The 57,671-nt window shown below is 39.1% G+C and carries 50 protein-coding genes and 1 tRNA gene (1 of these 51 running past the window's edge); 17 read left to right on the top strand and 34 right to left on the bottom strand.

Annotated features, from left to right (window positions below):
• The 5 genes from ACH0CI_RS22245 to argC all read right to left on the bottom strand — a co-directional run.
• On the bottom strand, nucleotides 1-844 hold the 5' portion of the coding sequence (locus ACH0CI_RS22245) for a carbamoyl phosphate synthase small subunit (protein ID WP_028412385.1). Its footprint begins 230 nt before the window's first position; 844 of the gene's 1,074 nt are visible here — the first part of the coding sequence; it begins with the start codon at nucleotides 842-844; its stop codon lies off the left edge, out of view.
• Nucleotides 845-914: 70 nt separating this feature from the next.
• The gene (locus ACH0CI_RS22240) at nucleotides 915-2,069 is read right to left on the bottom strand and encodes an acetylornithine transaminase (protein WP_335707856.1); all 1,155 of its coding nucleotides are present in this window, start codon (nucleotides 2,067-2,069) and stop codon (nucleotides 915-917) included.
• Complete coding sequence (gene argB, locus ACH0CI_RS22235) at nucleotides 2,035-2,859, bottom strand: acetylglutamate kinase (RefSeq protein ID WP_335707855.1); 825 nt, start codon at nucleotides 2,857-2,859, stop codon at nucleotides 2,035-2,037. The genes ACH0CI_RS22240 and argB overlap by 35 nt, the downstream gene beginning before the upstream one ends.
• Nucleotides 2,860-2,871: 12 nt before the next feature.
• A complete protein-coding gene (argJ, locus tag ACH0CI_RS22230; RefSeq protein WP_028412388.1) occupies nucleotides 2,872-4,107 on the bottom strand; it encodes a bifunctional ornithine acetyltransferase/N-acetylglutamate synthase in 1,236 nt (411 codons plus the stop codon).
• 45 nt (nucleotides 4,108-4,152) lie between these two features.
• On the bottom strand, nucleotides 4,153-5,196 hold the full coding sequence (gene argC, locus ACH0CI_RS22225) for an N-acetyl-gamma-glutamyl-phosphate reductase (RefSeq protein WP_033578033.1): 1,044 nt from the start codon (nucleotides 5,194-5,196) through the stop codon (nucleotides 4,153-4,155).
• Between the two features lie 351 nt (nucleotides 5,197-5,547).
• Between argC and ACH0CI_RS22220 the strand changes: the two genes are divergently transcribed.
• Nucleotides 5,548-6,246, top strand: coding sequence for a Crp/Fnr family transcriptional regulator (locus tag ACH0CI_RS22220; protein WP_028407448.1), 699 nt, complete (start codon nucleotides 5,548-5,550; stop codon nucleotides 6,244-6,246).
• 30 nt (nucleotides 6,247-6,276) lie between these two features.
• Here ACH0CI_RS22220 and ACH0CI_RS22215 read toward each other — a convergent pair whose 3' ends face one another.
• Nucleotides 6,277-6,585, bottom strand: a complete 309-nt coding sequence (locus ACH0CI_RS22215) for a metal-sulfur cluster assembly factor (RefSeq protein WP_013055384.1) — start codon at nucleotides 6,583-6,585, stop codon at nucleotides 6,277-6,279.
• Nucleotides 6,586-6,820: 235 nt separating this feature from the next.
• Between ACH0CI_RS22215 and ACH0CI_RS22210 the strand changes: the two genes are divergently transcribed.
• The 3 genes from ACH0CI_RS22210 (at nucleotide 6,821) to ACH0CI_RS22200 (ending at nucleotide 8,669) form a co-directional block, all read left to right on the top strand.
• Nucleotides 6,821-7,633 carry a Cof-type HAD-IIB family hydrolase gene (locus tag ACH0CI_RS22210; RefSeq protein ID WP_028412391.1) on the top strand — a complete coding sequence of 271 codons (813 nt, stop codon included), beginning with the start codon at nucleotides 6,821-6,823 and terminating at the stop codon, nucleotides 7,631-7,633.
• 121 nt (nucleotides 7,634-7,754) lie between these two features.
• Complete coding sequence (locus ACH0CI_RS22205; protein ID WP_162200718.1) at nucleotides 7,755-7,904, top strand: hypothetical protein; 150 nt, start codon at nucleotides 7,755-7,757, stop codon at nucleotides 7,902-7,904.
• A gap of 3 nt (nucleotides 7,905-7,907) precedes the next feature.
• Nucleotides 7,908-8,669 carry a DUF3813 family protein gene (locus tag ACH0CI_RS22200; RefSeq protein ID WP_155008539.1) on the top strand — a complete coding sequence of 254 codons (762 nt, stop codon included), beginning with the start codon at nucleotides 7,908-7,910 and terminating at the stop codon, nucleotides 8,667-8,669.
• 37 nt (nucleotides 8,670-8,706) lie between these two features.
• On the opposite strand, the gene ACH0CI_RS22195 is transcribed toward ACH0CI_RS22200, so the two are convergent.
• Nucleotides 8,707-9,546, bottom strand: coding sequence for a YitT family protein (locus tag ACH0CI_RS22195; RefSeq protein WP_025749916.1), 840 nt, complete (start codon nucleotides 9,544-9,546; stop codon nucleotides 8,707-8,709).
• A gap of 255 nt (nucleotides 9,547-9,801) precedes the next feature.
• Here ACH0CI_RS22195 and ACH0CI_RS22190 point away from each other — a divergent pair, with 255 nt between their 5' ends.
• A complete protein-coding gene (locus ACH0CI_RS22190) occupies nucleotides 9,802-10,662 on the top strand; it encodes a DegV family protein (protein ID WP_406902283.1) in 861 nt (286 codons plus the stop codon).
• Between the two features lie 52 nt (nucleotides 10,663-10,714).
• Complete coding sequence (locus ACH0CI_RS22185) at nucleotides 10,715-10,846, top strand: DUF3941 domain-containing protein (protein WP_013055378.1); 132 nt, start codon at nucleotides 10,715-10,717, stop codon at nucleotides 10,844-10,846.
• A gap of 34 nt (nucleotides 10,847-10,880) precedes the next feature.
• On the opposite strand, the gene ACH0CI_RS22180 is transcribed toward ACH0CI_RS22185, so the two are convergent.
• Nucleotides 10,881-11,744 carry a CvfB family protein gene (locus ACH0CI_RS22180; RefSeq protein ID WP_028412394.1) on the bottom strand — a complete coding sequence of 288 codons (864 nt, stop codon included), beginning with the start codon at nucleotides 11,742-11,744 and terminating at the stop codon, nucleotides 10,881-10,883.
• A 255-nt stretch (nucleotides 11,745-11,999) separates the two neighbouring features.
• Here ACH0CI_RS22180 and ACH0CI_RS22175 point away from each other — a divergent pair, with 255 nt between their 5' ends.
• The 3 genes from ACH0CI_RS22175 (at nucleotide 12,000) to ACH0CI_RS22165 (ending at nucleotide 15,010) form a co-directional block, all read left to right on the top strand.
• Nucleotides 12,000-12,491: a YajQ family cyclic di-GMP-binding protein gene (locus ACH0CI_RS22175; RefSeq protein WP_014461618.1), complete on the top strand. Its 492-nt coding sequence runs from the start codon at nucleotides 12,000-12,002 to the stop codon at nucleotides 12,489-12,491.
• A 138-nt stretch (nucleotides 12,492-12,629) separates the two neighbouring features.
• Nucleotides 12,630-13,493, top strand: a complete 864-nt coding sequence (locus ACH0CI_RS22170) for an SDR family oxidoreductase (protein ID WP_028412395.1) — start codon at nucleotides 12,630-12,632, stop codon at nucleotides 13,491-13,493.
• Between the two features lie 104 nt (nucleotides 13,494-13,597).
• The gene (locus tag ACH0CI_RS22165; protein WP_034267719.1) at nucleotides 13,598-15,010 is read left to right on the top strand and encodes a sigma-54 interaction domain-containing protein; all 1,413 of its coding nucleotides are present in this window, start codon (nucleotides 13,598-13,600) and stop codon (nucleotides 15,008-15,010) included.
• Nucleotides 15,011-15,036: 26 nt separating this feature from the next.
• Here the strand turns inward: ACH0CI_RS22165 and ACH0CI_RS22160 are convergent, their stop codons facing one another.
• From ACH0CI_RS22160 to asnB, 12 genes are all read right to left on the bottom strand, one after another.
• Nucleotides 15,037-16,455 (bottom strand): amino acid permease, encoded by a 1,419-nt coding sequence (locus ACH0CI_RS22160; protein ID WP_028412397.1) that lies wholly within the window; start codon nucleotides 16,453-16,455, stop codon nucleotides 15,037-15,039.
• A 23-nt stretch (nucleotides 16,456-16,478) separates the two neighbouring features.
• On the bottom strand, nucleotides 16,479-18,158 hold the full coding sequence (locus ACH0CI_RS22155; RefSeq protein WP_406902282.1) for a M20/M25/M40 family metallo-hydrolase: 1,680 nt from the start codon (nucleotides 18,156-18,158) through the stop codon (nucleotides 16,479-16,481).
• Nucleotides 18,159-18,261: 103 nt separating this feature from the next.
• On the bottom strand, nucleotides 18,262-19,467 hold the full coding sequence (locus ACH0CI_RS22150) for an ornithine--oxo-acid transaminase (RefSeq protein ID WP_028412399.1): 1,206 nt from the start codon (nucleotides 19,465-19,467) through the stop codon (nucleotides 18,262-18,264).
• 23 nt (nucleotides 19,468-19,490) lie between these two features.
• On the bottom strand, nucleotides 19,491-21,038 hold the full coding sequence (gene pruA / locus ACH0CI_RS22145) for an L-glutamate gamma-semialdehyde dehydrogenase (protein WP_028412400.1): 1,548 nt from the start codon (nucleotides 21,036-21,038) through the stop codon (nucleotides 19,491-19,493).
• Between the two features lie 345 nt (nucleotides 21,039-21,383).
• Nucleotides 21,384-22,418 (bottom strand): LacI family DNA-binding transcriptional regulator, encoded by a 1,035-nt coding sequence (locus ACH0CI_RS22140; RefSeq protein ID WP_028412401.1) that lies wholly within the window; start codon nucleotides 22,416-22,418, stop codon nucleotides 21,384-21,386.
• Between the two features lie 57 nt (nucleotides 22,419-22,475).
• Nucleotides 22,476-23,990 carry an alpha-amylase family glycosyl hydrolase gene (locus ACH0CI_RS22135; protein WP_406902281.1) on the bottom strand — a complete coding sequence of 505 codons (1,515 nt, stop codon included), beginning with the start codon at nucleotides 23,988-23,990 and terminating at the stop codon, nucleotides 22,476-22,478.
• Nucleotides 23,991-24,139: 149 nt separating this feature from the next.
• A complete protein-coding gene (locus ACH0CI_RS22130; protein ID WP_406902280.1) occupies nucleotides 24,140-25,540 on the bottom strand; it encodes an ammonium transporter in 1,401 nt (466 codons plus the stop codon).
• Nucleotides 25,541-25,577: 37 nt separating this feature from the next.
• Nucleotides 25,578-25,919: a P-II family nitrogen regulator gene (locus ACH0CI_RS22125; protein ID WP_028412404.1), complete on the bottom strand. Its 342-nt coding sequence runs from the start codon at nucleotides 25,917-25,919 to the stop codon at nucleotides 25,578-25,580.
• 185 nt (nucleotides 25,920-26,104) lie between these two features.
• The gene (locus tag ACH0CI_RS22120; protein WP_034267741.1) at nucleotides 26,105-26,953 is read right to left on the bottom strand and encodes a phytoene/squalene synthase family protein; all 849 of its coding nucleotides are present in this window, start codon (nucleotides 26,951-26,953) and stop codon (nucleotides 26,105-26,107) included.
• 59 nt (nucleotides 26,954-27,012) lie between these two features.
• Nucleotides 27,013-28,470: a phytoene desaturase family protein gene (locus tag ACH0CI_RS22115; protein ID WP_406902279.1), complete on the bottom strand. Its 1,458-nt coding sequence runs from the start codon at nucleotides 28,468-28,470 to the stop codon at nucleotides 27,013-27,015.
• Complete coding sequence (locus ACH0CI_RS22110) at nucleotides 28,467-29,999, bottom strand: phytoene desaturase family protein (protein ID WP_034267744.1); 1,533 nt, start codon at nucleotides 29,997-29,999, stop codon at nucleotides 28,467-28,469. The genes ACH0CI_RS22115 and ACH0CI_RS22110 overlap by 4 nt, the downstream gene beginning before the upstream one ends.
• Nucleotides 30,000-30,313: 314 nt before the next feature.
• Complete coding sequence (gene asnB / locus ACH0CI_RS22105) at nucleotides 30,314-32,161, bottom strand: asparagine synthase (glutamine-hydrolyzing) (RefSeq protein WP_028412408.1); 1,848 nt, start codon at nucleotides 32,159-32,161, stop codon at nucleotides 30,314-30,316.
• Between the two features lie 171 nt (nucleotides 32,162-32,332).
• On the opposite strand from asnB, the gene ACH0CI_RS22100 reads away from it, so the two are divergent.
• Nucleotides 32,333-32,893, top strand: a complete 561-nt coding sequence (locus ACH0CI_RS22100) for a DUF2777 domain-containing protein (protein WP_033578020.1) — start codon at nucleotides 32,333-32,335, stop codon at nucleotides 32,891-32,893.
• Nucleotides 32,894-32,978: 85 nt separating this feature from the next.
• On the opposite strand, the gene ACH0CI_RS22095 is transcribed toward ACH0CI_RS22100, so the two are convergent.
• From ACH0CI_RS22095 to ACH0CI_RS22085, 3 genes are all read right to left on the bottom strand, one after another.
• The gene (locus ACH0CI_RS22095) at nucleotides 32,979-33,113 is read right to left on the bottom strand and encodes a hypothetical protein (protein ID WP_406902278.1); all 135 of its coding nucleotides are present in this window, start codon (nucleotides 33,111-33,113) and stop codon (nucleotides 32,979-32,981) included.
• Nucleotides 33,114-33,246: 133 nt separating this feature from the next.
• Nucleotides 33,247-33,594 carry a DUF1516 family protein gene (locus tag ACH0CI_RS22090; RefSeq protein WP_335387985.1) on the bottom strand — a complete coding sequence of 116 codons (348 nt, stop codon included), beginning with the start codon at nucleotides 33,592-33,594 and terminating at the stop codon, nucleotides 33,247-33,249.
• Nucleotides 33,595-33,672: 78 nt separating this feature from the next.
• On the bottom strand, nucleotides 33,673-34,845 hold the full coding sequence (locus ACH0CI_RS22085) for a DUF418 domain-containing protein (RefSeq protein WP_335387984.1): 1,173 nt from the start codon (nucleotides 34,843-34,845) through the stop codon (nucleotides 33,673-33,675).
• Nucleotides 34,846-35,043: 198 nt separating this feature from the next.
• Here ACH0CI_RS22085 and ACH0CI_RS22080 point away from each other — a divergent pair, with 198 nt between their 5' ends.
• From ACH0CI_RS22080 to ACH0CI_RS22055, 6 genes are all read left to right on the top strand, one after another.
• Nucleotides 35,044-35,265: a spore germination protein gene (locus tag ACH0CI_RS22080; protein WP_013055358.1), complete on the top strand. Its 222-nt coding sequence runs from the start codon at nucleotides 35,044-35,046 to the stop codon at nucleotides 35,263-35,265.
• A gap of 30 nt (nucleotides 35,266-35,295) precedes the next feature.
• Nucleotides 35,296-35,571, top strand: a complete 276-nt coding sequence (locus tag ACH0CI_RS22075; RefSeq protein ID WP_029324687.1) for a spore germination protein GerPB — start codon at nucleotides 35,296-35,298, stop codon at nucleotides 35,569-35,571.
• An 89-nt stretch (nucleotides 35,572-35,660) separates the two neighbouring features.
• Nucleotides 35,661-36,377, top strand: a complete 717-nt coding sequence (gene gerPC, locus ACH0CI_RS22070; protein WP_048021936.1) for a spore germination protein GerPC — start codon at nucleotides 35,661-35,663, stop codon at nucleotides 36,375-36,377.
• A complete protein-coding gene (locus ACH0CI_RS22065; protein WP_013055355.1) occupies nucleotides 36,374-36,550 on the top strand; it encodes a hypothetical protein in 177 nt (58 codons plus the stop codon). The genes gerPC and ACH0CI_RS22065 overlap by 4 nt, the downstream gene beginning before the upstream one ends.
• Nucleotides 36,551-36,562: 12 nt before the next feature.
• Complete coding sequence (locus tag ACH0CI_RS22060; protein WP_028412413.1) at nucleotides 36,563-36,994, top strand: spore germination protein GerPE; 432 nt, start codon at nucleotides 36,563-36,565, stop codon at nucleotides 36,992-36,994.
• Nucleotides 36,995-37,054: 60 nt separating this feature from the next.
• Nucleotides 37,055-37,273 carry a spore germination protein gene (locus ACH0CI_RS22055; RefSeq protein WP_013055353.1) on the top strand — a complete coding sequence of 73 codons (219 nt, stop codon included), beginning with the start codon at nucleotides 37,055-37,057 and terminating at the stop codon, nucleotides 37,271-37,273.
• Nucleotides 37,274-37,319: 46 nt separating this feature from the next.
• Here the strand turns inward: ACH0CI_RS22055 and ACH0CI_RS22050 are convergent, their stop codons facing one another.
• The 8 genes from ACH0CI_RS22050 to ACH0CI_RS22015 all read right to left on the bottom strand — a co-directional run bounded on the left by ACH0CI_RS22050 (nucleotide 37,320) and on the right by ACH0CI_RS22015 (nucleotide 53,843).
• The gene (locus ACH0CI_RS22050) at nucleotides 37,320-37,625 is read right to left on the bottom strand and encodes an HNH endonuclease (protein ID WP_033578017.1); all 306 of its coding nucleotides are present in this window, start codon (nucleotides 37,623-37,625) and stop codon (nucleotides 37,320-37,322) included.
• A 14-nt stretch (nucleotides 37,626-37,639) separates the two neighbouring features.
• Nucleotides 37,640-41,032: an SbcC/MukB-like Walker B domain-containing protein gene (locus ACH0CI_RS22045; RefSeq protein WP_406902277.1), complete on the bottom strand. Its 3,393-nt coding sequence runs from the start codon at nucleotides 41,030-41,032 to the stop codon at nucleotides 37,640-37,642.
• Nucleotides 41,029-42,213: an exonuclease SbcCD subunit D gene (locus ACH0CI_RS22040; protein ID WP_034263948.1), complete on the bottom strand. Its 1,185-nt coding sequence runs from the start codon at nucleotides 42,211-42,213 to the stop codon at nucleotides 41,029-41,031. The genes ACH0CI_RS22045 and ACH0CI_RS22040 overlap by 4 nt, the downstream gene beginning before the upstream one ends.
• 53 nt (nucleotides 42,214-42,266) lie before the next feature.
• Nucleotides 42,267-46,004: a helicase-exonuclease AddAB subunit AddA gene (addA, locus tag ACH0CI_RS22035; protein ID WP_406902276.1), complete on the bottom strand. Its 3,738-nt coding sequence runs from the start codon at nucleotides 46,002-46,004 to the stop codon at nucleotides 42,267-42,269.
• Nucleotides 45,997-49,497 carry a helicase-exonuclease AddAB subunit AddB gene (gene addB / locus ACH0CI_RS22030; RefSeq protein ID WP_406902275.1) on the bottom strand — a complete coding sequence of 1,167 codons (3,501 nt, stop codon included), beginning with the start codon at nucleotides 49,495-49,497 and terminating at the stop codon, nucleotides 45,997-45,999. Before addB ends, addA begins: the two co-directional genes overlap by 8 nt.
• A 263-nt stretch (nucleotides 49,498-49,760) precedes the next feature.
• Complete coding sequence (gene fabG / locus ACH0CI_RS22025; protein WP_014461644.1) at nucleotides 49,761-50,501, bottom strand: 3-oxoacyl-ACP reductase FabG; 741 nt, start codon at nucleotides 50,499-50,501, stop codon at nucleotides 49,761-49,763.
• Between the two features lie 580 nt (nucleotides 50,502-51,081).
• Nucleotides 51,082-51,699, bottom strand: coding sequence for a TVP38/TMEM64 family protein (locus ACH0CI_RS22020; protein WP_028412419.1), 618 nt, complete (start codon nucleotides 51,697-51,699; stop codon nucleotides 51,082-51,084).
• A gap of 164 nt (nucleotides 51,700-51,863) precedes the next feature.
• Nucleotides 51,864-53,843: a S9 family peptidase gene (locus ACH0CI_RS22015; RefSeq protein ID WP_406902274.1), complete on the bottom strand. Its 1,980-nt coding sequence runs from the start codon at nucleotides 53,841-53,843 to the stop codon at nucleotides 51,864-51,866.
• 176 nt (nucleotides 53,844-54,019) lie between these two features.
• Here ACH0CI_RS22015 and ACH0CI_RS22010 point away from each other — a divergent pair, with 176 nt between their 5' ends.
• Nucleotides 54,020-54,256, top strand: a complete 237-nt coding sequence (locus ACH0CI_RS22010; RefSeq protein ID WP_028412421.1) for an IDEAL domain-containing protein — start codon at nucleotides 54,020-54,022, stop codon at nucleotides 54,254-54,256.
• 195 nt (nucleotides 54,257-54,451) lie between these two features.
• Here ACH0CI_RS22010 and aceA read toward each other — a convergent pair whose 3' ends face one another.
• The 3 genes from aceA to ACH0CI_RS21995 form a co-directional block, all read right to left on the bottom strand.
• On the bottom strand, nucleotides 54,452-55,735 hold the full coding sequence (aceA, locus tag ACH0CI_RS22005) for an isocitrate lyase (RefSeq protein ID WP_028412422.1): 1,284 nt from the start codon (nucleotides 55,733-55,735) through the stop codon (nucleotides 54,452-54,454).
• A gap of 392 nt (nucleotides 55,736-56,127) precedes the next feature.
• Complete coding sequence (locus ACH0CI_RS22000; RefSeq protein WP_406902273.1) at nucleotides 56,128-57,387, bottom strand: M48 family metallopeptidase; 1,260 nt, start codon at nucleotides 57,385-57,387, stop codon at nucleotides 56,128-56,130.
• Between the two features lie 209 nt (nucleotides 57,388-57,596).
• Nucleotides 57,597-57,668 (bottom strand) — tRNA-Glu (locus ACH0CI_RS21995).
• Nucleotides 57,669-57,671 lie beyond the last annotated feature (3 nt).

Genomic DNA, 57,671 nt, shown 5'->3' with positions numbered 1-57,671 from the left:
GAGACGTCATACACACTTTGTTAGTCGTTAAATCAATTACAGGCTGATTAGCTCCTCGGTGACCGAACGCCAGCTTTTTGGTTTCTGCCCCAAAAGCAAGCCCAATTAACTGATGTCCAAAGCAAATTCCCAAAGTTGGGTACGCTGAAATAATTTCTTTTAATTCATCCAGCTGACTGCTTACTTGAGTTGGATCTCCAGGTCCGTTTGATAAGACAATGCCATCCGGCTGCAGCTCTTTTACTTTTGAAGAGCTTGTAGAATAAGGAACAACCGTTACTTTGCACTCTCGATTTAGCAGCTCTTGTAAAATTGATTTTTTATAGCCAAAGTCCATTAATACAACGTGTTTTTCACCGTTTCCGTAAGTAACAGGCTCTTTTGTTGACACTTCTTTTACTACATATCCATCGCATTCAGCAGTAAATGCTGGCGGCTCAGCAGATGCCGAAAAGGCAGATTGCATCGTACCTTCTTTTCGAATTCGTTTTACGACCGCTCTCGTATCCACATGTGTAATAAGCGGAATGTTCCATTTCTTTAAATATTGTTTGAAGCTGTACATCGCTTCGTAATGGAACCCTTCATCTGAACATTCGTATACGACAACGCCTGCTACGTGAGGCTTTTTGCTTTCATAATCTTTCTCATTGATACCATAGTTCCCAATCAAAGGGTACGTAAAGACGATAATTTGATCTTTGTAAGATGGATCAGTCACAACTTCTTGATAACCAGTCATTCCAGTAAAGAAAACAATTTCTCCTTCTGCCTGGTGCGTTGCTGTATGTTCAATGTGTCCGGCGAACGAATCGCCGTTTGCTAAGTGTAAATATCCGTTCATTGTGCATCCCTCTTCGAATAATTATTTATAAAACAGAATTTTTATACAAACATATTCAAAAAAATTTGTATTATGAAGTAATTTTTGTTTGGCTAAACGCTTCTTCAATGATATGAATCGCTTGGTCTAACTCTTCTTTTGTTACAGTTAAAGGCGGCAGCAATCGTACTACATGCGGTCCTGCTCCCAGTGCTAGCAATCCTTTTTCACGCATTGCTGCAAGCAATGCCGACTGATGTTCTCCGCAATCAATTCCAATCATAAAACCTTTTCCGCGAACATCTTTTACAAATGAATAATCTGCTACGCTATTTTTCAAAGCGTTGGTAAAATAAAGGCTTTTTTCTGCAACCTCTGCTAAAAATGCTTCGTTAAAAATAATGTTTAAAGTTGCTTTGGCTGAAGCTAATGCAATTGGATTTCCTCCAAAGGTTGTTCCGTGAGTACCAGGTCCAAACGCTTCTTTGAGATAGCCTTTTCCAATCATCGCACCAACCGGCATTCCGCTTCCTAACCCTTTAGCTGCTGTAATAATATCTGGTGACACATTAAAATGCTGATAGGCAAATGGTTTTCCTGTTCTGCCGATTCCAGTTTGCACTTCATCGACTATAAACAGTGCTTCGTGCTTTTTACACAGCTCTTGAATAGTTAATAAAAATGCTTCGGTTCCTGGAACAACTCCGCCTTCTCCTTGAATGACTTCAACCATAATTGCTGCTACGCTGTCGTCCATTTCCTGTTTTAATGCTTCTTCATCATTGTATGGCACGTAAACAAACTCATTAACAAGAGGACCGAAGCCATCATGAATTTTTGCCTGCCCTGTAGCTGTCATGGTAGCAAATGTACGTCCATGAAATGATTTTGTAAAGGTAATGATTTTATGTTTTTGCGTGTACTTGCGCGCTAATTTAATCGCCGCTTCGTTGGCTTCTGCACCGCTGTTACAGAAGAATACTGCATCACCGTTTGAATGTTCCACAAGCTTACCTGCTACATCTTCTTGAATCGATTGATGAAATAAATTTGACACGTGCCACACTTTATTTAACTGCTCTTCGATCGCTTTTTGAACATCAGGATGACGATGGCCTACGTTACAAACAGCGATACCTGAAATAAAATCTAAATACTCATTTCCTTTGTTATCTATTAATTTTGTTCCTTGCGCCTCTTCCACATGGATATCAAACCGTTGATATGTTGGAAACAATGAACTCATCGCTATCTTCTCCACCTTTTCCACTATATTTAATTGCTGTACCAATCAGCTTTCCTTCCTTATCTAAAAATCCATCAGTTCCGCTAATAATATGAACTTCTTCAAGTAAAGGAGATAACGCATTTACCGCTGATGTCACTTTTGGAATCATTCCGCCGTAAATTACTTTTTCTTCAATAAGTGCATCAATCTCTGACTTTGTAAGCTCAGGAAGCAATGCTCCATCCTTTAATACACCTTTTACATCCGTCACAAACATCAGCTTTTCAGCATTTACTGCTTGTGCAACGGCTCCGGCTGCCACGTCAGCATTAATATTATAGCTATTACCTTCTTCATCGGCTCCAATGGAAGAAATAACCGGAATGTACTGACTGTCAGTTAGTTGTTTTAATAATGTATCGTTTACGCCTCTTACTTCTCCAACGTAACCTAGACGTTCAACATCGATAGCCTCTGCTTTAAGCAAAGATCCATCAATTCCTGATAGTCCTACTGCTTTTAGGTTCGCTTTTTGTAGTTCTTTTACAAGATGCTTATTAACTTTGCCTGCTAATACCATCGTCACAACTTCTAATGCTTCTTTGGACGTTTTTCGAAGCCCATCTACAAATTCCGTTTCAATGTGAAGCTTGGTAAGCGTATCTTGAATATCAGGCCCGCCTCCGTGCACAACAATGATCTGATATCCACCCGCTTTTAACTGCTGAATACTTTCAAAAAAAGCGCTTGTTAACTGATTGATAATGCTGCCTCCGCATTTTACAACGACGATTTTTTCACTGCTCATTTCACTCTCTCCTTACGTTCGATAACTGGCATTGATTTTCACATAATCGTAAGTCAAATCGCAGCCCCACGCCTTGCCAATTCCATTTCCCTGCTGCAAGTCAACATAGACTTCAACCGTATCATTTTCTAAATAAGCTTTTGCTTCTTCTTCACTAAATGAAACAGGCTGGCTGTTTTTTAGCATTTGGATATCACCTAACGAAACGTTCACTGCTTCTGGATTAAGCGCTACGCCGCTGTAGCCAACTGAACAAATAATTCGTCCCCAATTGGCATCGGCTCCATACATGGCCGTTTTCACTAAGTTCGAGCCTACAATTTGTTTAGCAATCACATTTGCCTCTTCGTTTGTATGAGCACCAGATACGTTTACTTCAATTAGTTTTGTTGCTCCTTCACCGTCGCGTGCAATTTGTTTGGCTAAATCTTCACACGTCAAGCGCAGTGCTTCATAAAATGACGTCCATTCAGGATGATCTGGTGTAAGCGACTGGTGATCAGCTTTTCCATTTGCTAAAACAACAACCATATCATTCGTAGACGTATCACCATCTACTGTAATTTGATTAAAGCTTTTATTTGTAATAGAACCCAGCGCATCTTGTAGTACTGAAGCTTCAACCTTAGCATCCGTTGTGATAAAGCTAAGCATCGTAGCCATATTCGGGTGAATCATACCTGATCCTTTCGCTGTGCCGCCAATCGTAACCGTTTTGCCGTCAATGGCTGTTTGATAGCAAGTTGACTTCATTACGGTATCTGTTGTTAAAATAGCCGTTTGAAATTCTTCTGCTTTTTCTTTGTTCGACGAAGGACTTAATAACCCAATGCCCTTCACGATTTTTTCCATATCTAGAAGCTCTCCAATTACCCCTGTAGAAGCTACCGCTACATGATGAGGTAGAATATTAAGCTTTTCTGCACATGTATTTCGCATTTGGTATGCATCTTTTAATCCTTGTTCTCCCGTACATGCATTTGCACATGCGCTGTTCACAACGATCGCTTGCAGCTTCTGCTCTACTGCTACACTTTCTTTTGTAACAGCTAAAGGCGCTGCTTGGAAAGCATTAAGCGTGTAAACAGCTGCGCAATTAGCTGGCACATCACTTACAATAACTCCTAAATCTTTTTTAGCATAACGTAAACCAGCGTGAACGCCATCTGCTGAAAAACCTAGCGGCGTTACAATTGTACCGTTCTCTATTTTCTTTATCTTTTCTTTCGTTTGTTTAACCGTAATCACTATACGTTCCCTCCTGCTTTTATCGTGATTAGTGATGCTGTGCTTTTATGGGAAGACAGGCAGTAGTCCAATACCCGTTTGCTGTTCAAATCCCATCATGATATTGGCATTTTGAATGGCCTGACCGGCTGCCCCTTTAACTAAGTTATCAATGACAGAAACGATCGTGACACGCTTTGTTCGTTCGTCAAATGCAATACCAATATCGCAATAATTTGATGCACTTACTTCTTTAGTAGACGGAAATTCACCAGCTTTTCGAACGCGAACGAATGGGGAGTTTTGATATGTATCTACATATAGCTGATGAAGCTCTTGTACTGAGCTCTCTTCAGAAAGTTCAGCGTATATCGTACTCATAATTCCTCGCGTCATTGGAACTAAGTGCGTACTGAACGTAACATGGCCAATTTCCTCATCCCACTTTTCTAAAATAGATTCAATTTCTGGGATATGCTGATGCTGATTAACTTTGTATATTTTCATATTTTCATTGATTTCAGCATAATGAGCCATTTGCGAAAGACCGCGCCCTGCTCCTGAAATTCCGGACTTTGCATCAATGATAATAGAGTTTGATTTCACCATTTGTTTACTAACGAGAGGAGCTAGCCCAAGCAGTGTAGCTGTTGGATAACAACCCGGGTTCGCAACGAACGTACTGCTTTCAACTTCTTCTGCAAACCATTCCGCTAACCCATACACGGACTGTTGTAAAAACGCTTCGGCTGCAGCAGGCTTTTTGTACCACTTTTCATAAAGAGCTTCTGTTTTTAATCTAAAATCTCCAGATAGATCTACCACTTTTATTCCTTCTTCTATTAATTGAGGTACAAGTTTGCTAGAAACACCGGATGGAGTTGCTGTAAACACTAAGTCTAATTCTTTGGCCATGTTCTTAGGGTTTATATCTTGCAGTGTATATACAGTATTAGAAAGGTGAGGATAAACTTCTGCTAGTTCCATCCCATCCTGAGAGGATGAATAAACTGCATAAACATGAAAATGCGGGTGATTCGCTAACAAACGAATCAGTTCTACTCCTCCATACCCTGTTGCTCCAACAATTCCTACCTTGTATTCTTTCATTTTAAAACTCCTTCTTCCACGTATCTATTTGAATTATTTATCATTATAATACCGTATAAAAATAAAATCAAATGAATATTTAAAAAATCCAACACTTTATTCTATATTTTTAAACATTTTTATTTATTCATAAGTTTTTATTTTTATAACTATTTTTCTATTTTTGTTTAGAAATTGTTCACAGATAGTTTTGGAAAACACTGGTTGTTTTTGTGTATAATAAGAATATCGATAAAATCATCCGTATGAGATTTTTTCATACGGCTAGTGGACGTACAGCATATACAGACTGTTCTAACTTAATAGATTAATAAGTAACAGTCGCAAAAATTTTAATTAAAAGGTGATAACATGATGAACATCACAACGGATTCTTTTTCAAATGAGCTGCAGCAATTTTTTATGAACTTTGATCATAAAATTTCGTTTAAAAAAGGTGACTTTCTCTTTCAAGAAGGTTCACCTTCAACTCATTTATTTTTTATTACGTCAGGGGCCGTGCAAGTAGGTAAAGTGACGCCGGAAGGACGCGAACTGACGCTTCAGCTGGCGAGTTCAGGAGACTTAATCGGGGAAGTCATGCTGTTTTGCGGATCTACTCCCCATATGCTCCAAGCAAAAGCCATTGAACCTTGTACGGCAATCAGTATTCAAAAACGGTTGTTAGAAAACGAACTAGCACAATACCCTGCTCTTTCTATGGAGTACATGAAGTGGATGGGACTCCAAATCAAGCGAATGCAGACAAAGTTTAGAGACTTAATTCTAAATGGAAAAAAAGGTGCTCTCTACTCTACTCTGATCCGCATGTCTAATAGTTTTGGAGTAATGAAGCCAAATGGTATTTTATTAAACGTAACGTTGACAAATCAAGAGATCGCCAATCTATGCGGGACATCTCGAGAAGTGGTCAATCGTATGCTCGCTGAGTTGCGAAAAAACGAAGTGATTTCGATGGCAGATGGAAAAATCATCATTCATAAGCTCTCTTTTTTAAAGAAAGAAATAGACTGTGAGGACTGCCCTTTGGAATTGTGCAGAATTGAATAAGAAAAAAAGCCATCGTTGATGGCTTTTTTCTTATTGAACACCTAATGCAATTTTAGCGTAGCGCGTCATGCGATCTTTATCCCATGGCGGGTTAAATGTGATATTCACTTCTACATTTTCTACTTCTTCAAGAGAAATTAATTGTTTTTTCACTTGTTCGCCAATCACACCCGCTAGCGGGCAGCCAATAGAAGTTAACGTCATCGTCACGATAACCGTGTTGTTTTCTTCCATTTCCACCCCGTAAACTAAGCCTAAATTTACGATATCGACGCCAAGCTCTGGATCAATTACTTCTTCTAGTGATTCCATGATTTTATCTTCTAACTGTTTATCCATATTCATTCTCCTTTCTTTTACTTCCGTAATTATCTTCACGTATTAAATATACCCTTAAACAATTTATCGTAAGCAATCAATAACTATGTCTTACACCGTAACAAGACAACTTTTGCATGTCAATCGTTCTGCTTTGCTCATAAGGAAAAGTTGTGTAAAATATGGGAATACAAGCATGAATATTAGTAGAATTCAATATAATCGTATAACTACTTCAATTTAAAAGGAGCCCTATATGAGAAACGATCAACACTTAATCGCCTTAGATCTGGATGGAACATTGTTAACGAATGAAAAAACCATTTCACCTAAAACAAAACGGGTATTAGAAAAAGCCAAACAAGACGGACATATTGTAATGATTGCAACTGGAAGACCTTATCGTTCCAGTGCTATGTATTACAGCGAATTAGATTTATCCACGCCTATCGTAAACTTTAACGGAGCGCTTGTCCATCATCCCCTTCAGCCTGATTTTGGCACGCATCACGAACCTTTAAATCGCCGAACTGTTCATGACATTGTGACAGCTATGCAAGACTATCGCATCAACAATATCATGGCAGAAGTACAAGATGATGTGTATCTTCATTTTGAAGATCGAAAATTAATGGATGTACTCAGCCTAGGGGATCCTAAATTACAAACGGGTGATTTGCGTCATACGCTGCAGCACGATCCAACGTCTATTTTAATTCACGCAGATGAAGAACATGTACAAGATATACGCTCTCACCTTTCAGATGTTCATGCAGAAGTACTAGAACATAGACGCTGGGGAGCACCTTGGCATGTCGTTGAAATTGTAAAAAAAGGACTTAATAAAGCTGTAGGTCTTGAGCGCGTAGCTAATCATTATCAAATTCCTCGCGAACGAATTATTGCATTTGGAGATGAAGACAATGATTTTGAAATGATTAAATTTGCAGGACACGGTATCGCCATGGAAAATGGTATTAGCGAATTAAAGCAGCTAGCGCGTGAAGTAACAAAATCGAATGAAAATGATGGTATTGCTTATTATTTGGAAAAAACGTTAAATTTATAACTTAGCTTTTTTTGAAAAGCAAGGTAAATTTTTATCGCTATCATTTTTTTTATTTAGCACACACTATAACCGACACTTCTTAAGGTGTCGGTTTTATTTATATTACGAGGAGGAATTTATGATGGGCAGAGGCAATCGATCAAAACGTTTTGTGAAACAAGGTGCAGACGCAGTTCAAAAACATGATGAACGAATTCCTTATCATATGACTATGGCGGAGGCAGAAGCATTTCAAGCTCACCAGCGCCAAACTCCTCATGGAGGACAGTAACTTATGAAAAATTCACTTTTTGGTCAAGTAAAAGATGCGATTCGAAACGCAGTATCCGGCCATTCAGAAGATCAGCTTCATCGTCAAAAGCACGGCAACGGTGAACTTGATATTTCAGAAGGCGTATTAAATAGTATTGCTTCTAAAGCTTCTCCTGAGGAGCAAGAGCAGCTGAAGCAATTCCAAAACTCATTGCATCAAGCGTATGATACAGATGGAGAATCACATTCAAAAGAGAAAAGCGCAGACATTACGTCCGATACGCTGTCTCATATCGTTCAGAATGCTTCTTCCGAAGAGAAGGCACAGCTTGAACAGCTTCAAAGCACTTTAGAAGGCGGTCAGTCTCACGCTCACGGTGAAGCTCACACGTCCAGTGAAAGCGTGGCAGCTGATATATTGTCTCATGCACAGCAAAATGCTTCTCCTGAAGAAAAGAGCCAGCTTGAACAGCTTCAAAGCACTTTAGAAGGCGGTCAGTCTCACGCTCACGGTGAAGCTCATACGTCTAGTGAAAACGTGGCAGCTGATATGCTATCTCATGCACAGCAAAGCGCTTCTCCTGAAGAACAAGCTCAGCTTCAACAGCTTCAGAATACATTGGGAGCTGCTGGTCAAAATCATCAAACGTCTCAGGCTCATACGTCTGCAGCTTCTGATGAAAACATTGCAGCTGATATGCTGTCTCATGCGCAGCAAAATGCTTCTCCTGAAGAACAAGCTCAGCTTCAAGAACTTTCTAATGACTTAAAAGGTACACATTAATAAAAGAGAGTCCAGGTAATGAATACCTGGACTCTTTTTAATCTTTGCGAAACAAACCAAAGATTCCCGTTGTTTGAACTATATTAGTAAATGCCTTAGGATCCACCTCTTTAATTACTCGTTCCAAGTCAAATAATTCATACCTAGTTAAAACAATCATTAGCATTTCTTTATCTTCGTTTGTGAAGCCTCCTTTAGCCGGTACCGCCGTAATCCCTCGCACGAGTTTGGCATGAATCGCCTTTCTTAGCTCCACTCCTTTTTTCGTTACAATCATTGCTGTGAGTTTGACATGACGCGTATGAATAACATCAATGACGCGAGTGGTCGTATAAAGCGTCACAAGCGTATAAAGTGACTTCTCAGCACCATATAAAAGACCTGCTAGCACGATAATAATTGCATTTAATATGAACATATAAGTGCCAATTGGTCGGTCTTTTACTCGGGACAAAATCAGGGCAATGATATCGAGCCCACCAGTTGAAGCTCCAAATTTTAACGTAATTCCTACCCCTACCGCTAAAATAACGCCTCCAAAAACTGCATTAAGGATGATGTCCTTAGAAAGTGCTTGAATAGGAATAATTCCAAGAAACAAAGTTGTTGCAGCAACGCTGATAAAACTGTAAACAGTAAATGACTTCCCCACTTTTTTCCACCCTAAAATAGTTACAGGAATATTTAACAACAACAGCAGCACTCCAGTGGAAATAGTAAAAGGAGTGTAATCTGTCACGATACTCGAAACAAGCTGTGCTACTCCCGTAAAGCCGCTCGAATATACATTAGCAGGTATCAAAAACAAGTTGAGTGCAAGCGCATTCAATAATGCTCCTACTAAGACGACTATCGCTTTTTTTGTTTCAAGCCACATATTCAAATGACCGACCTCCGCTTTTTAAAACTTCTTACTTCCTTATACCCATTTATAAAATGAATAAAGTCAGCATCTTTAAAATAGTTAGTACATATAGTATGTACGATTTGGCAGAATTAAAAAAACTTATTCAAAAATTGTATTTTCCTCCAAGTGCTTATACACTAATACTATGTCGTATATAACGCTTTTCAATGTTTATACATCAAACTCATTTCATATTTTATAAATGCAATTAGGAAGGTGACATTTATGTCAATTAAACTTTTAACCGATAGTGCAAGCGATTTGCCTTTATCCTTTTTTCAAGAAAATAACGTTGGCTTTTTACCGCTTCGCGTAAGCTTGGATAATCAAGAATTTTTAGATCTACAAACGATTGAACCAGCTTCTGTCTACGAAGCCATCCGTAAAGGCAAGATGCCAAAAACGTCTCAAGCGGCTCCAACTACTATGTATGAAGTCTTTGAGAACATAGCTAAATCAGGTGATTCGTGCATTTATTTAGCTTTTTCTTCGGAATTGTCCGGTACATATCAAACAGCAATGATGATTCGAGAAGAACTCCTAGAAAAGTATCCCGATTTCCAATTAGAAATAATCGATACGAAATGTGCATCTCTTGGCCAGGGAGTAGTTACTTATTATGCAGCACAATTATTACACCAAAACCTCTCGCTAGTAGAAATGACAGAAAAAATAAAGCAATACACTCTGCATATGGAGCATATTTTTACGGTTGATGACTTGGATTTTCTTGCTCAAGGAGGCCGCGTGAGCAAAGCTTCTGCTTTTGTAGGAGGTCTGCTTAATATTAAGCCGCTGCTTCATGTAGAAGATGGAAAATTGATTCCAATCGAAAAAATCCGCGGCCGTAAAAAAGTATTTAAACGCATGCTTGACGTGATGGAAGAGCGAGGAAAAAATCTCTCTTCTCAAACCATTGGAATTAGCCATGGAGATGATTTAGAAACAGCTCTTCAGCTGAAAGAGATGATTCAAGAACGTTTTGGCACCAAACATTTTATTATTAATATTATTGGTGCAGCCATAGGTTCTCATTCTGGCCCAGGGACAATTGCAGTCTTCTTTTTGAACGAAACCATCGAATAATTTAAAGAGGTCAGGGCATTCTAAAGGTACGATCAAAAAGGGGTGTATCACAATGCCAAAAACGAGCGATAACGATAAAAAAGCAAAAGATAATAACGCAAAGCTTCACGAAAAGAATCTGCAAGCTAAGCATAACCGTGAGCTTGGAAAACATTCATTTTCTAAAAAAACTGATCACTTATAAAAAGAAGCCGCTGAGTTTTCAGCGGCTTCTTCTTTTAGTTTTCTTCTTTTTTAAAATATGTCCATCCTTCTTCTTGATAAACTTTTCCTTCTTTCATCAGTTTACCAAGCGCACGTTTGAACGCAGCTTTACTCATATTAAAGCGCTCACGAATATCTTCTGGATAGCTTTTATCCCAAAATGGCATAACGCCACCGCGGCTTTCCATGTAATCGTATAGTACTTGTGCATCTTCATCCATGCTTTCTTGTTTGCGCGGAAGAAGCGATACGTTTAGCGTTCCGTCTTCTTTTACATTAATGACGCGGCCAGTTACATGCGTACCAAGCTTCGGTTCTTTACGTCTTTCGCTTTCGTGAATAAATCCAACATATCCTTCATCTGTCATAATAAATGAACCTACGCGCAGGACACGGTAGATATATCCGCTCACTTCACGATTAAAAAGTTCAGGTGGAGCATCTAATGCCATTGCTTTCATCACATCGTCTGTAGCAATTTTCCCGTACATTTTACCGCGCTTTGAAATCTTCATAGTACAATAAACTTTGTTTCCAACTTCTGGCCACAGCTCTTCTAGCGCAGGTAAATCTGTTGAACCAATTAACATATCTTTGTTCATGCCGATATTTACAAACACGCCTAAACCCGGATTAACATCTACGACCTCAACCCACTCATAGACACCTTCTTCAACAAGAGGTAAGTGCATCGTTGCCGTTAAGCGGTCGTGCTGATCAAGGTATAAAAAAACTTCTACTTCTTCTCCTTCAGCAAGTTCTCTTGTTGTTTCATTTTTATGTAGCAAAATTTCTTCTTCACCTTCTGCTAACATATAACCAATCGGCGTTTCCCGGTTTACTGTTAAATACGCTTTCATCCCAGCTTCTACATTCATCGTTCTATCCATCCTTTATATAAATTAGTAGTGATTGTTCCTTCACCACATACCTTCTCACTTTGCATCAAACAGCATTTCAAATTTCAAATCAACTAAAATGCATGCATTGTTTAAAAAAGCTGCTTCTATAGCTTACAACAAAAAGCATAACTTGTATTGTATCAATTACCGGCTCTCTATTCAATATCAGTTGTATACAGTTTGTGTTTTATTTATAATAAAAGAACAAACTCTTTACATATGGAGGTTATTATGGCTAAAGATAGTTCATTTGACGTTGTGTCACAAGTTGATTTATCAGAGGTAACAAACGGCATTACCATGGCAACAAAGGAAATTAAAACCCGCTATGATTTTAAAGGCAGTAAAAGCGAAATCTCGCTCGAAAACGAAGAGCTTGTTCTTATTTCTGATGATGAATTTAAGCTTGAACAGTTAAAAGACGTACTGATTTCTAAGCTCATCAAACGCGGCGTACCTACACGCAATATCTCCTACGGTAAAATTGAAAATGCTTCTGGAGGAACGGTTAGACAGCGGGCTAAGTTAATTCAAGGTATCGACAAAGACAACGCTAAAAAGCTAAATACAATTATTAAAAATACCGGTTTAAAAGTAAAAAGCCAAATTCAAGATGATCAGCTTCGCGTAAGCGGTAAAAATCGTGATGACCTGCAGCAAATTATTTCAGCTATTCGCAGCGCTGATTTACCTATTGACGTACAATTTATTAATTACCGCTAAAAATGGATGCCCCCGGCATTCATTTTTTCTTTTAAAGCCTTTTTTATCCGTTTAGGCTTATCCCTATGCATAGATACACTCTCTTAACAAATACTAGTATACGCTTACATACTCATATTAATTAAGGAGTGTATACTAATGAATCAAAATCAAAAACAAAACTTCCCTCCTCAGCATCAGCAAACTCAGCCAGGTATTGAGAAAGATATGCATCCAGTCCCTACCTCTATCGCTCCAGACTATAAGGCAAGCGGAAAATTACAGAATAAAGTAGCCGTTATCACCGGAGGAGACAGCGGAATTGGACGTTCTGTCGCTTATCATTACGCGAAAGAAGGCGCAAATGTTGTCGTAACCTATCTGAATGAACATGATGATGCAAATGAAACTAAAAAACAAGTTGAACGAATGGGGGCTTCTTGTTTGTTGCTTGCTGGTGACATAGGAGATGAGCATTTTTGTCAAGAAGTCGTCTCAAAGGCCATTCAGACTTTCGGAAAAATAGACATTTTAGTCAATAATGCAGCTGAACAGCATCCTCAAAAAAGCATTACGGATATCACCACTGAACAGCTTACCCGTACGTTTCAAACGAATATTTTTTCAATTTTTCATTTAACCAAAGCTGCATTGCCTCATTTAAAACAAGGAAGCGCGATTATTAACACAACTTCTGTGACAGCTTATCATGGGCATGACCAATTAATTGATTACTCTTCAACCAAGGGTGCTATCGTGGCTTTCACACGTTCTTTGTCAGCTTCACTCGCAACAAAAGGCATTCGCGTAAACGGCGTAGCTCCAGGACCTATTTGGACACCTCTTATTCCGTCTACGTTCGACGAACAGCAAGTTGCAACATTTGGGTCTAACACACCTATGAAACGAGCAGGACAGCCTTCTGAGCTCGGAGCGGCCTATGTATATTTGGCAAGCTCTGATTCTTCTTATATGTCCGGGCAAGTCCTTCACATTAATGGAGGATCCATTGTAAACGGATAACATTTCTCTTCGGTCATTCATTTATTTTTCTATGGAAACACTATCAGAATTCAGCTATTTTTGTTTAAATAGAGATATGAACACCGCTAAAGGAGAGTATTTGAATGACCGATACATTAAGCACTCTTAAACATATATATGAAACCATTTTAAATAAAGTCGATGCCGGTATCCATGCGGTCGATGAAACAGGAAAAACCATTATTTACAATGAAAAGATGACAAAGATGGAGCTGATGGATGAACAAGACGTTTTACATAAAAACTTGTTAGATGTGTTTATGTTCAAAGAAAATCAGCAAAGCACGCTTGTACAGGCGCTGCAAAAAGGAAAAGAAACGGTTAACGTCAAACAAACGTATTTCAACAATCAAGGACAAGAAATCACGACGATTAATAATACCTTCCCTATTTTAAAAAACGGGGCCATTCAAGGAGCGGTTGAAATTGCTCAGGACGTGACGAAACTAGAGCGTCTAATCCGGCAAAACATTAGGCAAAAAGGAAACACACGCTTTACGTTTGATAGCATCATCGGAAGCAGTCAAGCCGTTCACGATGTTATTGAAGACGCCAAACGCGCAACTAGAACTCCTTCTTATGTCTTAATTATTGGAGAAACAGGCACGGGGAAAGAACTGTTTGCCCAAAGCATACATAATGGCAGCAGCCGCTCTTCCGCTCCTTTTATTTCACAAAACTGCGCTGCGCTACCGGATAATTTAATTGAAAGCCTTTTGTTCGGTACGAAACGCGGAGCTTTTACAGGTGCAATGGATAATCCTGGTCTTTTCGAACAAGCGCAAGGAGGCACATTACTGCTAGATGAAATCAACTCGTTGAATCCAAATCTGCAGGCTAAGCTTCTTCGAGTACTGCAAGAAAAAACCGTACGAAGAATTGGGGATACAGTAGACAAACCGGTGAACGTTCGAGTCATCGCGAACATGAATGAAGACCCAATCGATGCGATTGCAGAAAATCGATTACGTAAAGACTTATATTATCGACTTGGCGTCGTGACGCTTTTTATTCCTCCTCTTCGTGAACGAAAAGAAGATATTATTGAATTAACAAAGTTTTTCATCAAAAAATACAATGATTTGTTTCAGATGAATGTAAAAACCGTAGATCACCAAGTCATGTCTTCTTTTCTCTCTTATGACTGGCCAGGAAACGTACGGGAATTAGAACACATTATTGAAGGTGCAATGAACTTGGTGATGGATGAAGATGTTATTCACTATTCTCACCTTCCTTTTCAATACAGAACAAAGTTCCAGCTAAAGCAGCATGAACATTTTGAAGATAAAACAAGCGGTGAAGCACCCTCTTATCCAAGCGCTTTTCACCCTCCTCTTCCTTTAAAGGAACAGCTGTTAGCGTTTGAAGCAGAATGTATTAAACAAACGCTTGAACAACACAACCACAACATCTCAAAAAGCGCTAAGATACTAGGGCTGACTAGACAAAGCTTGCAGTATCGTATGAAACGATTAAGCATCCGATCTAAATAAAAAAGAAGTGCACTGTGCACTTCTTTTTATTTTGCTTTATAAACCGGTGAATCCGATTGTTTTTGATTAATATTTTTCTTGATTCCTATGTGATAATACACGTAGAGTACAACAATTAAAGGAACCCCGCAGTAAAGACCAATTCGTTGATCTGGGATAAAAATTAAGCTGATTAATACAAGTCCATACAAACAAAAACCTAGAATAGGCACAAACGGATAAAGCGGCGTTTTAAATTTAAGCTCCTTTACGTCTCCTCCTTCCGCTAAAAAACGACGGCGGAACATAAATTGAGAGGCACAAATGGACATCCAAACAATAATGGTCACCATTCCTGAAATCGAAATAAACCAAAGATATACGGTTTCGGCAGCCACGACGCTTGTAATCAGCGAGCACCCTGAAATAATCATCGTCACAATTAATGCGTTAATTGGAACACCTTTTGAAGACAACTTCTTCAAAGGTTTTGGTCCCATATTATTGTTTGACAGTGACCAAAGCATACGAGAAGCAGCGTAGACCCCGGAGTTCGCCACGGATAACACAGCTGTTAAAATGACAAAGTTCATGATATCCGCTGCATATGGAATGCCAATTTGATCTAATACGGCCACAAACGGACTTTCAATAACTCCCGCTGTTTTATATGGAAGAATAGAGACTAACACAAACATAGCTAACACAAAGAAAAACAGCGTTCTCCAAATGACGTTTCGAATGGATCTCGGCAACGTTTTCTCAGGGCTTTCACTTTCTCCTGCTGCAATGCCGACAAGCTCCGTTCCTTGAAACGAAAAGTTAACCGTTACTAAAGTTAATAGAACTGCCAGTATCCCATTTGGAAAAAGACCTGCGCCTTGGGTAAAATGCGAAAGAAACGGTGCGGATTCTCCTCCTTTAAAGTCGATAAAACCAAAAACAGCAGCTCCTCCAATTAAAATAAATAGAATGATAGCGGTAACTTTAATGCTCGAAAACCAAAATTCAGTTTCAGCATAGCTTCGAGCGGAAAGAGCGTTAATTAAAAACGTAATGACGCCAAAAATTAAGCACCATGACCATACAGGTACATCAGGAAACCACCTTTGCATTAAAATTCCTGCTGACGTAAATTCAAGCCCTGTCGTATTTGCCCAGCTAAACCAGTATAGCCATCCAATCATAAAGCCAGTAGAAGGTCCTAAAAATCTTGTAGCGTATTCTTGAAAGGAACCTGAAACCGGCATGGCTACGGCTAGCTCTCCTAAACAAAGCATAACTAAGTACATGAGAAAGCCGCCTATTATATAAGCAAGAATGGCTCCTCCAGGGCCTGCCTGGCTAATAGTAAAACCCGAACCTAAAAATAGTCCTGTCCCAATCACGCCTCCTAACGCAATCATAAATAAATGTCTGCTTTTCATTGTTCTCTGTAATTGGTTTTGTTCTGTATGTCTATTCATCGGTACCTCCATTCTTCATTTTCTTATATGTGGTTTGTACAAGCATACCTACTTTTTAACATCTGAACAGTTGTTTCTTGAATCAACTTAGGAAGGACGCCGAACGAATAAGGCTTGTACACTCGCTCTGTCCACTTATGGCCATCTTTTCCATATACCCCCATATTAATGGACGGAATATTTAACTCTCGAATTTCACGGAAAGGAATTGCACCTGCAATACCCCACCCCGCAAAGTTACGTGTAAAAGCATCAATTTCCTCGTCTGTCTCGTGAAGAGATAAAAAACTGCCATCCGCTAGATAGGGGAAGAATTTTTTAAATTGAAACGTCTCTCCCGTCTGGTTTCCAACCTTCTCCACTGCCGCTTGTAAGGTATAAAGAAGCTGCTGATCTCTGCTTTCGTCTTTCTTCAAGTGATTATGAGGCAAGTAAGGCGGTGCAAAAAAGACAATTACACGCGGACTTTGATGCGGATCTAGCTTTTGAAGTTCTTCGATTACTTTAAAGCATCTTGTTCTAAGTTCTAAATGCGCATACTGTTCGAAAGCTCGTTCAATACAACCATGAGCATTTACCCCTTTTTGATCCAATTCTTCCAAATAATCTTCCAAACTCACAACATCTACTTTCCAAGACAAGTTTCGCTTTGGTAAATTCGTTCTCCGAACAAAAAGTTCGTAATAATCAGAAAGTTTTTTCTCCACTTTTTCACATGCTTCGATTGATAATCCAATTAATTGACTCATCACTTCTTTTGCCGTTCGTTCGTAGATGAAATAGTTAAAATACAAATGACTGCTTACAGAAGTTTGCACATTATAAGCCTCTTTACTGTCTCGTTGATACAGGCAAGAAGGCGGCAGTACCAGCTCTCCTTCAATATTTTCAGCCAGGTTAATATTGTTATGGATGCTTCTCGTAATCTCAGATGCAATCAAATTAGGATCTATGCCAGCAAGCGTATCTCCTACATGCACTTCCCTTCCGTAAATATAAAAACATGGAAGCAGCTTCCCAGCGGCTCCTGTATAAATATAGCGCGTGGAATCTCCATCGTAAAGAGGTGTAATAAAGTCGGTATTAATCGCTGCTGTATACGAAAGATTTTTTTCTTTTTTCAAACGGTTCAGCTCAGAAACAGCAGAAATAATTCCAGCATGCTGGCTTTCCTCATCAGGATTAACCATAAAAAGCACGTTTCCTTCTAATTGATCTCGATGCTTAGTAAAATGCAGCACATTGGCTAAGTGTACAGCAATTCCACTTTGCATATCAACGCTTCCTCTTCCGAACATCCATTCACCTGATTGAGCATCTCGCTGTACATCTTCATTAATGTTATGCATAGAGAAATAGCGCTGAAGCGCTTCTGGATCTAACGCTATATCTTTTAATGAACCAAAATCTTCAATGCCAACCGTATCTAAGTGAGCGTGATAAATAATTGTTTGAGCATTTTTTTGGCTGCCTTGAATAAAAGCAAATACATTTTTTCTGCCTAGCGTATCGCCATTAATTTTCTGTTCCCAGATGTGAAGGGGATTGTCTTTGAAATAAGGAAAACTTTGAAGCGTATTTTTAATAAAATCAGCAATCTTTACTTCGCCGCTTGTCCCATTGATACTTTTGATTTTCACTAACGCTTGTGTTAAACATTCAACTTGCTCTTCAATGCTTAGCCGTGAGAGTTGGGTATACACTTCTATTCCTCCTGCCTATCAAATAAAAACTTCATTTAGCTGCATATGAATAAAAGTAGTACGATATATACATGTCGTACTACTTTTATTTATTTTAAACCGATTACTCAGCAAATACTTTTTCAATTCGTTCAATTGCCCAGTCTAACTCTTCTTTTGAAATCGTTAACGGCGGAGCAAAACGAATAACCGTACTGTGCGTTTCTTTACAAAGCAAACCTTGATCTTTTAATTTTTCACAATAAGGACGAGCCTCTTCGTGTAATTCTACCCCGATGAATAGACCGCGGCCGCGCACTTCTTTCACAACTGGATTGCTTAAGCTTTGGAGCTTCTGTTTGAAATAAGAACCTAATTCTAATGAACGCGCTGGAAGTTCCTCGTCTTCAATTACTTCCAAAGCAGCTAATGATACGGCACAAGCAAGCGGGTTTCCGCCAAACGTTGAACCATGAGAACCAGGGTTAAAAACACTTAAAATGTCTTCGTTAGCAACTACGCAAGAGATAGGGAAAACTCCTCCTCCAAGCGCTTTACCTAAAATCAGCATATCTGGTTCTACGCCTTCCCAATCACAAGCAAACATTTTGCCTGTACGCGCTAAGCCGACTTGGATTTCGTCCGCAATAAATAACACATTATGTTCTTTACATAAGTCAGCTGCAGCTTTTAAGAAGCCTTCTGGAGGTAAAACGATACCTGCTTCGCCTTGAATTGGCTCAATTAAAAATGCGGCCGTATTTGGTGTAATAGCGGCTTTTAACGCTTCTAAATCACCGTAAGGAATCGTTTGAAGCCCTGGAAGCATCGGTCCAAAACCACGTTGATATTCTGCTTCGGATGATAATGAAACAGCTGTCATTGTACGACCGTGGAAGTTGCCCACACATGCGATGATTTGTGCTTGATTTTCAGCAACACCTTTCACATCGTAAGCCCAGCGGCGTGCAGCTTTAATGGCTGTTTCAACCGCTTCTGCTCCCGTATTCATTGGCAGAGCCATATTTTTATTTGTTAATTTACAAATCTTTTCATACCATGGACCAAGCTGATCATTATGAAACGCTCGTGACGTTAACGTTACTTTATCAGCTTGACGTTTTAATGCTTCAATAATTTTCGGATGACGATGTCCTTGGTTAACAGCGGAATACGCGCTTAGCATATCCATATATTTATTATTTTCTGGATCGTGTACCCATACGCCTTCTGCTTTTTCAATTACAATCGGCAGCGGATGATAGTTATGTGCCCCAAACTTTTCTGTTTGCTCAATAATTTTCACCGTTTTTTGTGTTTCAGTTGTCATATTTATTCCTCCTTATTTTCCAATTAAAATGTTTCAGATGTTGTTTTTGCTTGCATGTGAAGAACTAGATAATCCGGTCCCCCTGCTTTTGAATCCGTTCCTGACATATTAAATCCGCCAAAAGGCTGGTACCCTACAATCGCTCCTGTACATCCTCTGTTAAAATACAGGTTTCCAACATGGAACTCTTCACGGGCGCGTTCAATATGCTCGCGGTTATTTGATAATAAAGCGCCTGTTAATGCATATTCTGTATTGTTTGCAATCTCCATCATATGATCAAAATCTCGCGCTTTAGAGAATGCTACTACCGGACCAAAAATTTCTTCTTGCATGAGACGAGCTTTTTCATCTACATCCGCAAAAATAGTTGGCTGAATAAAGTATCCAGTTGAATTGTCTGCTTCTCCTCCCGCAACGAGACGCCCTTCTTCTTTTCCAATTTCAATATACGATAATACTTTATTGTACGAAGCCTCGTGAATAACAGGTCCCATATAAGTCGAAACTTCTTCCGGGTTGCCAACAGTTAATGTTTTTGTTAGCGCAACTGCTTTTTCAAGCACTTCATCATATACATCTTGATGCACAACAGCACGAGAACCTGCGGAGCACTTTTGCCCTGCAAAACCAAATGCAGAATATACGATTGAAGAAGCTGCTAAATCAAGATCAGCATCTTTGTCTACAACCACCGTGTCTTTTCCGCCCATTTCAGCTATAACACGTTTTAGCCATTTTTGCCCCGGCTGTACTTTTGCTGCTCTTTCGTAAATGCGGCAACCCACTGCACGCGAGCCGGTAAATGAAACAAAGCGTGTTTTTGGATGTTCCACTAAGTAGTCACCAATTTCAGGTGTAGCACCAGGAATAAAGTTTAATACGCCTTTTGGTAATCCTGCTTCTTCCATTACTTCTACAAATTTCGCTGCTACTACAGGAGTGGCATCAGCTGGTTTTAATAAAATCGTATTTCCGGTTACAATAGCTGCTACTGCGGTTCCAGCCATAATAGCTAACGGGAAGTTAAATGGTGAAATAATAATACCTACGCCAAGCGGAATATAATTGTACTGATTATACTCACCGTCTCGGCTCTGTACTGGGGAACCGTCTTTTAATGTCAGGACTTGACGTGCATAGTACTCTAAAAAATCAATTGCTTCTGCTGTATCAGCATCTGCTTCGTTCCAAGGCTTTCCTGCTTCTTTTACAAGATAACTAGAAAATTCATGCTTTCTTCGACGAATGATGGCCGCTGCGCGGAAAAGAATATCTGCTCGGTGTTCTACTTTCCACTTTTTCCACGTTTCAAAAGCTTTTAGAGCTGACTGCATTGCTTGCTCTGCTAGATCTTTATTTACTGTAGATACATATCCAATTACTTCTTTTATGTTTGCTGGGTTAACAGACGTAATTTTCTCTTCGGTCTCCACTTTTTCACCGTTGATTACAAGTGGATACGTCTTGCCAAGCTGTGTATTCACATATGTTAATGCTTCTTGAAATGCCTGTTTATTGTTTTCGTCCTTAAAATTTGTAAATGGTTCATGAGAATAAGAAACTACCATGATATATGCCTCCTAGTATGCAAATCTTTGTTTACTTTATAGTTATGCAAGTAGCGTGCCAACTTTTAATAAAACTTTACAGCCTCTTTATCATCAAGGCTTTCACTACTTATATCATTCTTTCTTTTTGATAAAAGAAAAAATAATTGGCATATGTATATTTTTTTGGCGCTTAAAATGCCAATTTTTTTTGCGTAAAGAGGATGTTGAGACATACCTAAATCAATTCAATCTAAAAACGAAAAAATCCGAACGAGTTTGATTCTCCATCAAGAATCAAACTCGTTCGGATCTTCCTTCAACTACACTACTTTTGTCTCAGCCTCTTTCTATTTGTGTATTACGTTATCTTTTCGTCATTTGAATGGTTTTGCAGGACTGTCTTTTAATCATTTTGTGAGGAACGCGCACTTGTTCTGCAACAGCATATGGCGTTTCAATCTGCTTAATCAAGCAGCTTACAGCCTGATAACCAAGTTCAAAAATATTAATATCAATTGATGTAAGAGCTGGTCTAGCCATTTCAGCGATTAAGACATTATTAAAACTGACAATAGAGATGTCTTCAGGAACCGAAATTCCCATTTCATCCAATGTATTTAAAACACCTAATGCCATTAAGTCATCTGCTACTACTAGAGCCGTTGGACGTTCTTTTAGAGATAAAAGTTCGCAAACAGCTTCTTTTCCTCCCTTCTGTAGAAATTCTTCATGAATCACATACTCATCCCGGTAAGGAATGTTTGCTTTTTGAATCGCTTTATCATAGCCTGTTAAACGGTCAATGGTAACGACTAATTCAAGACTTCCACCAATAAAAGCAATACGCTCATGACCAGATTCAATTAAATATTCCGTCGCTTCTTTTCCAGCTTTAAAATTGTCGTTATCAACAAACGTGATGCTTTCACTATGCTTAAACGGCTTTCCAATAACTACAAACGGAACGCTCTGTTCTTGCAAATAAGAAAGCACTTGATCATCAACTTTGGAGTACAGCAAAATTAATCCATCCACTCGTCTTCCCTGTACCATTTGAACAACTTCTGCAAAAATCTCTTCTTCCGTTTCTCCAGTTGACATATAAATCGCTCTTTTGTTTTCGTGAGCTCCGGTGCTGATTCCTCTTAGCACTTCTGGGAAGAATGGATTTTGAAACACCTTGTCTGCTGAGCTCGGCATCACTAGGCCGACTGCCTCTGTCGTTTGATTTGCTAGACTTCGCGCAATAATATTTGGGTGATAACCAAGTTCTTTCATAGCCGATCGCACGCGCTGTTTTGTTTTTTCACTAATTCTTGAGCTGTCTGCAATGACGCGAGATACCGTCGAAGGGGCTACATTTGCTAAATTTGCCACATCTTTTATTGTTACACCCATAATTCCACCTCTTAATTATGTTTTCTTCATTACTACTTATCCAATATAGTTTGACAACTACGACGCGCTGTCCTTTTTATGAGATTGAGAAATTTTCTTTTCTTTTCTTCTTTTTGACGATGCTTTGTACAAAAAGATGCCAAATCCCGTATAAACAGCGGCAACTGCTGCGATATATCCTATATTGAGCCCTGACTTTTTCACTACTTTATATACATTTGTCGTCTCAGGCTCCAATGAAATGTTGTATACATCGTCAACTGGTCGTATAATTCCTTCCGTTATTAACCCTCTTAGTTCATTTTCTTTTCCAACTTTTTTAAGCGGGACATTAATGGCTGACGTTTCCTTTGTATTATTAATCACCACAAACGTCGTTTCGTCCTTATACCTTCTCTTGTATACGGCCACACCTTTTTGCTCAGACACAATGGTAAAGCTTCCTTTTCGAAGAGAAGGCGATTTCGCTCTAAGTTCAGCCAGTTTTTTTAAATGATCTATAATATCGGGATTAGCTAAAAAATTCATCATGCCATAATTTTCTGCTCCCTTTCCCCCATTCAGCGCAATTTCTGTTCCATAAAAAACGATCGGTACACTCGGCGAAGTATAAAGGTAGGAAAGCCCTTGCTTTGTTCGGGCTCCAGGATGGTTTTCACTCTTTAATGCTTTTGCTGTAAAACGTGTGCTATGAACATCATCTAAAAAATTGGCTAAAGGCAAATTACTTCCTTTTTCCCACTTGTCATACAACATTTTCTGCGGACGATTAGTACCGCTAAACGTAGCAGCAGTGGCTTCGGCTAGCTTTCTATCTACAAGCAAATCCATTCCTAATGAATCAGCCTGCTCACTTTTTTTTAATGAATGCCCGTTTATTTCTCCTATTAATAGAAAGGAAGGATCCATGCTTTTTAACGTCTGAGAAAAAGATGAAATAAATGCAGAAGGAGCTTGATCGATATCTTTAACGTAATATCCGTCAATATCTGTTTGTTTGCTCCACCAGGCAGCATTTTTAATAAGGTATTTCTGCACGGCGCTTTCTTTTAAGTTAAGGTGAGGCAATGCTTTAATTACTTCGTTATCCGTACCGGATTCATTACTTATCCATGTTTGTTTTCCTTTATCTGCTATCCAGGTATGATTGTTACTGATTGTCAAAGGAAATTCGACCATAATTTTTATATTGCGCTCATGTGCTTTCTTCACAAGATTTCGTAAGTCTTTTAACGTTCCAAAATGATCGTCTATTTTATAATGGTCGGTCACCGCATATCCATGATAGCCTGTCTCATCATTTTCCATAAAAGGAGTCAATAAAACAGCGGTAAATCCCATCTCTTGAATATAGTCTAACTTTTGTGCTACTCCCTGTAAATCGCCTCCATAATAGGCATCTGAGCGTTCATAGTTAACATTTCGATCATTCTGTTCACTTCCGTTATAAAAACGGTTGATCATCAATGAGTATATCACCTCATCACGTATATCTTTATGATCTTGCGCTGAGGCGCTGCTTCCAAAAAGCAATAATAGTATAAGTAGCATACTTGTCCTTTTCCATTTCATCTATTCCCCTCCTATAGACGAACTGTTTCAAACTCACTTTTGTTTCCATTATAACGTTAACGCTTACATTATTGTTAAATAAGTTGATAAAAACAAAAAAAGTGATTAAAAGTTTTTACTTTTAATCACTTTTTTCTATCTATATACTGCTATATCGTCTCATTTACGTTCGATATATGAGGTTTATCCGATACTTTACCCACTTTATTTAATCGATCAATCAATCCAACACCAAATTCAGGATGAAGATTGCCGTCTCCTGTCGCTAAAAAACTTTCACGAAATTCGTATGCGGATGAACCGTGTTCAGCAAAATCTAAACCAGCAATTTCTTCTTCGTTTGATACTCGAATGGAAGAAAAACGCGTGAGAACAAATAAGAATAATCCAACCGTTCCAATTGTCCAACCCATCACAGCTATAATTCCAAGAGCTTGAATACCTAATAGCTGTACGCCGCCACCATAAAATAAACCGTTAGCTGTATCAAACAGCCCCACTGCTAACGTCCCCCAAATACCGCAAATTCCATGAACAGTAATAGCGCCAACTGGATCGTCTAACTTCATTTTGCTATCGATAAAATGCACAGCTTCTACTAGAATAATTCCTGCAATCAGCCCAATGACGATCGCACCCGGGATCGATACGTTTGCTGTTCCAGCTGTAATCCCTACAAGTCCAGCTAAGGCACCGTTTAATGTTAAGCTAGCGTCAATACGTTTGTAGCGAAACTTTGTGTATAAAGCAGAAGACAGGACTCCGCATGACCCAGACATTAATGTTGTTGCAATGATTCCCGGGACAAGAGCAGGATCGGCTGCTAATGTACTTCCTCCATTAAATCCAAACCAGCCAAACCAGAGGATAAATACACCTAATGCGCCAAGCGGAATGTTATGCCCTTGAATAGCATTGACTTTTCCATCGCTTCCATACTTTCCTAGACGTGCTCCCAGAAAAGTAACTGCTACAGCCGCACCAAGAGCCCCAGTCAAATGAACAACTGTCGATCCTGCAAAATCTACGAAGCCTAGTTTGGACAACCACCCTCCTCCCCATACCCAGTGACCTACAACTGGATAAATCACAGCTACCATCGCAATCGTGAGCATCATATAGCTGGATAGTTTCATACGTTCCGCTACCGCTCCTGAAATAATCGTAGCGCACGTTGCTGCGAAAACAATTTGGAAGACAAAAAAGCTCATTTGATCGCTTTCTCCATTTAAAAAGAAACCGCTTGAACCGATAAACCCTCCTTTTGAATTTCCAAACATAAGGGCAAAACCAATCACAAAATACAATACGGAAGATACAGCTACCGTTAGCATATTTTTCATTAAGATATTAAGCGAATTTTTCGAACGAGTGAAGCCTGTTTCAACCATCGCAAACCCTGCGTGCATTAAAAACACAAGCACTGCCCCAAACATTACCCACATCATGTCAATTGATGCACTGACTGATTCGACAGTTGGATCAGCTGCATTAACGCGTGTTGCCGCCAACAAACTAATAAACAAAACCGCACTAATTTTCTTTTTCAACGCTTAACTCCCCCTCTATTAAAATAACACTCTCTTTTTATAAAATAGCCTCTACACCTGCTTCTCCTGTTCTAATTCGTACAGCATCCTCTACCGGATAGACAAAAACCTTTCCGTCGCCTATTTGGTTCGTAGAACAAATTGATTGAATGATCTTAATGACTTCATCAACTTGTTCTGCTTCTAAAATCATTTCTACCTTGACTTTAGGTACTAGTTTGATTTCAAAACTTTGTCCCCTGAACAGTCCCTGCTCTCCTTTTTGCTGACCGCAGCCTGCCACTTCTGAGACTGTTAATCCGTTTATTCCTACTTCCTCTAATTTTACGCGCAGTGCTTGAAATTTTTCTGGACGAATGATAGCTTCCACTTTTTTCATTGTAACCCCTCTTTCATGTTAGTTTTATTAACATTTAATGTTATATATATTATCATATATATAATTTTCTGAATATTCAAGTTAATATGTGATAAAAATGAGACTTTTTTCTTATTTACATAATAATTAACGCTTTCATATCTCTTCAAAAAAAAGTAACGCAAAGGAAAAGTAGCTCCTTTGCGTTACCCCGTAGAAATAGATGTCATAATTTGCTTTTTCACTTGACTTGTGACAAAATGCTTTTCTGTAAATACTTCATAATGTTCTTTTCGAATTTTATCAAGAATTGCTCGGTATAAATGCGCCGCTCCTGTAAGAGGTAAACGAGAAGCCACAGGATATTTATGAATCGACTGAAGCCCTTTTATATAATACATTTCTGCTTCTTTGGCCAGGTGCTCCCACATTTCTATAAATTCAGAAGTGACCCACCGGTTCTCTAATAGCGTGCGCGTATATCCGTAAGAATTCATAAGGTCTTTCGGTAAATAAATGCGCCCTCGCTCTAAGTCTTCCCCCACGTCTCTTAAAATGTTGGTCAGCTGCATCGCAATGCCTAACGCAACTGCTTCTTCTTCTAATTCTTTATGAGTAGTTGGAGCTAAAATCGGTAAAAGCATTAACCCTACCGTACTCGCTACATGATAGGAGTATGTTTTCACTTCATCAAGCGTATCGTATTCTTTTTTTACTAAATCCATTCGCTGACCGGTAATCATATCGTCAAATGCTTGAACATTCATTTCATATTGTTCAAATACATTGCGCAGAGCTACCCACATGGCGCTTTCGTTTAATAGTTCTCCATTTTTAAACCGAGCAAATTCTCCTTCGAATTGCTGCAGCTCTATTTCAGGATTACTTCCTTCATCTACAATATCATCGACTTGACGGCAAAATGCATATACCGCCCATACTGCCTTTCTTTGTTTTGACGGCAGCATGGAAAAAGCTTTGTAAAACGTTTTTGAGTTTTCTTTAATAATTTCTTCACACTGAGTGTACGCTTTGTCTAACGAAATGTTCATCATATAGGACCCCTTTCTCTATTAAAGGATAAACCATCATTTCCTTATGGCTTCACAAGATCTTAAGAGAGCTTTGCAACCGTTTGAATAGACGATTGTTCAATAAGATGATCAGCCAACATTTTTGCTCCTTGCATAACAATTGGCACGCCTCCGCCTGGATGTATAGATGCTCCCACCGCAAAAACATTTTTATATTCGTACGGCTGGTACTGAGGTCTGAATACGCCTGACTGAAACAGCTCAGGAGCAATACCAAAGCTTCCGCCTTCGTAAAGTCCAAATGCTTGAGCATCATTTGGCGTGCGTACTTTTACCCATTCTATTTCTTTACGCAGCTCCCCAAACCCTTTTTCTTCCAAAGTTCGAATGATTCCATCAACAAAATCTTGCTGATTGCTCCAATCAATGTGGCCACCTGATGGAACCGGTACAAGTGCATATAGCACACTTTTTCCTTCGGGAGCTAGGGATGGATCAATAACAGAGGGATTAAATGTATAAATAGCGGGATCTTCAGGAATCGTTTTATGCTTAAACACTGCTTCCATATGTTTAGCCAAATCATTGCCCATAAAGTATTGATGCACATTGTGATGATCATATTTTCTCTTCAAACCAAGATAAAGCAGCAGACAGCTGGACGAAGGCACATACTTCTTTTCTTTTTTTTGAGCAATTTTCGCCATATTAGGAAAGTCGCCATTTAAAACCACTTGATCAAATGGGTGAAGTTTTTCGTCAACAATAACCCCTTCTGTCTTGTCTCCTAATATAGAAAGCTCTTGAACCACCTTATTCAAATGAATGCTTACACCTTGCTCTATCAGCGCTTTTTCAAGAAGTGGCACAAGACTTGCGTATCCCCCTTTTACGTAATAGATGCCATGAGCATGCTCACTGTAAGGAACAAGGGAATAAATAGCTGGTGCCGAATAAGGATTCCCTCCAATATAGAGAGATTGCAGCGAGTAGGCATCTACTAGACGTTCATCATGGAAATACGTTGAAACAAATTTTCTCATTGATTTATTTGCATTCATTTTTTTTAATGCCTTAATGTTTTGCCATGTCCAAAAATCTCGTTTATTTACAAATGTTTTTTCCAAAAATGCATTACTTCCTAATTCAAATCGCTTTTTTAATTCCGTCATAAAACGCCGATAGTTTTGCTCTTCGCCTGGAAACAAACGGCTAATCTCCTCTAACTGATCTTTTTCAGTCGCTTTTTTTGTATAGGTCGTACCGTCTGGAAAATGAATATCATAAAGTGGATCACAGCGTATTAGTTCATATTGAGAAGCAGAAATGCCCGCTTCATCTAAAATACGTTCAAGCATTAAAGGCAGCAAGACAATCGTGGGACCTTCATCAATTTTATAACCGTCTTTTTCTACAAACGCCAGCCGGCCGCCCAGCCTGTTTTCTTTTTCGAAAATATCAACAGAAAAACCTCGTTTGCTTAATAACAAAGCGGTAATTAAACCGCCTATGCCGCCTCCAACAATTGCTGTTCTCATAATGCACTCTCCATTTCCTTCATGGTTTTAAACGGCTCATTCAGTAATTGTCCGTCTCTTTTTAAGATGAGCTTTGTCGTAATGCGGGATGATTCCAGAATAGTTGGTAGACCGCTCCCTGGATGAGTTCCTCCTCCAACTAGCCAGCAATTTTCTAATTCTTCAAATTTATTATGCGGACGCAGTACCATCATTTGAGTGAGCTGATGTCCAAGGTTAAATGTCGCTCCTTTATAGACCAGCACGTCTTCTTCCCACTGCTTTGGTGAAATGATTTTTTCAACTTCAATATGACTCTCTAAATCTTTGAAACCCGTTTTCTTTTCTACAATTTTTAATACTGCATCTCGAAAAGCTTTTTGTTTTTCATCCCAGTTTACACCGCTGAAATTATTTGGAACCGGCGCTAAAATATAAAGAGCAGACTTTCCTTCTGGTGCTAAAGTTGGGTCTGTTACACTTGGGTTTTGAATGTAGATGGAAGGGTCTTCTGAAAGAGCTAACGTTTTTGTGATCTCTTCTACATTTTTTTTATAATCTTCAGCGAACACAATCGTGTGATGAGGCAGATCTTTGTACTGTTTGTCTATGCCTAGATAAATCATAAAAGTGGAACAAGAGTATTTTTTCTTTTCAAGTTTTTTAACTGCATATTTTTTAAGCGTACCTTCATCTATTAAATTCGTCATGGCATGAGCAAAATCTCCATTGATAATGACGTCGTCTGCCCCTATTCGCTCTCCATTTTCTAGAATAATCCCTTTTACTCTCTTATTTTCAATCCATAGTTTTTGAACACCTTGGTTTAAGTGGATGTGCCCTTGATGTTCTTCCACTACTTTTGCCATTGCTTGAGATAGCTGATTTACTCCTCCTATCGGATGGAAGATACCGTAGGCATGTTCCATAAACGATAAAATAGAAAAGGCTCCTGGACATTCCCAAGGGGACATTCCCAAGTACTTCGATTGAAAAGTAAAAGCTAATTTCAATTTCTCATCAGTGAAATACTTGCCAAGTACATCATAGAGCGTTTTACCTAAGGATAAATGCGGCAGTGCTCGAATTGCTTCAGGCTTTAAATAGTGATGAAAACGATCCATCTGGCCTTGCAATAAAGGCAGCAAAGCCGCCATCTTTGCTTCGGTGTCTTTCATAAAGCGCTCATAGCCTTCCCCGTTTCCTGGGTATAAACGTTCGATTTCTTCTTTCATCTTTTTATGGTTATCCGTCATCTGAATCTGTGCATCATCAAAGATAAGCTCATACATGAGATTTAGACGTTTTAAGTCCATATAGTCATGCGCATTGCGATTAGCAGCTTGAAATAATTCTTCAAAAATCTGTGGCATGCTCAAAAATGTAGGACCCATATCAAACGTATAACCTGACATTTTAATCGCTGAATTTCGCCCGCCCACGTATCCTTGCTTTTCATATACATCTACTTTATAGCCATGACTTGCTAACAGCATTGCTGCCGCTAGTCCTCCTGGACCTGCTCCAATCACGATTACGTTTTTTTGCATACATACACTCCTAATCTTATACAATAGTTATACAAACATTATACAAAGCTTTATTATTAAACACAACGATAAACTGCTTGTCTTTATTCGAATCATAAAATTACCAATAACTAAACCATGAAAATATGACGTTTGTACCATTTTTCCAGGGTTTCAGTACACTTTCCCTTTATTCGGTGCTTTCAAGCTTTTATTTTATATCTATGTAAAGTTATACAAAAATAGACTGCGGTCTTCTTCTCTACTTAAACGTATAAAAAAGAGAAATGGATGACTGATTTCATAAAAAAACCCTCTGTACTGAGAGGGTCCTGTCATTCAACAATTTGAATATTATTGTGAGTAAACCAGACGTGAATTTGAGCTAGATGAGCTAGCAGCTGAGGCCCTGTCATTAATTGACCAAACCACGGCGCTTTAAATCCTTCTCCGCCTGTATCAATAATATGCTTTAACTGCTGCTTATCAAAAAATTCATAAAGAGGTGACTGTTTATCTTGTAAAAGAGATTGAAGCCATACAGTTACAGCTTTTGTATAAGCTGGGTTATGCGTTTTAGGGTAAGGGCTTTTCTTGCGATAAAGAACGTCATGAGGCAAAATTCCTTCAAGCGCTTTTCGTAAAATCCCCTTCTCTTTATTGCCCGTCATTTTCATCTCCCATGGAATATTCCATGCATATTCCACAAGGCGATGATCTGCAAAAGGCACGCGTACTTCTAAGCTCGCTCCCATGCTCATACGATCTTTACGATCTAATAAAGTTGTCATAAACCAAACCTGATTTAAATAAAACAGCTTTCTCCGCTGCGCATCTTCTAACGATTCACCTTCTAATTCAGGCACTTCCTTTAACGTTTCTTCATATCTTGCACGTACATAATCTTCTAACTGTAATTTCTTTCTCCATGAACTTTGCAGCAAATCAATTCGAGCATCTAATGAGCGCATCCACGGGAAAGTATCCGAAGACAAATCGTGTTTTCGGTGAAACCACGGATATCCTCCAAAAATTTCATCTGCACATTCTCCTGATAAGCTCACGACAAAATCTTGTTTGATTTCACGGCAAAACCAAAGCAACGATGAATCTACATCAGCCATTCCAGGAAGATCTCTCACCTCTACAGCCTCTGTTAAATGCTGCACAAGGTCCTCCGTTGAAATAATGCAGCGATGATGATTTGTTTGAAACGTATCGGACATGAGCTTGATATAAGTTCCATCAGAATTTGGCTGAAACTCATTTGCTTTAAAAAATTTATCATTGTCTTCATAGTCGATAGAATACGTATGAAGGGAGCCCTTGCCGCTTTCTTTGAACGCATTTGCAGCAATTGCTGTAATGGCGCTTGAGTCCACTCCACCTGATAAAAATGTACAAACCGGGACATCCGACACTAGCTGTCTTACAATCGCGTCTTGCACTAAAAATTTAACTTTTTCTGTTGTTTCAGCTAAATTATCTGTATGCTGCTCACTTTTTACGTTCCAGTATCGCCAAATCTTCAATCCGTTACGCGTAAGCGTGAGCGCGTGAGCCGGGCGTAATTCATTTATGTTTTTAAATACGCCGTGGCCGGGAGATCGAGAAGGTCCTAAGCCAAACACTTCTGCTAATCCATCTAATCCTACTTCTGCTTTTACCTCAGGATGAGCTAATATCGCCTTTAATTCTGATGCAAATTGAATTCCACCTTCATAAGATCGATAGAATAAGGGCTTCACTCCCATTCTGTCGCGTGCTATAAATAACTTTTCATTGGCTTCATCCCAGATCGAAAAAGCAAAGATACCGTTAAAATGATCTACGCATGATTCTTTCCATTCTATATAAGATGTTAGAAGTACTTCCGTATCTGAATGTCCCTGAAATTGATAACCTCTTTTTAGTAATTCTTTCCGAATATCTTCCGTGTTGTAAAGCTCTCCATTATAGCAAAGCGTGTAGAGCTGTTCATTTTTTTCTCGCGTCATCGGCTGTCTTCCGCCTTGAGGATCTACTACAACTAAGCGTTTGTGCCCAAAAGCAACATGCTGCTGTGTCCATACGTTGGTGTCATCAGGACCTCTTTTCGATAAAGTGTCAGCCATTTTTGTTATTGTTGCTGTTTCATTTAAAAGCGATCGCTTTAAATCGACCCAACCCGTTATACCACACATCGTTTATCATCCTTTCTTTCACGCTCTTGTTTATGAATGAAATAATGCCATTGTATGCACGCAGTAGTTACAGTTGAATTGTCCTTATATTTTATTTTTACTTTTCAGTTATAAAGAGAGCTTTTTTAGGCAATAAAAAAATATGGATAAATTTCACACGGAGGTTTGATTATGAATCATTATTCTAAACAACAAGCTATGAACAATCAGCCGCGTTCCTTCGTGATTGGTACGGTTGAATGTGTTGATTCACAGTGGATTTTCTTTGAAGATGAAAGTGACGAAGCTTCCATGCTTCATGAAGTAATGGATGAGACATTAGAACTTCTTATTGATACACGCTGGGAAAAAGCCATTATGGTTGATGACCGTCAAATAAAGCTTCACGATGGAACGTATTTATTGCGAAATGGGGATAAGCTAAGACTGACTAAAAAGCTACCTTATGCATACGAACAGCTTCTTCAATCACTACCGAAAGAGACCTTTTTATCATTCACTCAGCACTTAAATTCATTAAAATTCTCTCTTTATGATTGTATTTACTGTCACAACACATTATGTTTTTTACCGACAGACGGTGATACAAAAGGTGCTAATTTTATCATTTATGACAATGAGGAAAAAATTTGTGCCGTTCAGCATTTATTCGAACGAGGCACGCATTACCTAGACCGATTTGAATATACCGTTAACGATGGAGAACGTTCAATGAATCTTTTTTTAGATTAAAGCAAAAGAAAAGAGTTTGAGACATAACTTCATCAACCTAATCTAAAAAGAAAAAATTGGATATATGAGTTCGTATTGATTGCTTTTAAAACGCTATTGGTTTCCGTGCAAGGCTTCGCTTTCCGCGGGCGGCCGATGAGCCTCCTCGTCGCTTACGCTCCTGCGGGGTCTCACCTGTGCCACTTTTCCCGCAGGAGTCTTCGCCTTGCCCTCCAATCAACAGCTAGAAGCACCTACACGCATTAAATTTACTTTCACCATGACAACGAAAAAAAACCGAAGTATTAATCAGAATTCTGATTAATACTTCGGTTTTTCTTTGAACTAAAATACTCTTGCCCTATCCTCTTTTCTTATCCTAGTACGACATATCCGTAATAGAATACTAAGATAAGCGCAATTAAAAGAACTGCCCAAGCAACGCCTGTACGTTTTCTTTTTTCAGTACGAACAAGGACCATTTCCATTCCCACAAGCACTAACACTCCGGCAATTCCTTTAATGAGCGCTGCGCCTTGAAAATGGTACCAAGCTGCTAACATATGCAGACCTGACACTAACACTAATAAGTATAGAAGTCTCGCCACCATATGTAGGATTTTTTGACCTTTAGCTTTACCTGCTCGATGTAAAATCAACGAAACCACAAACGAGATAATCAATAATGTCCAAAGCGTTACATGAATATGTAGTGGAGCCATTCATCTCACGTCCTTTCTGAAAATATCATATCATGAAAACCTTTCCTTCACCAATAATATAAGGAAGGAAAAGGATTTTTAGCGGCTGCGTCCATATGTAGCATACCGAATGAGTTTTTCAAGCGGTCCATCTGAAAATAGGCTCATCCATATCCAGCTTCCCAGCAGTTGAATAAAAATGATAATCCCCGCAATAGCCAATCCTTCTACAATTGAAATATGTCCGTAGTATCCTAACCCATATGAGTAAAAAAGGAATGTACATACAATGGACTGGACAATATAGTTAGTTAAAATCATTCTCCCAAAAAAGGCAAATGGCTGCATGATTTTTCGAATAGATACACTTCGCATAGCCAATGTGACCAACGTTACAACAAAAATTGCTCCTGCCGTTCCTCCGATTGTATCGTGGATATAGGATGTAGCTACATTGTGATCTAAAGCATACGGCAGTACGGATGATACTGTATACGCGATAAATGAAATAAGGCAAAGCCACTTTGTCTCCACTATATATTCTTCTATTTCTTCGAACCAATCGCTTTTCGCCATAAAACCGCCTAATAAAAACAGTGGAAATAGCGATAAAAACAGAAAAGGAACCGTATTTAAATTATACGCATAGTACCAATCCAGCAAGTGCTGATGAAATATTGACGCAAAACTTCCGTGTCCATATACTTGAAGCGCTTGGTCAATAATAGGCTGGTGAATTCCCGCTGCTGTCTCTCCTTCATTAGCAAAAGCCGCTACCGTTAAAATAACAATCATAATCACAGCGTAAATACTAAATATTCCGGTTCCCCATGCTAATAACACTTCTTTCTTTGCTTCTTGAAAAAACAGCATAATCAAAGCAAAGAAGCTGTATATCACAATCATATCACCGTGCCAAATAAATACAGCATGAATAGCTCCAACGAGAAGCAAAGCTGTCATTCTTCGTACATAAAAAGGAGTAAAGCTTACTTGCCTTTCGTATGTACGCTGGAACATTTTCATAAAACCAAATCCAAACAAAATAGCAAGCAGCGCGTACCCTGTCTGCCCTACTACTATATCAACTAATCCATTAGCAACATAACTCATTCTTGAACCATTCATCAAATTATTGTCGTAATAGGCAGCAGGCGAATAAAAATCGGGCATGTTCATCAGCAAAATACCAATAAGCGCGATTCCTTTTAACACATCTGCTGCTTCAATACGCTGTTCTTTATCAGCTGCGTTCATTTTGAAACGTTTCATTCTTCCACACCTTACATGATTTCATTATTGCTTTCACATTATATCGAACGCAAAAGTTTTTCTTCAATGTTTACTATTTCCATCCCTCTTTTTAATGTTTTACTTACTATCTGCATATAGATAAGGAAAAAGCATTAATCACCTTTTTATCTAGGCTTCATATGCTGTTACTAGACTAAATTAAAAGGGTGTTTGCCTATGCCTGCCATTGTTGGTGTTGTTAATCTTAACAGTGTTGGTTCAGCCAGCGTCTTTCATATTGGAGATGTTTATACAATAGCCCCTATTTCTACTGCTAAAACATTTGCTGGCGCAGGTTCGTTTAATACAGGCGACGGATTATATGTTGTGAATCAGCAGAGCTCAACGAATACGTCGGACAATGACGTAAATGATCAAAATGTCGCTGGAAATCTCTAATAGAAATGAAGCTCATACAGGAGGATGCTTATGAACTTTTATGTAAATCAAAGTATCTGTATTCAAAGTATGAAAATCAGTGCCGTCAGTAACTCTTCGGTACTTCAAATTGGAAGCGTAGGTGTTATTAAACCGAACTCAAATCTCTTTAATACAGGAGGGTTTACAGGCGCTGCACCTACTGAAACAAAAAAAGGCATTCTTGGATCTGTTTCTCCCTCTACCTTTACTCCCGGAACCGGTGCTGGCACTGCACCCGCTCCTTTTTCACAGTCGTTAACTCCCCCAGCTCGAGACAACGACTGACATGTTACAACCTTCATCGCCATATGTATATATATAACTATTTTCTTTATCGGGAGATAAGGGAATCGAGGTGATTGAAGGTGGATAACATGGACTATATTCAGCAGGTATATCAGTATGTTCAGCAAATGTCTTCGTATATTCAGCAGCAAGAAGGACGCATTGCTCAGCTTGAAAAAAACGTACAAGAACTTCAGAAAAAAATAAAAGAGTTAGGTGAACAGCCACCTATTAAAATTGATAAAATTGAATATAAATTTGAACAGTTAAAAATTGATTCTTTAGATGGAACATTAAATATTGGATTGAACCCTCTTACACCCGATAATTTAGAAGATATCATTATTAATGAGAAACCAGAAGTAACGTTTCCGCAAGGAGCTCAGCCACAAGGTCAGCCGCCTCAAGGTGAGCAGCCGGGACAACCCGGAGGTCCTGGACCGCAAAATCCCAGCTTAAAACCATTGGATCGCCAGCTAGAAAAGCAGTGGGTCTCTGATATTCATGAAACGATTTTAAATGAGCTTAATCAATATGGCTTTTCTATGGTTCAACATGTGCTTGATGAGCGCTCGATGATGATTGATGAATCGTACTACGAGTTTATTTTAGAAGATATTAAAAAGCAGCTGCAGCAGCGGATTACTTTTTATATACAGCAAGTTCAGCCGGAAGAAATGGAACGGAATTTTGAACAAATTAAACCGCAAATTATCGGTAAACTTTATGAAGATATGAAAAAAGGAATTGACGCATTTTTAACGTATTTACCTGAATCCTTAAAGAAAGGTGGACCCCCTTCATGAACTTTAACGTTGTAAACCGTGAATTGCTTGTTGGAGACGTTAGTATTACAGGCGTATCTTCTTCTTCTCTTTTTTTAATTGGTGATGCAAATTACATCTCTCTCTCTTCAACATTTGATACACCAGCGGAATCTTTGATTATCGGTCCTTATGTTCCACTATCGTTATCATAAAGGAGCTTATGTATGCTTTCACGCACATCTTCTGTTAATTATATAGAAATTAATTCCTTGTCAGCGAGCTCTTTTTGCCAAATTGGAGATTCAACAGAAATTCACCTACTTAATAAAGCGTTAGCTGATCGGAGACAGTATCCGTTTTTCTACGGCAGAGAAGGAAATTTTGATGATTATGCTATCTTTAGTGAGCCTATTCCCCATGGTGACTACGAACCTATTCCCGTTCAAACGTGGAATGAAATACCTTTAATCCGCGTTAACAGAATTGATATAAAAGGGTGCTCATTCTCGTCAGTTATTCATGTTGGCTCGACCTGCAATGTTTATGCAGAAGCCCGCATTAAGCATATTCGTGAACTGATCAACGATGAACCTTCAAAGGAAGCTGAAACAGGAGCTTCAAAGAAAGCTGCTTCAGAAGCTAGCGGCAGTGAGTGAACCTTTTAAGAAACTGCTCATATACTAAACTAATATCACGAAAAAAAGGGTGTGAACCTCATGCCAGCAATAATCGGACCCGTTAGTATCACGAGCGTCGGGGGCGGTGTCGTAACGTTTGGAGATACGTTTTATGTTTCTCCAAAAAGCGCTGCTAAAACAGCCTCAGGCTCCGGTTCTTTAAATACAGGTAACTTTGTTAATACCAATAACGGCATTTCAGGAACAAATACGTTAGATCCAGATTTATTCGATCAAAATATAGCGGCAAATGCTTAAAAAAACCCCTTATCTTTGCTATTAAAGCGGATAAGGGGTTTTTTATTCACCTGGATTTTCGGCTGTTTGATTTTTTGGTTTTAGGTAATTTAGAAGAAGGCTGTTTACGAATCCATTTAATAAAAGAGCTAATTTTAGAATCAGCTTGTAATAAAGAAATCGTATTAAGACGAATGGCTAATTCATCATTTGTGTATAACGCATGAATTTGTTTATGACACGGAATACATAAGTTTGCCGTCGGTTCAAACGCTCCGCCCATTTCCTTTGGCGTTAAATGATGTACGGTCGTCAAGACATCCTGCCTTCCGCATAATTCGCATGTTCCTATTCGCCTGTCTTTTTTCTTCATATAGATTTCCTTCCCTATAAAGTTTCTACTCTTACACTAGTTCCTTTGCCAGAAGGCTCGGACGGCTCAACAATCAAACGTTTTGGCAGACGAGCACGAAGTTCTTGTACGTGACTGATGATTCCAATTGATAAATTATTGGACTGAAGTTTTTCAAGCGCCGTAACCACGGTATCAAGAAGCTCTCCATCAAGCGTTCCAAATCCTTCATCTAAAAAGAAAAACTGCAGTGGATATTCTCCTCTTAGCTGTATTTGTGCAGATAATGAAAGGGCCAGAGCGAGGGAAGTTAAAAATGTTTCCCCTCCCGATAAAGTTGAAACCGGACGTTTTACGCCTCCATTTGCATCATCTCTCATGATAAAGCCGCCTTGTGAATCAACTTCAATCGCATAGCGCTGACGTGTTAATATACCCAGACGCTCTGAAGCATCTCGGCTAACGGACATCAGCTGTTCTTCAGCAATATATTCGACGAAAGCATTTCCTTTAAATACTGTTTGAAGCTTTTGATACTGTTCAAATAACGCTTGTTTTTCTTCACGGTCCTGTTCAAGCACTAAAAATCGCTCATGCCGTTCTTTGACGCTTTTTAACGTTTGCTCAGCTGCTCCCTTGAGCTGAACGGCTTCTTTTACAGCGGCTTTTATATCATGAAGCAGCTGCTGAGTTTCTTCAAATTGCTGCTCTTCTATGGACTGGTGATTCAGCTGGATATTTAACTGTTCAACTGATGACTTCATCTGTTTTATGTTGTCCCAATAAGCCTGAACAGTTTCATCCAACAATTTCATCTCATCGTGTGATAACAAAGCTTGCTGAACTTCTTTTTCTTCGCTGAATAAAGAATTCCCTATCGCTTCTTCCCATTTTCCAGCTGCTTTTTCATACTGGATATGAGCTGTTTCTAGAGATTCGCTCGCTGCTTTTTCATCCATTTGCAGCGTTTGATACGCTTTTTGAACAGTCTGCCAATGTTGATACGCCTGCTGTTCATTCGTCTCTAACTCCGCAAGTAAGTGAACTGTTTTTTGCAGCGCTTGTTCAATATCTTCTTGATCTGTAAGCGTACGCAAGCGTTCAATTTGCGAGTGAACAAGAGATTGTTTATGAGACAGCATTGCTTTTAATTCTGTAAATTCTTTTTCGCCCGCATATTTTTCTTCTTTTAGACGTTCGATTTTCTTTTGCTGATTTTCAAAAAATACGCTGCTTTTTTCAATTCGAGCCTTTATTGTCTGCTCTTCTTTTTCTCGCTCGTTTAGCTGTTCATTAATTTTTTCCATCTCTTCAAATACAAAGGAAGGATAATCTTGTTGAAAAGCTTCTCTTCCTGCTTGTAACGCTTGTTTTTGCTGAGTGACTTTTCTTTCCAATTCAGCTTGTTCTTTTTGATAATGAGCAAGCTCTAATTCAATCTTTTCAAGACTTTGCTGGACCTTTTGTACCTGCCCGAGAATTGCATGCTGTTTTTCGCTTACCTGCAAATAATCCTGCTCAAGAGATTTAATTTCAACTTCTATTTTCTTAGCATACTGACCAAAGGCATCTGTACCCATTTCTCCTAAAGCAGGAACTTGGCCAGCTTCATTCATAAACCCAGCTAAATCAGGTATTTTTTCAACAAGAGGTTTAGCAAGCTGTTCAAGCTGCATTTTAAGCGACGAATAGCTAAATCGCTGTTCACGCAACTGATTGACTTGATCTTCGAACTGATCCGCTGATTCTACTGTACCATTTTCTTCTTTTTGGTTTAACACGGGGTTAGGATGATGCTCAGAGCCACAAACTGGACAAGGCTCTCCTTTAGTCAGCTGCTCAGCTAATTGATGAGCCAGACGATGTGACCATTCTTTTTCCTTGCGTCTTTTTAGATCACTCATTAAATGATCCGCTTGTTGAAAAAGCTGCTGAAACTCTTTTTCCCGCTCACATACAGTGTGATACAAGCCTTGAATATCCGAAAATAACTCTTTACTTCGTTCTATTGTTTGCTGATATCTCTCTTGGTGTGTTTGTTTTTGTGTGTGCAAATGCTGAAGCTGTTCCGCTTTTTCTTTATACGTTTTTTGGCCTTCATCTAGATTTTTTTTATCGTTATTCCATACTTGATAACGGTAGAATGCTTGCTGAACAGCCTGCCGATAATCAGGTTGAATCTCCACTTTTGTTAATGCTTCTTTTAACTCTTTTTGAAGGTTCAGACCTTGCTGATACCGCTTATCCGCTTCTATTAATTCATCATTTTTCGTTTGAAGTGCCTGCTGCTTTTGCTGAAGAGAAACTTCCGCTTCTTTTACTTCTTGCTGCCCATCTTTAATTTGTTTTTGAAGATCAGAAGCTTGTTGAAGCTGTTCTTTTTGAACAACTAATTTGGGCTGCTGTTCATTTTTTTGTAAGCGAGCCTGCTCATATAAGCTATTCAATCGCTTATATTCCTCACTTTGCTGAACAATTTGCACTTTTAATTTTTCTACTTTATCTTTATAAAGCTTCTGCTGTTTTTCAGCTTGTTCAAATGTTTCTAAATAAGGAAAAAGACGCTCTGCCTGCTGCGCTTTCGTCAGCAAATCTTGCTTTTGTTTAATCTCCTCTTCCTGCTTAGAAGCATGCACTAGTTTTTCTTCTAACAGTGTTTTTTCCTGCTGCGCTTTCCAAAGAGATGCCTGCTGATCGTATCGTTCCTGCAAATCAGCCGCTTCTTTTTCTCGTTTTTCCAAAAGTACAATGCTATCACTTACAAGCTGCTCGGCTTCTGTTACTTTCTCTGTTGAAGCTTCACCTAATCCCGTTTGTTCTGCCGTGATTTTATCTAGGTCTGTTTTTAGCTGCTGAACTTGATAGCGTATTTTCTTACTAAGCTGATCTCCGTACTGCTCGAGATTAAAAAGACGCTGAAGCATTTGACGACGTTCCGTCCCTTTTAACGATAAAAACTCTGCAAATTTTCCTTGTGGTAATACAACAGCTCTTGTAAAATCATCAATTGTTAAACCAAGAAGTTCCTGTACCTGCTGGTTTACATCATTTGTTTTATCCGCTAATACGTACGTTTCATCTTCGATTTCAATCAATCGACTGGAAGCTGATTTCACACGCAGCTCATCTGTCCGTTTAAAGCTTCGTTCAACAGTATAGCGTTTTTTATGACTAGCGTTTTCCAGCTCGAACGTAAACGATACTTTCAGTTCATTTTCCCCGTGATTTAAAATTCCTTGTGTATTATTGGCTGCACGCTCTACTTTTCCGTATAAAGCTAGTGTAATGGCATCCAAAATGGAGGATTTCCCGCTTCCAGTAGGACCAAATATTCCAAACACACCGCCTGAACACAGCGCTTCAAAGTCGACAGTTTGTTTTTCTCTAAAACTGTGAAGCCCCGAAACGGTCAAGTTAATAGGTTTCATTTTTCATCCTCCTTTCCCGATACTTCTTCATCGTTAATCAAGGTTAAAAACAGTTTGACTAACTCATCATCAGGTGCCCCTCCGCCGGTTTGCCTGCTGTAGAACTTTGTAAACAGTTCTTCGATCGGCACTTCGCGCTGTGAACGTGTTTCATGTGCTAGTTCTTCTGCTTTGAATACCGGACGAATATGAATAAAGCCTGGATGAAGCTTGCGAAGTCGATGGATTTCTTCTAGTGAAAGTGCATCTTCTACGTGAACTTCTAAATCAACCCATGCCTGCGCATCTTTCTGTTCATCAAGCCACGTATATACTTCTGCCAATCCGTTTTTTGCTTTCCAACGCGTCAAAGGCTTTCCGCTAGATAATGGAATTTCCGTCATTTCAACCTCTTTTCCTGGCTGAGCATCTAAAATGGTAACAGACTTTGCATATCCTGACTCTGAAAAACTATAGGCAAGAGGTGACCCAGAATATCTTGCAAAGGTGTTGGCGCGATTGATCATTTGCGGGCGATGCAAATGTCCTAGAGCTACATATTGAGCATTAGCAGGCAAACTAGTTGCCGCCACCGTATAAGCTCCTCCTACTTCAATTGGACGTTCTGAGTCCGTTGAACTTCCGCCTGCTACGTAAATATGACTCATCGCAATATTAACGGTATCTGTTGTGAACTGCTCACTCATTTTATCGAAAATACCTTTTACTCTGGCATCGTATGAATTTCGAAGAGCCAGCTCATCATTTTCTTCTGCTAACAGTTCCTTTAACCTTGATTCAGATGGGTAAGGAAGAGCCGCAACCTTTAATATTTCATCTGATGTAGGAATGTGAATGCTTTCTACATCGGTAGTAGGCAAACCAAGAAGTGTAATATTTTGATGAACAGCTAATGGAGAAGCCGCCGACAGCCGATCTGGGTTATCATGATTACCTGCAATAACAATAATTGGACGTTTTCCATTGTTGCTCAACCTAGACATACTTTCGTAAAAGAGCTGCTCTGCCGCTGCTGGAGGGTTAACCGTATCAAAGGCATCTCCCGCCATGAGAATAGCATCTATCTTTTCTTCTTCCACAATGTCTGCCAGTTCATCTAAAAACTGTGCTTGCTCAGCTAGACGGCTTCGACCTTCTAACGTTCGCCCCAAATGCCAATCCGCTGTATGTAATAAACGCATGTTACTCTCTCCTTATTGGTGAAAAAGAAGAAGACTATCGCCTTCTTCTTTTCTTATATTTCAACAGCATGTCCACCATCTAAAAAGTAAAGATAGCGATGCTGAACAGGTTGTTTCACAATCCGCTCAATGGCCTTTGCGTAAAGCTCTAACTGAATGCGGTATCTTTCAATTAGAAATGGTTTTGCTCGTTCAAAATCCCCTTGAAAACGATCCGAAATATTATCTGTTTTAAAATCAAGTAAAACGAGGCCTTCTTCCGTTTCATATAAACAATCAATAATACCTTGTACTAAAATCGTTTCATCTTCCTGCTCCCAATGATCATAGATTTCTTTAGCGGAGACACCTAAACTAAAAGGCATCTCTCTATAAACCGTGCGAGCCGTTCGAATACCTTGTGCAATGTCACTGTCTAAAAAGTCTGCTACATCATTTGCATCAACGGCATCCGCTTGCTGTTGCGTCAACAATTCTTTGGTAACCATTGATTGAATAAAGTCTTGAACCATTTCGAGGGTATAAGCTTTATTTAATGGAAGCTGCTGCATAACGGCATGTGTAGCTGTTCCTCTTTCAGCTCCTGTGAGAGATTTCTCTTGAAGAAACAGCGGACGATTTTCAAGAGGTGCTTTAGCTCCCCGAACAAGATCATTGCTTGCACCTGCATCCGTCAGCTGCTGCTGCCTTTTTAGTTCAGAAACAGATTGCTTTGAACGATGAACGGAAGCTACACGATAATCATAAGACCAATTTAAGCGTCTATACACTTCCTCTTTATAATCGCTGGATTCTGTAACTGGCTCATGCTTTTGAAGAGCGTTCAAAAGCTCTTCATGATGCTGCTGCTCTTCAAGAGGCTGTTCGGCTAAATCACCTGCTAATAACGTTGAAAGCTTCCAGCTTGAAGCATGCTGATAAATCATCTCGGCCGGCTGGACCTCTCCTTCAACCATATGACTAACATTTTTGTGACGAATTAAAGAAGGTCCAATCCAGTCTAAATAACATTTTGCATCTCTTCTCACGTGAGCTGGAAGCGTCCAATCTTCGTGTCCCATAACGGAGCTCCATTGTCTGAGCTTTTCTGGTGCGTCTTTTACTGTTCCAACTAAAATAAGTTTTTCTTTCGCACGCGTCAAAGCTACGTATAATACCCGCATTTCCTCTGCCATGCTTTCTTTTTTCATTTTTTTCTTCATGGTCTGCTGAAGAAGAGTCGGGTACGTAATACGCAGTTTCGGATCAATATATTTAGATCCAAAACCTAGTTCTTTATCGAGTAAATAAGCTTTATTCAAGTCCATTAAGTTAAACTGACGAGCAAGACCAGCTACGAAAACAACAGGAAATTCAAGACCTTTACTGCTGTGGATCGTCATCAAACGCACCACATCTTCTTGTTCTCCCAGCGCTCGAGCAGCTCCTAAATCGTTCCCTCGATCCTGCATCCGTTCAATAAAGCGTAAAAAGCGGAACAGACCTCTAAATGAAGTCGCCTCATACTGGCGAGCGCGATCGTAAAGAGCACGTAAATTGGCTTGACGCTGTTTCCCGCCAGGAAGTCCGCCAACAAATTCAAAGAAACCCGTGTCGCGGTAAATTTGCCATACTAGTTCTGACAAAGAGCTTTGTCTAGCTTGTGTTCTCCATGCTTTTAACTGCTCATAGAAATATTTCACTTTATCGCGAAGTTCTTCATCATCTGAAACCGCTAAGTACGTTTTTAACGCATCATAATACGTTCCTTTCTTTTGCTCTGCTCTCAGTGTAGCCAACTCTTCATCTGAAAGCCCTACTACCGGTGAGCGAAGAACAGAAGCTAACGGAATGTCTTGATGCGGGTTATCTACTACTTTTAATAAAGACATCATAATCATCACTTCAGTAGCATCAAAATAGCCTGTTGATAAATCCGCATAAATCGGCACACCTTCTTGTTTAAATTCATCCATAATCTGCGCAGCCCAAGGCATGGAACGAAGCAAAATAACAAAGTCACGATACGTTACGTTTCTCATGATATCGAGCTTGCGATCATATATTTGAAAACGGTTTTGAACGAGTTCTTTGATTTTGCGCGCCATTGCTCTTGCCTCTAACTGAGCGGTTTCAAGCTCTGCTTCTGAAAAAGCGACGAGAGAAGAATCCGATTCTTCTTCCGCTCCTTCTTCTGCATTTTCTTTTGCAATCAGCAGAAGCTCCGTTTCCATTCCTTCCACTTTTGGATACGATGCTCCTAATTTTAAAGAAGCATCATCGTCATATGCAATTTCTCCTACTTCTTCATCCATCAGCTGGTTAAAAATAAAGTTTGTGGCGTCAAGCACTTGAGAACGACTTCGGAAGTTTTTATTTAAGTCAATACGTTTTCCAAATTGTCGTCCATCTTGCGTAAATCGCTTGTACTTCGTCAAAAACAAAAATGGCTCCGCTAAACGAAAGCGGTAAATGGATTGTTTTACATCTCCAACCATAAATAAATTCCCTTGTTCTTCACTATCTCTCGTCACTAATTTAATTAGTGTTTCTTGAACCATATTTGTATCTTGATATTCGTCAACAAGCACCTCTTCAAACTGAGTGCGATATTTTTGAGCAATGGACGAAGGCTTAAGCACACCGTCTTTTTTTACACTCAAGATTTGTAGGCAATAATGCTCTAAATCAGAAAAGTCCACTAACCCTTTCTCTTTTTTGATGTGTTCATATCGTTCACCGAAGCGCTGAACTAAAAAGATTAGCGTTTCAATAACGGGCTTCATTTTTTCAAAATCAGCCATGTAGCCGTACAAAGGCCTAGAAAACAAATCAGCATGAAGCTTTTCAAGGCTTGTTTTCGCTTTTTTGCGAAGCTCTCCGAAATCATCTAAAAGCTGCGAGTCGTATGCATCTCCTTTACATGGCTTTAAACGAGTAAAATTCAAATTCTGCATTTCCTCATGCAAATCAGCAAAAGAATGCTTAGAAGCGCTGATCAGCCGATGAATTTGAGCCAGGTCTTCCTCTGCATTAACGGCGCGAGGAGCAGGCCCTCCCGGCAGCTTTGTTAGCTCTAAGCCCTGTTTTAAAATCGACTCAATGCCCACGAGCTGCGTTGTTACTTCTTGTAAAAGAAAAGACAAAAACGGAAGTGAATCAATAGAAGAGTTCTCTGTGACATCATATTGACTCACAATCATTTTAAGCCAGCCGTTTGGGTCGGGATTAGATCGTGCAAAGTCATATAGCTTTCTTACCATAAGCTGAATATCTAAGTCATTTCTGTCGCTTGTATAACGATCAATTAAATCAAAGAATCGCTCGTTCTGTTCAATACTGTACTGCTCTTCAAACAATTCTTCTAATACTTCTTCACGCAGAAGATCCGCTTCCGTATCATCTGCAATTCGAAAACCAGGGTCTACATCGATCAAATAATAATACGTTCGAATGACTTCTAAACAAAAAGAATGGAGCGTAGAAATCGACGCACGGTTTAATAAATTAAGCTGTCTGCGCAAGTGTAAAGAAGATGGATTCTTTTTTAACTCTTTTTCCAATGCTTCTCCAATTCGATTTCTCATTTCGGCTGCAGAAGCATTTGTAAACGTAGCAACTAGTAATCTATCAACATCAATTGGTTCCTCACCCATCGTAATCTTTTTAATAATACGTTCGACTAAAACCGCTGTTTTTCCTGAGCCAGCCGCCGCGGCTACTAATATATCTTGACCGGATGAAACAATGGCGTTCCACTGATCATCCGTCCACTGGGAGTCGGCCGGTTTTACGTGTATATCTTCACTCATCTCGTTTGGCCTCCTCTCGAATTTTATCTAAAATAACATTTTGACTCTCTGTACTAAGCTGACGATATTCGTTGTTTTCCATTGATTCATCGAACTGACAGATTGAGCGGTATTCACAAAACGCACATGGTGTTTTATCTTTTAGCTTATAAGGCGAAATATCAATTTTTCCATTTGTAATCTCAGTACCTGCCTCTACAAACTTACCTCGCACATACTGACGGAGATGTGTAAAATCTTCTTCGCTCGCAACCGAAGAATTGGAATAAAAGCCCCCTGTCTTTTTAATACCCGCCGATATAACCTGTGAGTGCCCTGATTCTAACGTTTCGTCCATTAATCGGACTGCTTCCTCGTCCCCTAAAAGCAGTCCTTTCATTTTAAACTTCTTGAAGATTTCGGCTTCAATTTGATCGGGTTGTAATGCTTTAGTACTGTTGATCATTGGATTATGAACGTGGAAATAAAGAACGCCAGCAGGCAATGCTCCTCTATTATCATGAAGAAGCTGTTCAGCATACGTCACGACTATGTCTAAATAAGCTAAAATTTGAAGAGATAAACCATAGTACACTTCCACTAAGTTTAATGCTTTATCGCTTGATTTATAGTCGACAATACGCAGTAAAAGTCCCTTGGAGCTTTCCGCTTTATCCACTCTGTCAATTCGGCCAACAAGTTCCATCGTATGGCCATTTGGCAGTGTAAACGGCATAGAAGGCAGCTCCGCGCTAGGACCAAACCCTAATTCCAATCCAACAGGAACAAACCCGCTCACCTTAGCGTGCTCACTTAACACAAGCGACGCACGTTCAATAATTTGCTGCAGCTTATGTGTTAAATAGTGGTGGCGATTAGAGCTCAATAAAATTTCATTTTGTAAGCGCGGAGCAAGTTCGTGCACCGCAGCCGTAGAAAGCTGCTGACAGTCTTTTCTCGTTAAGTTCTTCCATTCTTTTTGACCGCCCCGTAGCTCGTCTGAAATCATTTTCAGCGCCGCGTGAAATAACTCGCCTATGTCAGGAGCTGCTAATTTGAAAACTTTTCGTTCTTTAAGCTTAAGCCCGTGAGAAGCAAAATGAGCGTACGGACAGGCTTCAAATTTCTCCATTCTCGATACACTTGCTTGAATATGCTTTCCATACAGACGCTGACTCGTTTTCTTTGTTAACCTTTTTGCTTCGTTTTTATAAAATAAACTGCTTAGTACTTTCTCGCTGTATGAGTTCCAATCTGAATTTTCCACATAAAAATTATATACATCCCACCAAGCGGAACTCATCGGATAATGGCGTTTCCACCCTTGCAGCTGGCTGGCTAAATGCGCGATGCTCGTTAAGGGATTTGTTATATAATCAACTTGCTTTTCTTCTTCTAAATCCGTAGGCTCCGTCATTAACAGCTTTTCCTGCAGGAGCGGAAATAGCTCTTTTAATCGATTAATAACGAGTGAAGGCAGCAGAGTCTTCCCTTCCTCATTGGCAAGAGGATACGAAACATAAAGTTTTTCAGAAGAGCTGGAAAGTGCTAAATAAATGAGAAATTGTTCGTCAAACAGCTTTTGCCTTCCAGTTGGCGCAAGTAATAAGCCTGATTCAAGCAGCTGCTCTCTCTCTTTCTCAGATAACAGGCCATCGCTTTTTGGTTTAGCTGGAATCACACCGTCATTTACGCCTAGCACAAAGCTTGCTTTGATATCGGATAAACGCGAACGCTCAAAACTTGCCACAACCACTTGATCCAGTGCAGGCGGAACAAGTGCAAACTGCATGCTGTCAAGCCCTGTCTCAAATAGATCCGCGAACAAAGAAATCGATACTTTCTCTTCTCCCATCATTTCAACAAACTGATCAAATAAGTGAAGAATTGCTTTCCATACCTGCTCGTGCTCTCTTGCTTCTTGAAGCTTTCCTTCTTCTTCACATCGATTGCGCAGCGCTTCTATCTTTTGTGGAATATCTAAATTCGTTAAAAAACGATAGAGTGCTTCTGCTTTTTCTTTTCCTATTTTCGCTTGTTTTAATTTTTGCTGAAGCGAATAAATAGGAGGAACAATCATATTTTTTAATTCATTTATTTTTTGCTCAAAAGCAAGCTCTTCGTCAATTTTCCCAAGGTTCATGTCTTCAAGCGAACGATATTTTCTGTAGGTAAATGGCTCCTTACTCGTCCACTTAGATCCTTGAATACCGTAAGCAAGTACGTAATTTTCTAATTCATCCATCTCTTCGCGAAGCTGGTGCACATCAGATGACAAAGGAAATAAAAGGTCTGTTTTCACTGCCCGAAAAATGGTTTCGTATCGCCATGACCCGCTTACCACCTCTAAGACTGAGCGAATAAATTCAACGAGTGGATGGTGAAACATCGCTCGCTTTTGGTCAATAAAGTACGGAATTTCATAATCTCGAAAAATGGTTTGAAGCAAGTCATGATAGTCTTCTGCATTTCTAACAATCAAGGCAATATCACGATAGCGATAGCCGTGATCACGCACAAGCGACAGCACTTCTCTCGCAATCCCTTCTACCTCTGCTCTTCGGCTAACAGCAGGCAGCAGCTGAATCTGCTCGGGCTCTGACTGAAATTCCGGCGTTGGCCGTTCATCATAATATCGTTCTAAATAGGCAAGCTCTGGACTGTTTTGATGCCTTTTTTGTTCATTAAATACGTTTGGCTCTTGAATCTCTATCCCGTTTTCAGCCGCCAGGCCCATTATTTCTTGATACGTTTCGCTCGTTAATCGAAACAAGTGCAGGTCATTTGGAATAAAATCTTGATATGAATAATCAGAAGTAACCGCTATTTTCACTTCTCTACAAACTTTCATCAGCTCTACTAATACCGTTAATTCTTGAGGAGTATAGTGATGAAATCCATCTACATAAATCGTTGCTTGAGCAAGGTACGCAGAAGAGACTACTTTTTCACTCAGCAGCTTCAAATAATCTTCTCCATCTACATATTTTGTCATCAGCTGTTTTTCTAATTCTCCGTAAATGAGATGTAAATCATGTAATTTATCAGCAAGGACTTTCTCATCTTCTGCTTGAAGTTTTTGCTTCATCTCTTCGAGAGACGGTGCATCTACCGTGTACTGTTTAAATTCTTTAACCATTTTTTCTAGTTCTTCAATAAACCCTGCTTGTTCTGAAGAATTCGCAAACAATCGAAGCTCTTTTTTTTGATGCTCGATAATTTTTTTAAGCATCATATGAATACCTGTTTGATCCACATGATAGCGGCTAATACCTCCGACTTCTTGCAGGATACGCCACGCAAGACGTGTAAAACTATAAACTTGAGCACGCATCATGCCTTCTAACCCAGGTGTTTGAACAAGCGCATACTCCGACTGAAATGTCATCTGTTCAGGTACAATATAAATAAGTGGATGCCCAAGCGGAGCATTTAACAGCTCTTGGCGCATGCTATTTAAAAGATATTCCGTTTTCCCGCTTCCTGAACGTCCTAATAAAAACTGTAGCCCCACGTTTTCACCCCTTCATTTTTCTTCTCTATATTTTTAGTTGTTTAAGTGCAAAATGGATAAACGCCACGCAAACACGTGACGCAGTCGTCAAAATTTTATAGTGATAATCAGCTAAATCTCTCTATCTCTCTCCTTATTATTTTACTGAACTTGCAGACAAAATTCCACTTTGCACATATGTGAAATGCTGGATGCAACAAAAAAACTTTTCAGTAGCCAAATGACCACTGAAAAGTTTTAGAAAAGCGAGTTATTTTCTACTTTTACATCATGATTCCACCATCTACATGCAGTGTTGTGCCGTTAATATAGTTGGACTCATCAGAGGCTAAATAAAGATAAGCATAACCAATGTCAGAAGGCTGACCTAACCTTTGTAAAGGAATAGTGGATTTCATTTGATCAATGATTTTGTCCGGCATCGCCTTCACCATATCCGTCTCAATAAACCCGGGAGCTACAGCGTTTACATTAATTCCTTTTCGCCCAAGCTCTTTAGCCCATGTTTTTGTCATTCCCACTACGCCGGCTTTTGTCGCCGCATAGTTTGTTTGACCAACATTTCCATATACGCCGGATACCGAAGATGTGCTGATAATTTTCCCTTTACCTTGAGCAATCATATGCGGTACAACGGCTTGCGTACAGTGAAAAACGCCTGTAAGGTTTACGTTAATGACCGCTTGAAAATTTTCAACTGATAATTTAGTTAGCATTCCATCTCTGGTAATACCTGCATTATTAATTAAAATATCTATTTTAGAGAAGCGTTTCACGACTTCTTCTACCATTGCATCTACACTGTCTCGATCCGCTACGTTTACTTGAAAGAATGCTACATCTCCGCCTTCTTCTTTTAGCTGAGCTGCTCGTTCTTCTCCTACTTTTGCATCGTAGTCAACCATAGCGACCTTTGCACCCTCTTGTGCGAAAATTCGAGAAGCTTCGAACCCTAACCCATTTGCTGCACCCGTAATAATTGCCACTTTATCTTTTAATCTCATGTCACCCGCGCTATAAGACGCTTACTAACAACGATTAATCAGCAAGTCGCTTGAATCTTAGTAGCGCATTCCCCTCCTCAAAACGACGCCAAGCACGTCTTAATGATCATTCGGTGCTTTTCTAGTAATGATCCCTCTACTTACATCTTAGTAGTCAAGCTCAAAAATCATTCATATAATTTTTAAGAAAACGTTTTGAAATACATGAGGTGATAATACATGTTGAGAAAAAACATGTATATCTCTAGAAAACAAAGGGTTCATTACTTAGGTGCAACTAGGAATAGACGTCTAATTTATTCCCAGTTTTTTCTTTTATTTTAGCATATTTTTCACAATTGATAAACAAAAAACTTGTTCATTACTAGACAGATACTCTGTATGTGCATTGTTCTACCAACCGAATAAACAGACAAATAACTTCTTTAAGAAAAAGGCAAAAAACCTTTCAAAAATGCTGCTGTATTCCTATAAGAAAAGGTTTTTCCATAGTTTACAATACCCTCTTCTGCTGTATGTATAACAAAAGACTGCCTATTAAAAAGCAGTCTTTCATCACTATTTGTTATATATAAACAAACTATTTGTCATACTGTTTCACTTTAGATTTTTCATTTAATCTTCGTTCAATTTGCTTTCCAACAAGCCATAGGACAAAAATGATCACTAAAACAAGTACTGCTTTTAAAGGCTGTTTCACAAATGAAACAAAATCGGCCCCAATAAAGCTCATCATAAATATCATGACCATTTTACCCGCTAATACAGCAAGCATAAACTGAGCCATACTGACACGTGATAGTCCAGCTACTACATTAATCGCTGAAGACGGCGTAAAAGGGAAACAAAGCATAATAAACAGCGGTCCAAAACCGTGTCTTTCCACCCAAATCATAATCTTTCGAATTTGCGCATGGCGGCTGATAAAATGTAAAAACCTCGCCTGTCCGTATTTTCTAAAAATCAAAAAGACAAGCAGTGATCCAACGCAGCTCCCGATCCATGAAATTAAAAAGCCTAACCATAAGCCAAAGGCAGCAGCATTAGCCATTACAAACGCAAAAAGCGGCAAGATAGGGATAAACGCTTCTAAAATAGGCAAAAGCAGTCCGGGAATGATCCCAAATGATTGATATTGTTTTAATAACTCGAGGACGCCGTCTAATGTCAAATAATGCTTTAATGTTTCAAAATCCATCGAATGTTCTCCTTATTTAAACAACTGTGCTACTTTTCACTTATTGTACTACTTTCCTTTACCAAACAAAAGTTTTACAGCGTTTTATCTTTTCTGCCCTGTTGCGCTTGCCATATAGCCAGCCCTTACTTACACGAACAGAACCTCTAGAACAACATGTGCTTTTACTTAGACTGCTGCAAATAACGTTTAAACCAGCTGGTTAAATATTTTAGTCTCGCCGTTCGTAAATTAGGCTTACCGCTTCTAGAAAGTTCATGGTTAGATTGAGGAAAACGAATAAATTCTACTTCTTTATCTTTTCTTTTTAGTGCCACATAAAGCTGTTCAGCTTGTTCAATTGGACATCTATAATCCTGTTCGCTATGCAAGATTAACAGCGGTGTTTTCACGTTCTCCGCTAAACGAAGCGGCGAGTGGTTCCAAAGTTTTTCCGGATTCTCATAAATATCAGCTTTCAATTCCCATTCGGTAAAATAATAGCCAATATCACTAACGCCGTAAAAACTCGTCCAATTTGAAATAGACCGTTGCGTCACCGCTGCTTTAAACCGATTTGTACTTCCTACAATCCAGTTTGTCATAAATCCTCCGTAGCTTCCTCCTGTTACGCCAATTTTATCTTCATTAATATAAGAGTAGCGGTTAATTGCTTCGTCGGTTACTGCCATCAAATCCATATAATCCATGCCTCCGTAATCTCCTCGAACGGCATCTGTAAAGGCTTGACCATATCCTCTTCCGCCTCTTGGATTAGAAAAGAGGATATTGAACCCTTTTGATGCAAGCACTTGAAATTCAAACATAAATGTATGACCATACATAAGATGCGGACCTCCGTGAATTTCTAAAATGGTTGGAGATACATCGTTGGCAGCAGCCGCTTTTACGACCCAACTGTGGATATGTATACCGTCCCTGGCAGTCGCGCAAAAAGATTCTGCTTCCGTTAACTGCACATGCTTTAAAAATGAATCATTAACGTTTGTCAGCTTCACTAGTTCCTCTGTTTTTAAATTTAAAGAATAAAGATCTCCGGGATGTGTAAATGTACTGATTGCTACGATAGCTTCCTCACCGTTGGGAACAACAGATACCCCGTATACGTGAGCATTATCCATAAGCACAGAGTCTAACTTTCCATTTACATTTCCTTTATATATGCCTACAGAACCCTTTTCACTTACGACAAAATAAAATTCTTCCTTACTGCTCCACATAATTCCCGCTGCGGTTCTTCCAAAGTGAAAATCTCCTGCTACCATATCTCCTATTTCTAAGTCTATACCTGCAGTGATACAAGCTGTTTTTTGATTGGAGACCTGATAAATATATATGTCATTCATTGAAGCCGATCCGTATGTACGTTCATTTCCAATGTAAGCTATGTATGACCCATCTGGTGACCACGAAACTTGATGAAAATATCCTGTTTCTGCTGTAATAGATGTTAACTTTTTAGTATCACGATGCAAAATAAACACGTCCATGGTTAACGATAAATCCGGATTCTCTCCTCGGCTGCTGCAAAATACAATTGAATTTGCATCAGGGGCCCAGCATCCTACAGAGTGATGATAAGGTCCATCCGTTAAAAACGTCACTTCTTTATTTTTAAGTTTAACGACCGCAACTTGCGTATATTCACCTTTTAAATAGCCGCTAGCATCGGATTTATACAACAAACGTTCCACTTCGTATGGCTGAGGATGCTCATGATTTTGTTCAACTCTTACAGCTTTTTCTTCTACTTTTGTAGAAAACATAATTTCATCACTATAAGGAGACCATACGGGATTACTAACGCCTTTTTCACAATCTGTGAGTGCTTCTGCTTCCCCGCCTGTCGCTGCTAATAGATAGAGCTGAACGGTTTGACTGCGATCTGATAAAAAAGCAATCCACCTGCCGTCAGGAGACCAGGCGGGAGAATGATTATTTCCTTTATAATACGTCAATTGCTTTGTTTTTTTTGTTTCAAGATCTAACATAAACAGCTGCGTCTCATAATCGTTTTCTATTTTTTTCGTTTCTCGAACCGTATAAACTACACTTTTTCCATCTGGAGAAATCTGAGGGTTATACACAGACTTCAATTCATACAAATCCTCTACCGTTACCGTACGCTTTTTTAAATGATTCAATTTCTTCGCCCCCAAGGATTCATTTTTAAACCAAATAGCCAATCGATAAAAACGAAAGTAGCGTTTCCCTCTTACTTTATCATTTCTAAAAATAAAAATCTAAAAATTTAGAAAATTAGTTGTTTTTTCTTCTTTTAATCTATATAATAATAAAAAGGGTGCAGAGGTGATGAGGTATGAACAATGAAAAATCGTACACGGAAATGATGAAGTCCCTCGCTCGCAAGAAAAAAGTAATTGATACTGTGAGTATGTTGGATGTTTATATCGAAATGGTAATTGATGAATCGCTTTTTAAGCGTCAAAAAGAACTGTTAGAAACAAACATTAACACGGCATTAGATCAACGTGATGAAACTGCTTTTTATGAGCTATCAGCACAGTACCAATCCTTACTTCAAACATCTACTTAATATTTCAAGAAGTTCATTCATGTTAATGATTTATATGTACGTTTAACAGGCAGAACCTTTCTTCTCAGGAAGAACAGCTGTCTGTTAAATCGTGTTTACTACATAAAAAAAGATTCTTACAGATGTAAGAATCTTTTTTGTTAGGATTTTTTCTATGAGTGGAAGTAAACAACCGTTCCACTCATAGATTTTTTGTTATTTATGCGCCTGAAACTGCTCTTCTTCTGTTGAACCTTTTAAAGCTGTTGTAGAGGAAGTCCCACCGGAAACTACTTGCGCCACTTCATCAAAATAACCCGTTCCTACTTCACGCTGATGTCTTGTAGCAGTATATCCATTTATTTCACTAGCAAACTCTCTTTCTTGTAACTCTGAATAAGCTGCCATTCCTCTTGTTTTATATCCTCGTGCCAGTTCAAACATGCTGTGATTTAAAGCGTGGAAGCCAGCAAGCGTAACGAATTGGAATTTGTAGCCCATTTTTGCGATTTCTCTTTGAAACTTTTCAATCGTTTTCTTATCTAATTTTTTCTTCCAGTTGAAAGATGGTGAACAGTTATAAGCAAGCATTTTACCTGGGAATTTTTCATGAATAGCATCTGCAAATTTTTGTGCCTGTTCCAAGTTTGGTTCAGACGTCTCACACCATACTAGATCAGCATATGGCGCATATGCTAAGCCACGAGCGATAGCTTGATCGATTCCGGCTCTCGTGCGATAAAAACCTTCAGCGGTGCGTTCACCTGTAATAAACTGGCGATCTACAGGATCAACATCACTTGTAATTAAATCAGCGGCATCAGCATCGGTACGAGCAATCAGAAGTGTTGGAACACCCATTACATCAGCAGCTAAACGAGCAGCAATCAAGTTTTTCACAGCTGTCTGAGTTGGAAGCAATACCTTGCCGCCAAGATGACCACACTTTTTCTCAGATGACAATTGATCTTCGAAGTGTACCGCAGATGCTCCTGACTCAATCATTCCTTTCATGAGTTCAAATACGTTCAACTGTCCTCCGAACCCTGCTTCTGCATCTGCTACAATTGGAGCAAAGTAATCAATGTCCCCTTCTCCTTCTAAATGCTGAATTTGATCGGCACGCTGCAGCGCTTGATTGATTCGTTTCACAACATGCGGCACGCTGTTTGCTGGATATAGACTTTGATCAGGATACATATTTCCTGAAAGGTTTGCATCTGCAGCTACTTGCCATCCACTGAGATAAATGGCTTTTAACCCTGCTTTTACCTGTTGTACTGCTTGATTTCCTGTTAAAGCTCCTAATGCATGAACGTATGGCTCTGTTTTTAATAAGTTCCAGAACTTTTCGGCCCCTCTTCTAGCAAGCGTGTGTTCAATATCAATGGATCCTCTCAGTCCAATGACTTTTTCTGCAGAATATGGACGTTCAATTCCTTTCCAACGCTCATCGCTTTTCCAGTTCTCTTCAAGGTTTTTTACACGAATCTCTTTCATTCTTTATACCCCCTAATGAATTTAAAATTCTATATTCATAAAAATATAAAACGCAGCAGTGAGAATATGTCTGTTTCATGATGAAGTAAATTAGCAGTTTGCCATAGTTTTAGTAAGAACGTAGATGAAATAAGTAAATAGTTGAAGGACATGTAGTAAGACTTTGTTGAGGTGAATATACGCTGATAAGTTTGCCTGCTATCTTTTCAATCACAAATAACTATTCCTCCCTATTGTTATAAAACAGTTTTTATTTTACATACGTTATTATATAACAGTACTTTCGAAAATGAAACCTCCTTTTAGAATTTTTTTCCTACTCGCAAGGAGGCTTTTCTATTAATACCTACGTATAAAAGGCTTCATATATCCTTTACTTTTTCTTATATCACTTATTCATTTCTTTCATACTTCTCAACAAATGAAATTCTTTCCAATATTGTTGGATGACCATATCGAAAAATTTTCACTAAATACGGCGGATTCACCTGGGACAGTCCTGATTTTGTTAAATCCTGAAATGTTTTAATAGCAGCTTGTTTATCTCCTGTTAAGTCCATGGCGTACGTGTCAGATTGAAGTTCATGATGACGCGACTGCATATTTGTTAAAGGACTTACAGCAAATGTGAGCACAGAAAAAATAAGTAGAATAAGCGGTAATGAATTTAAATCACTAAGAGAAGTGATTTTTAATGCTTTCCCCCATCTCTTAATCACAAAGCTAGCTAAATGTTTCGTTAGCCATAAACCTACAATCGATAAAACTAAGGCTGAAGCAATCCCTACATAAATATGTTTCTTCACATAGTGACCCATTTCGTGCGCCATGATAAACAAAATTTCACGTTCCGTCAATTTATTAAGAGTAGTATCCCATAACACAATTCTTGAATTAGAACCTATTCCCGTTACATATGCATTGAGAGAGTTCGTTTTTTCAGACATGTTTACTTCATATACATGCTTAGCAGGTATATGAGCTTCATCTGCTAAATGCAAAATTTTCGTCTCCAGCTCTTTATTCTTTAATGGATAAAAATCGTTATATAACGGATCGATAACCACTGGTTGAATAAACGTCAAAAATAGCGTAAATGGAATAGATACTAGCCACGCATACAGCCACCATCTTTTTGAAAACTTACGAATGAATGCATATAACACAGCAATCACTAAAAACATCGTGGCATAGTTCACCCAAAAATCTGTAAAAAGATCTTTCATCCATCCTTGGAAAGGTTGCGTCGTAATATGGTAAGCCGTTGAAAGCTTATAGCTAATCCAGTCCATAGGAAAAGAGTAGATCAGCAGCAGAACAGATAACCAAAATACATAAATAGCAGTTTGGAGAAGACTGAAACGGCTGACGTCTTTAGACCACTTATTCACTTTCTTAGACACACCTAACACTAAAATTAAAATAAACCCTAACCACTCATATGGAATTCGGATAAAAAAGAGCGCATCTCTAATCTTTGAATATTTTTCGGTTAACATAAGTTCTCTTGCATTCATAAACGTAGCCGGATCCACGCTGGTACCTTTTAATGATTGTGGAATAGAGGTGTCACTTATATAAAATAAATACACCCATATACAAGCTACATATACAAGAAAAACTCCGATGGACCACAAAACAATTTTTTTCACGCATTCCCCTCCTTTTGTACAAACAGTATTCTGTTATTACTATTGTAGGTTTTTTTTCGAAATTTAGAACAAGCGTTTAGAGATGTGCTATAGGAAATGCAAATTGTGAAGAGAAAATCATAGAAAAACGAAAAACAGAGTTTATTCTTTTGTCTAAACTCTGTTTACAAACAAAAAAAGCAGTTTGCATATGCAAACTGCTTTTGAGATGACCCGTACGGGATTCGAACCCGTGTTACCGCCGTGAAAGGGCGGTGTCTTAACCGCTTGACCAACGGGCCAGT

The sequence above is a fragment of the Priestia sp. 179-F W1.4 NHS genome (assembly GCF_045369295.1).
GTDB classification, from domain to species: domain Bacteria; phylum Bacillota; class Bacilli; order Bacillales; family Bacillaceae_H; genus Priestia; species Priestia zanthoxyli.
This window is presented reverse-complemented; position numbering and strand designations above follow the sequence as displayed.

What these genes read in the sequence shown, in the direction of transcription:
- ACH0CI_RS22240 (WP_335707856.1), bottom strand. Translation starts at nt 2,069, where the DNA reads ATGAGTTCATTGTTTCCAACATATCAACGGTTTGATATCCATGTGGAA.
- argB (WP_335707855.1), bottom strand. Translation starts at nt 2,859, where the DNA reads ATGAGCAGTGAAAAAATCGTCGTTGTAAAATGCGGAGGCAGCATTATC.
- argC (WP_033578033.1), bottom strand. Translation starts at nt 5,196, where the DNA reads ATGAAAGAATACAAGGTAGGAATTGTTGGAGCAACAGGGTATGGAGGA.
- ACH0CI_RS22220 (WP_028407448.1), top strand. Translation starts at nt 5,548, where the DNA reads ATGATGAACATCACAACGGATTCTTTTTCAAATGAGCTGCAGCAATTT.
- ACH0CI_RS22215 (WP_013055384.1), bottom strand. Translation starts at nt 6,585, where the DNA reads ATGGATAAACAGTTAGAAGATAAAATCATGGAATCACTAGAAGAAGTA.
- ACH0CI_RS22210 (WP_028412391.1), top strand. Translation starts at nt 6,821, where the DNA reads ATGAGAAACGATCAACACTTAATCGCCTTAGATCTGGATGGAACATTG.
- ACH0CI_RS22205 (WP_162200718.1), top strand. Translation starts at nt 7,755, where the DNA reads ATGGGCAGAGGCAATCGATCAAAACGTTTTGTGAAACAAGGTGCAGAC.
- ACH0CI_RS22200 (WP_155008539.1), top strand. Translation starts at nt 7,908, where the DNA reads ATGAAAAATTCACTTTTTGGTCAAGTAAAAGATGCGATTCGAAACGCA.
- ACH0CI_RS22195 (WP_025749916.1), bottom strand. Translation starts at nt 9,546, where the DNA reads ATGTGGCTTGAAACAAAAAAAGCGATAGTCGTCTTAGTAGGAGCATTA.
- ACH0CI_RS22190 (WP_406902283.1), top strand. Translation starts at nt 9,802, where the DNA reads ATGTCAATTAAACTTTTAACCGATAGTGCAAGCGATTTGCCTTTATCC.
- ACH0CI_RS22185 (WP_013055378.1), top strand. Translation starts at nt 10,715, where the DNA reads ATGCCAAAAACGAGCGATAACGATAAAAAAGCAAAAGATAATAACGCA.
- ACH0CI_RS22180 (WP_028412394.1), bottom strand. Translation starts at nt 11,744, where the DNA reads ATGAATGTAGAAGCTGGGATGAAAGCGTATTTAACAGTAAACCGGGAA.
- ACH0CI_RS22175 (WP_014461618.1), top strand. Translation starts at nt 12,000, where the DNA reads ATGGCTAAAGATAGTTCATTTGACGTTGTGTCACAAGTTGATTTATCA.
- ACH0CI_RS22170 (WP_028412395.1), top strand. Translation starts at nt 12,630, where the DNA reads ATGAATCAAAATCAAAAACAAAACTTCCCTCCTCAGCATCAGCAAACT.
- ACH0CI_RS22165 (WP_034267719.1), top strand. Translation starts at nt 13,598, where the DNA reads ATGACCGATACATTAAGCACTCTTAAACATATATATGAAACCATTTTA.
- ACH0CI_RS22160 (WP_028412397.1), bottom strand. Translation starts at nt 16,455, where the DNA reads ATGAATAGACATACAGAACAAAACCAATTACAGAGAACAATGAAAAGC.
- ACH0CI_RS22150 (WP_028412399.1), bottom strand. Translation starts at nt 19,467, where the DNA reads ATGACAACTGAAACACAAAAAACGGTGAAAATTATTGAGCAAACAGAA.
- pruA (WP_028412400.1), bottom strand. Translation starts at nt 21,038, where the DNA reads ATGGTAGTTTCTTATTCTCATGAACCATTTACAAATTTTAAGGACGAA.
- ACH0CI_RS22140 (WP_028412401.1), bottom strand. Translation starts at nt 22,418, where the DNA reads ATGGGTGTAACAATAAAAGATGTGGCAAATTTAGCAAATGTAGCCCCT.
- ACH0CI_RS22135 (WP_406902281.1), bottom strand. Translation starts at nt 23,990, where the DNA reads ATGAAATGGAAAAGGACAAGTATGCTACTTATACTATTATTGCTTTTT.
- ACH0CI_RS22125 (WP_028412404.1), bottom strand. Translation starts at nt 25,919, where the DNA reads ATGAAAAAAGTGGAAGCTATCATTCGTCCAGAAAAATTTCAAGCACTG.
- ACH0CI_RS22120 (WP_034267741.1), bottom strand. Translation starts at nt 26,953, where the DNA reads ATGATGAACATTTCGTTAGACAAAGCGTACACTCAGTGTGAAGAAATT.
- ACH0CI_RS22115 (WP_406902279.1), bottom strand. Translation starts at nt 28,470, where the DNA reads ATGAGAACAGCAATTGTTGGAGGCGGCATAGGCGGTTTAATTACCGCT.
- ACH0CI_RS22110 (WP_034267744.1), bottom strand. Translation starts at nt 29,999, where the DNA reads ATGCAAAAAAACGTAATCGTGATTGGAGCAGGTCCAGGAGGACTAGCG.
- asnB (WP_028412408.1), bottom strand. Translation starts at nt 32,161, where the DNA reads ATGTGTGGTATAACGGGTTGGGTCGATTTAAAGCGATCGCTTTTAAAT.
- ACH0CI_RS22100 (WP_033578020.1), top strand. Translation starts at nt 32,333, where the DNA reads ATGAATCATTATTCTAAACAACAAGCTATGAACAATCAGCCGCGTTCC.
- ACH0CI_RS22090 (WP_335387985.1), bottom strand. Translation starts at nt 33,594, where the DNA reads ATGGCTCCACTACATATTCATGTAACGCTTTGGACATTATTGATTATC.
- ACH0CI_RS22085 (WP_335387984.1), bottom strand. Translation starts at nt 34,845, where the DNA reads ATGAAACGTTTCAAAATGAACGCAGCTGATAAAGAACAGCGTATTGAA.
- ACH0CI_RS22080 (WP_013055358.1), top strand. Translation starts at nt 35,044, where the DNA reads ATGCCTGCCATTGTTGGTGTTGTTAATCTTAACAGTGTTGGTTCAGCC.
- ACH0CI_RS22075 (WP_029324687.1), top strand. Translation starts at nt 35,296, where the DNA reads ATGAACTTTTATGTAAATCAAAGTATCTGTATTCAAAGTATGAAAATC.
- gerPC (WP_048021936.1), top strand. Translation starts at nt 35,661, where the DNA reads ATGGACTATATTCAGCAGGTATATCAGTATGTTCAGCAAATGTCTTCG.
- ACH0CI_RS22065 (WP_013055355.1), top strand. Translation starts at nt 36,374, where the DNA reads ATGAACTTTAACGTTGTAAACCGTGAATTGCTTGTTGGAGACGTTAGT.
- ACH0CI_RS22060 (WP_028412413.1), top strand. Translation starts at nt 36,563, where the DNA reads ATGCTTTCACGCACATCTTCTGTTAATTATATAGAAATTAATTCCTTG.
- ACH0CI_RS22055 (WP_013055353.1), top strand. Translation starts at nt 37,055, where the DNA reads ATGCCAGCAATAATCGGACCCGTTAGTATCACGAGCGTCGGGGGCGGT.
- ACH0CI_RS22050 (WP_033578017.1), bottom strand. Translation starts at nt 37,625, where the DNA reads ATGAAGAAAAAAGACAGGCGAATAGGAACATGCGAATTATGCGGAAGG.
- ACH0CI_RS22045 (WP_406902277.1), bottom strand. Translation starts at nt 41,032, where the DNA reads ATGAAACCTATTAACTTGACCGTTTCGGGGCTTCACAGTTTTAGAGAA.
- ACH0CI_RS22040 (WP_034263948.1), bottom strand. Translation starts at nt 42,213, where the DNA reads ATGCGTTTATTACATACAGCGGATTGGCATTTGGGGCGAACGTTAGAA.
- addA (WP_406902276.1), bottom strand. Translation starts at nt 46,004, where the DNA reads ATGAGTGAAGATATACACGTAAAACCGGCCGACTCCCAGTGGACGGAT.
- fabG (WP_014461644.1), bottom strand. Translation starts at nt 50,501, where the DNA reads ATGAGATTAAAAGATAAAGTGGCAATTATTACGGGTGCAGCAAATGGG.
- ACH0CI_RS22020 (WP_028412419.1), bottom strand. Translation starts at nt 51,699, where the DNA reads ATGGATTTTGAAACATTAAAGCATTATTTGACATTAGACGGCGTCCTC.
- ACH0CI_RS22010 (WP_028412421.1), top strand. Translation starts at nt 54,020, where the DNA reads ATGAACAATGAAAAATCGTACACGGAAATGATGAAGTCCCTCGCTCGC.
- aceA (WP_028412422.1), bottom strand. Translation starts at nt 55,735, where the DNA reads ATGAAAGAGATTCGTGTAAAAAACCTTGAAGAGAACTGGAAAAGCGAT.